This is a genomic window from Propionibacterium ruminifibrarum (assembly GCF_900289195.1).
Taxonomy (GTDB): domain Bacteria; phylum Actinomycetota; class Actinomycetes; order Propionibacteriales; family Propionibacteriaceae; genus Propionibacterium; species Propionibacterium ruminifibrarum.
This window is the reverse complement of sequence record NZ_OMOH01000001.1, coordinates 402,967-447,974: the sequence shown is the minus strand read 5'-3', so window position 1 is coordinate 447,974 and position 45,008 is coordinate 402,967. Positions and strand designations below refer to the sequence as shown.

Here is a 45,008-nt window from a genome sequence, read left to right as displayed (position 1 = left end):
CAGGTTCGGGTTGGGTCTTCCCGATGTGGCCGGGCCGGTGTGACGATGGGGACATCACGGGCCCTGGGGGTGATTGTCATGATCCGGTGGCGGATCGGTCTCGCGGTGGCCGGCCTGTGCGCGGCCCTGGTGCTGGCCGGGTGTGGGTCTGGCGGGTCGTCCGGTGGCTCATCGGCGGAGTCGGCCTCGTCGTCTGGGCCGGCCTCGTCTTCGCCGGTGCCTTCGGCGTCGTTGTCTGAGGACGAGTTGTATGCGGAGGCCGAGCGGGTCTACCGGGCCTATTTCGAGCTGGAACAGCAGGCGTTTCTTGAGGGCGGTGTCAATGGTGTACCGAACGAGATGAACGAGTACATCATGGGTGGCTACACACAAGTTTTTGAACAATTCTTAGCACAGATGACTGAAAATGGCTGGAGGATGCAACCGGGCACCCAAGAGCGTATCGTGATGTTGCGACGGGCCCCAGAGGTCAAGCGTGAGGATTCAATAGCCACGCTACGTGTTTGCACTGACTCCACCAGCAGTCCCTTGGTCGATCAAGCTGGATCTTTTGTCAGTTCCGGGTTTTCCCTCAATTCATTGTTCTTCAAATATGATATTGATGGGAAACTCAAAATATATGGAAACAATGGGGAGTCCGTGGAGTCATGCGAAGTTTCTTGAAGGTGAGTCTCGGTTTGACTCTTTTGAGTACCTGCTTCGTGATGACCCCAGTCGAAGCTTATGGGTGCGATGCAGGCGACTCATCATGCTCTGGAAATGATTTCAACCGCTTCGATATCTCGGTCTCGAATGACGCCAACTCTGATTATTCGGTGTCGGTGTCTGAGTCGTATGAGGTTGCCGGGACAGGGCCCGTGGATGGTGGCGGGTACGGGCCGATGAGCCAGGCGCCAGCACAGGCCCCTACCGGGCCCGGCCCCACGCCCGGGGAGGATGATGCCGATCCTGGCCCCATCACCCGTCCCGACGGCGATTTCGTGGTCTTCAACCCGGCCACCACCGGCCAACAACCGGACACCGGTCCCGGGACCGGCCCCGGGGTCGACCCGGTCGTGGTGGCCCGCCGGGCGATCGCCGCCCTCACCCTCGACGAGCCGGGCATCCTGCTCGACCCCGACCCCGCCACCAACGAGTGGGCCGCCACGGCAGTCGGGTTCAACACCTGGTTCCACGCCCCCGACCCCGGGGTTCGTCAGGTCACGGNGACCTGCCGGCACACCGTGCCCTACCAGAACCCGACAGGGGTGGACGCCCCGTCCCCGTACTGCGGACACGCCTGGGACACCCCCGGCGAGTACACCGTGACCGCGACCCGCACCTGGAACATCACCTGGACCGCCGCCGCACACACCGGCACCGACACCACCACCAGGCCCGCAGGCACCCGCCACGTCACCGTCATCGAACTATCCTCACTCCTCACCAACCCCAACCGGTAAAACCTGGACCGCTGGCATCCGGGACGCAACGGACCGGGAAGAAGCCGAGTCCGTGAGCCAGGTCCGGACCACCCGCCCACGTCAGGGGGACGCAGGTCGTAGGCGTCGGTGCCTGCTGGGGTGATATGGACCGCCCGCGTCAGGGGACGCCCGGGTCACGACGCGCGGATGGAGGTGTCCCGTCGGGTGGACCCGGCGCGACACTGCCACGGCCATCCAGCGCGCCCGTTCGGGCGGGTCCGGCCGCACTGGCATACTTGAGGAGTTGCACCTAGGTGCTCCGATGCCCGTGCACGCGTCGGCCTCGCCCGCCCCGTCCGGGAGCTGGCAGGGGATGCTGTGCGGCTCGTGCACCGGTGTGAGGTCCGGTTCACCGGCCAAGGCATCCGATCGCACCCGGTCCACGGCAGGCGGTCACCAACAGACGCGAAGGAAAACCACGCCCTCATGGCTGAATTCATCTACCAGATGCACGACGTGCGCAAGACGGTCGGCGAGAAGCTCATCCTCGACAATGTCACGCTGTCCTTCTTCCCCGACGCCAAGATCGGCGTCGTCGGCCCGAACGGCGCCGGCAAGTCCACCCTGCTCAAGGTGATGGCCGGTCTTGAGCCCATCAACAACGGCGAGGCCTTCCTCGCCAAGGACGCCACGGTGGGCCTGCTCCAGCAGGAGCCGCCGCTGACCGAGGGCAAGACCGTGCTCGAAAACGTCCAGGAGGCCGTCGCCGAGGTCAAGGGCATGCTCGACCGCTACAACGCCATCAGCGCCGAACTCGCCGACCCCGACGCCGACTACGACACCCTGCTCGCCGAGATGGGCGAGCTGCAGGAGACCCTCGACCAGCGCAACGCCTGGGACATCGACTCCCAGCTCGAACAGGCCATGGACGCCCTGCAGTGCCCGCCGCCGGACACCCCCGTCGACGTGCTGTCCGGCGGTGAGCGCCGCCGCGTCGCCCTGTGCAAACTGCTCCTGGAACAGCCCGACCTGCTGCTGCTCGACGAACCCACCAACCACCTCGACGCCGAGTCCGTCAACTGGCTCGAGGGCCACCTGAAGAACTACCCGGGCGCCGTGCTGTGCATCACCCACGACCGCTACTTCCTCGACAACGTCGTGGGCTGGATCTGCGAGGTCGACCGCGGCCGCCTCTACCCCTACGAGGGCAACTACTCGACCTACCTCGACACCAAGCGCAAGCGTCTGCAGATCGAGGGCCAGAAGGACGCCAAGCGCGCCAAGATCCTCGAACGGGAGCTGGAATGGGTCCGCTCCAGCCCCAAGGCCCGCCAGGCCAAGAACCGGGCCCGCCTGGCCCGCTACGAGGAACTCGCCGCCGAGGCCGAACGCTTCCGCAAGATCGACACCAGCGAGATCAACATCCCGCCGGGCAAGCGCCTGGGCGCCGACGTGCTGCAGGCCACCGACCTGCACAAGGGCTTCGGCGACCGCAGGCTCTTCAACGGTCTCGACTTCACCCTGCCGCGTGCCGGCATCGTCGGCATCATCGGCCCGAACGGCGTCGGCAAGTCCACCCTGTTCAAGATGATCGTCGGCGAGGAGGCCCCCGACTCCGGTGAGCTCAAGGTGGGTCAGACCGTCGAGATCAGCTACGTGGACCAGGGCCGCGCCGGCATCGACCCCGACAAGACCGTGTGGGAGGTCGTCTCCGACGGCCTCGACTACATCAAGGTCGGCAACTTCGAGATGCCCAGCCGCGCCTACGTCGCGTCCTTCGGCTTCAAGGGCCCCGACCAGCAGAAACCCGCCGGCGTGCTGTCCGGAGGTGAGCGCAACCGCCTGAACCTGGCGCTGACCCTGAGGCAGGGCGGCAACCTGCTTCTGCTCGACGAGCCCACCAACGACCTCGACGTCGAGACCCTGCAGAGCCTCGAGGACGCCCTGCTGGAGTTCCCCGGCTGCGCCGTCGTCATCAGCCACGACCGCTGGTTCCTCGACCGCATCGCCACGCACATCCTCGCCTTCGAGGGGGACGAGGACAACGACCCGAAGTGGTTCTGGTTCGAGGGGAACTTCGCCGACTACGAGAAGAACAAGATCGAGCGACTCGGCGAGGAGGCCGCGAGGCCCCACGCCAGCCGCCACCGTCGCCTCACCCGCGACTGAACCGAGCGATCCACCGACGAGGGTCCGGAGCCGCGATGGCTCCAGACCCTCGTCCGCTTCGTGGCCCGTCCCAGCGCCCCTTGACCGTGCCACTGCCGGGCATTGCGGACTGATAGTGTCCGCTTTGAGCAATACGGAATGGGTGGGCATCCTCGCGGTGTTATCTTGATGTCAAGATAAATCGCTGGATCGTCGCCGCTGCGCTCACCCGCCGCAGGAGACCAGACGCCTGGGAAGAGTCAATGAGCCTGAACAGTTTCGATGCCCGCCACGACCTCGTGGTGGGGGACAACCACTACGAGGTATTCCGGCTGGACGCGGTTCCCGGCCACGAGCGCCTGCCGTACAGCCTGAAGGTGCTGCTGGAGAACCTGCTGCGCACCGAGGACGGCTCGTCGGTCACCGCCGACGACATCAGGGCCCTCGCGGCCTGGCGACCCGACGACCAGCCCCACCACGAGATCCAGTACTCGCCGGCCCGCGTCATCATGCAGGACTTCACCGGCGTGCCCTGCATCGTCGACCTGGCCACCATGCGCGAGGCCATGGCCGACCTGGGGGGCGACCCGGCCCGCATCAACCCGCTGAGCACCTCGCAGATGGTCATCGACCACTCGGTCATCGCCGAGCACTTCGGCACGCCGCAGGCCCTGCAGCTGAACACCGACATCGAGTACGGCCGCAACAAGGAGCGCTACCAGTTCCTGCGCTGGGGCCAGGGCGCCTTCGACAATTTCACGGTCGTGCCCCCGGGCACCGGCATCGTCCACCAGGTCAACATCGAGCACCTGGCCCAGGTCACCTTCACCCGCGAGGTGAATGGCGTCGTGCAGGCCTACCCCGACACCTGCGTCGGCACCGACTCGCACACCACGATGGTCAACGGCCTCGGCGTCGTCGGCTGGGGCGTGGGCGGCATCGAGGCGGAGTGCGCCATGCTCGGCCAGCCAGTGAGCATGCTCATCCCGCGTGTCGTCGGATTCAGGCTCAGCGGTGAACTGCCCAGCGGGGCCACCGCCACCGACCTGGTGCTGACCATCACCCAGATGCTGCGCGAGTACAAGGTCGTCGGCAAGTTCGTCGAGTTCTTCGGTGAGGGCGTCGTCCAGGTGCCGCTGGCCAACCGCGCCACGATCGGCAACATGAGCCCCGAGTACGGCTCGACGATCGCCGTATTCCCCGTCGACGACGTCACCCTCGACTACCTGCGCCTGACCGGCCGCGACGAGCAGCAGATCGCCCTCGTCGAGGCCTACTCGAAGCTGCAGGGTCTGTGGCACGACCCCGCCCGCGAGGCCGCCTACTCGGAGTACCTCGAACTCGACCTGTCCACCGTGCGGCCCTCGATCGCCGGGCCGAAACGCCCACAGGACCGCATCAGGCTCGACGAGGCCCAGGAGACCTTCCGCCGCGACGTCGCCAACTACGTCAGCGACACCACGAGGGCACTCGACACCGAGATCGACGGTGAGCGGGTGCGTCTCGACAACGGCGCCATCGGCGTGGCCGCCATCACCAGCTGCACCAACACCTCGAACCCGTCGGTCATGGTGGCCGCCGGCCTGCTGGCCAAGAAGGCCGTCGAGAAGGGCCTGCGGCGCAAGCCCTGGGTCAAGACGACCCTGGCCCCGGGCTCCCAGGTGGTCACCGACTACCTCACCAAGGCCGGGCTCATCGAGCCGCTGGCCGCCCTCGACTTCGACGTGGTCGGCTACGGCTGCACCACCTGCATCGGCAACTCCGGCCCCGTGGTCCCGCAGGTCTCCCAGGCCGCGGGCGAGAACGACCTGGCCATCACCTCGGTGCTGTCGGGCAACCGCAACTTCGAGGGGCGCATCAACCCCGACGTGAAGATGAACTACCTGGCCAGCCCGCCCCTGGTCGTGGCCTACGCGCTGGTCGGCACGATGGACGCCGACCTCACCACAGAGCCGCTGGGCATCGGCTCCGACGGGCGGCCCGTCCACCTGGCGGACATCTGGCCCAGCGAGGACGAGGTCGCGCAGGTCATCACCGACTGCATCGACCCGCAGATGTACAAGGCCGACTACGCCGACGTCTTCACCGGCGACGAGCGCTGGCAGAACCTCCCCACCCCCACCGGCGATCTCTTCGCCTGGGACGAGGACTCCACCTACGTGCGCAAGCCCCCCTACTTCGAGGGTATGCCCGCCGAGCCCGACCCGGTCGCCGACATCCGTGGCGCCCGCGTACTGCTCAAACTCGGCGACTCGGTCACGACGGACCACATCAGCCCCGCCGGGGCCATCAAGTCGGACACCCCGGCCGGACGGTACCTGCTGGAGCACGGCGTGCAGCCGCTCGACTTCAACTCCTACGGTTCACGCCGCGGCAACCACGAGGTCATGATGCGCGGCACCTTCGCCAACATCCGGCTGCGCAACCAGCTCGCCCCGGGCACCGAGGGCGGTTTCACGAGGGACTTCACCCAGCCCGGCGCGCCAGTCAGCACCGTCTACGAGGCCTCGCTCAACTACCGGGCCGCCGGCGTCCCCCTCGTCGTGCTGGCCGGCAAGGAGTACGGCTCGGGCAGCTCGCGCGACTGGGCGGCCAAGGGCACCCTGCTGCTGGGCGTGAGAGCCGTCATCGCCGAGAGCTTCGAGCGCATCCACCGGTCGAACCTCATCGGCATGGGCGTCCTGCCCCTGCAGTTCCCCGACGGCGAGAGCACCGCAAGCCTCGGCCTGACCGGCGAGGAGACCTTCGCCATCAGGGGCGTCGAGGAACTCAACGACGGCACCATCCCGAGGACCATGACCGTCGTCGCCACCGCCCCCGACGGCTCCGAGACCACCTTCGATGCCGTCGTGCGGATCGACACCCCCGGCGAGCGCAACTACTACGTCAACGGCGGCATCATGCAGTTCGTGCTGCGCAACCTGGCGCGAGCCTGAGGCGACAGCTGCTACTGTGCTCCGTGCGGAATCCGCGTGCCCGCCGGAACCACCACATGGTGTCCCCCGAAGGGCCAGACACATCCGGTGGTCTCACCGGGCGATCGGTGCGGATGAGGGCGGTCCGGCCAATGGGGCCGGGCCACCCTGCCCGCCACAACAGACGGACAACCACCCACCGGAGTTCACCCGCCCGGTCACGGAAAGGACCACGATGACCCCCTTCGGTTCCAAGAGACTCGTTCAGGCTGCCGCCGTGCTCGGCAGCATCACCCTGCTGGCCGGCTGCTCGGGAGGCGGTTCTGACGCAGATACCGCCGCCTCGGCCGCCAGCGCCGTCTCCTCCGCTGCCAGTGCCGCATCGTCGGCCGTCAACTCCGCCGCCGACGAGGCCGCCAGCGCCGCCGACGAGGCCGCCAGCGCTGCCGCCGGGGCAGCGAGTGCCGCCCAGGAGGCCGGGAACGAGGCCGCCGAGATCACCGACGAGGCCTGGCGCGAGGCACTCGACCAGGCCGACAGGACGATCCAGGCCTCCGCCTCAACCGCGATCTGGGAATCCGAGACGAACGTCAGCATCGCCGGCGACTGCGACAGCCTGAACGTTGGCGGCTCCGACAACACGATCGTCGCCGAGGGCGTCGGCACCCTCACTGTCGGAGGCAGCGGCAACACGATCTACGTGAAGAACCCGGTCACCATCAACCTGCTCGGCTCGGAGAACACGATCGTGTGGAGCGGCGAGGAGCAGCCCTCGATCAGCGAGGCGGGCGCGGACAACACGGTGCGCCAGGCATCGTGACCGGCTGACCCGCATCCGGACGAGCAGGCCCCGGCAAGGCTCCAGCTGAAAGAGCCTTGCCGGGGCCTGCTGCTTCGGCAGGGCCCGCTGGCCTCACCACCAGCCCGTGAGGGTCCCACCCGACGCCTGGCGCCGCGGCCGCCACCTCCCCGGGACAGCTGAGATCGGCTGTCGCCGGATTGCGACATCGGAGCGACAAGCCTGCTGCATCGGTTCCCTAGGCTTTAAGCAGACGAGATGAAACGGGGTGCCGACCACTCGACGCCCCAGGGCCCACTTCATCCGGCTTCGATCCACAACCCGGGCCCGCCAACAACCGGCGGGCCCACGAAAGGAACAATGACCATGAACCCGATGAACCACGGCAGGAAGCTCATCCTCGTCGCAGCCGGCGCAACCAGCGCCATCCTGCTGGCCTCCGGCTGCTCGTTCAGCGTCAACGACTCCTCCGCGCCGACCACGGCCACGCAGCCGGCATCGGTGTCCTCGACCTCTGCCGATCCCAGCGCCTCCAGCGTCGCACCCGCCAGCACCGCAGCGGCCCCGACCACGCAGGCCAGCACGAGGACCACGGATGTGGACGACCCGGACGATGACATCACCGATCCCGAATGGCTCGAGGCCATCGCCAACTCGGAGAAGACCATCGCCGCCACCCCGACGACGACCATCAGCGGCTCCGATCAGGTGATCACCGTGCGAGGCGACTGCGATGTGCTGGCGATCCACGGCTCGGACAACACGGTCATCGTCGACGATGCGACGAGCATCGAGATCTCGGGCAGCGGCAACACGGTGTTCGTCGATGACACCAGGACAGTGTCGTTCGGAGGCTCGGACAACACGGTCGTGTGGGACGACGGCCCCGAGCCGACCGTGCAGGAGAGCGGCTCGGACAACATCGTGCGCCAGGCCCGCTGAGCACCGGTCCCGTGCCGCACGGGGACGGGGTAGAGTGCAGGAACTCCGCGGGGGCGCCAGGGGCGCCCCCGCGGTCGCATCGGATTGAGAAGGAACCCATCATGCCCGACGACCACGGCAGACGGACGGTCCTGCTCGTCGACGACGAGGAGGCCATCACCGGCGCCCTCGCCCCCTACCTCGAACGGTGCGGCTTCCGGGTGCACGTCGCCACCGACGGCGCGCAGGCCCTGACACTGCACGACCGGGTGGCGCCCGACATCGTCGTGACCGACGTCCTCATGCCCCGCATGGACGGCCGTGAACTCGTGCGCCGCATCCGCGCCAAGGGCGGGTGGACGCCGATCATCCTGCTCACCCAGATCGACGCCCCCTACGAACGCTCCGCCGCCCTCGACGAGGGCGCCGACGACTACCTGTCCAAGCCCTTCGACCCGCAGGAGCTCGTCTCACGCATCCGGGCGGTCCTGCGCCGCGCCTCCGGCGCCCCCAAACCCCTGTCGGCCTCCGACACGGTGACCTGCGGCGACCTCGTCGTCGACCGGGTCGCCCGTCGGTTCTTCCTCACCGACCGCGAGCTGTCCCTGACCCCGAAAGCCGCCATGCTGCTCGACTACCTCGTCACCCACCCCGGCGAACTCCACACCCGAGAACGACTGCTCGCGGCGCTGTGGGGCATCGACTTCGCCACCTCGACCCGCGCGGTCGACCACCGGGTCCGCGAGATCCGCCGCGTCCTAGGCGACGACCCCTCGGACCCGCAATACATCGAGACGGTGCCCTCGATCGGCTACCGCTTCATCGGGCAGGTCCACGCGTCATGACCACCGTCCCGCGTACCGGTGCCGACCTGCAGCGTGCCGGCGCCGACAAGGAGCCCGCCTCCACACCGTGGCGGCGCCGGCTGCTCCTGCTGCCCTTGTTGCCCGCCGCCGTCGCGGCCCTGGCCTCGCTCGCCTGGTGGCTGGCGGGGGAGCGGCGTTCACTGGTGCTGTCCGCCGAACTGCCGGGTGTGCTGTTCGGTGTCGGGGTGGCGACCAGCGCCGTCCTGCTCGGCGTCCAGCTCTTGCGCACCGGCACGGCGTCGCGCATCGAACGGGCCCGTCAGAACGCCGAGGAGTCCAATCGCCAGGCGTACCGCCAGTTCCTGGGGCGCCTCGACCACGAGCTGAAGAATCCCCTGACGGCCGTGCGCGCCGCGGCCAACAGCATCGAGGACGACGAGAGCCGGGCCATCATCGACGCCCAGTCCCAGCGGATGGGCCGGCTGCTCAAGGACCTGCGCAAGCTCGCCGAGATCGAGGTCGCCCCCCTCGAGATGGAGCAGGTCGACCTCGTCGAGGCCACCCACGACGCGGTGGACGCCGTCGAGCAGGAACTGGCCGTGGCGGGGCAGCGGCGCGCCTTCTCCGTCAGCTTCCCCGGGGCGCCATGGCCGCTACCCACCGTCCTCGGCGACGCCGACCTGCTCTACTCGGCGATCTACAACATGGTCTCCAACGCCGCGAAGTACACCGGCCCGGAAGCCCTCATCGAGGTGCGCGGATCCCAGAACGGGGGAGCCGTCACCCTTGAGGTCGCGGACACCGGGATCGGTATTCCCGCCGAGGAGATCGACCAGGTGTGGAGCGAGCTGGGCCGGGCCAGCAATGCGCGCGGGCTGCCCGGTCACGGCCTGGGCCTGGCCCTCGTCGCGACGATCGCCTCCCGCCACGGCGGCAGCTGCTCGCTCAGCTCACGGCTGGGCGTGGGCACGAGCATCACCATGACACTGCCCGCCGCGGGCTGAGGCCCGGCGGGGCCGATGCGCGCCGGTCCCGTCGTGCCGAGGGATGGCCCAGGGCTCGTGGAACGGGAAAGCTCGGCACGGTGAATCTGTCAGTGGCGGCGTCCACACTGGTGAGTGAACAACAGTTCGATTCATGCAGTGGATGAGGACGGTGCGAGATGAGTGGTGTTCCCGATCATGCGGCCGGCGTCCCGGCCCCGGCCGACTGGCCCGCCCGCGTGGCCGCACCGGGTTCGGCGCGGATGCGCCGCGACGCCGTGGCCTTCCTGCTCGACCACTGCCCGCCCGAGTTCATGGCCCACCCGCAGCTGCGGCGCAGACCGCTCCTCCTGGCCCGTCTCGCTGCCGACCACGTCGACAATCAGCTGAGGGCGACGCGCAGGGCACTGGCGCAGACGCAAGCGGACCCTGAGCAGAACGCCGGCCCGGGAATCCTGGATGACGCCGTGACGGTGCTTCGCCGTGAGGAGACGCGGCTGATCGAGGCGTCCCACTCCGTCGCGCTCGTCGGTCAGGCGCTGCGGGCCGGGGCGCGCTGAACGACGGCCATGCCCCGGGCCCTCGCTCGGGCGCCTCCGGGCAGATGTCCGGCCGGTGGGGTGCGAACCGGTGGGCCCGCGCGGCCCGGGAGGAATCGACGTCACAGCACACGGGACGACGGCCCGTTTGCGGCGTGCATTCCCGGGTCCGAGGAGCAGAGCCGGGATCGGGCGTTTACTTTCTGCTGAAGCGGTGAGGTTCCCCGGCAGTCAGCCCTGCCCGGTCAGGCGGTTCACCTCGGAGATCATCTGGCCGGCGCTCAGTGCCCCCGGGTGGGCGACCTGCACCACGCCGTCGGCATCGATGAACACGTGACTGGGAATGCCCATCACCCCGAACGAGCCGGCGATCCGCGAACCGGCGTCGGGAACCTGGGAGTACGTCAGGCCGAGCGTGTTGACGTACCGCTGTACCGCGTCGGAATCCTCCGACAGGTACACCCCGACGGTCTCGAGCCCCGCCCGCCTGCCGTGCTGGTAGGCCTCCTCGATGTCAGGCGCCTCCGAGCGGCAGGCAGCGCACCACGTGGCCTCGAAGACGAGCCAGACCGGGTGGCCGCGCAACTCGCTGAGCGTCACCGTCTGCCCGTCGATCGTCGCCGCCGCGAAATCGGGGGCCTGCTGGCCCACCTCGACCAGTTTCCCGGCGCCGCCGCTGACCTGGACACTGGTGATACCGGCCTCGTCGGATTCGTCGTGGTGGTTCACCAGCCACACGCCGGCGATCACGACGACGGCCGTGACGACGAGTACGAGCAGGGTGAACAGGGGACTGCGCCGGAACCGGGCCCAGCCCGACTCCCCGGCCGTGGCCCGCTGCGTGACCGGCGGTGTCGAACCCGCGTTGTGACGATCAGGCATAGGAGTGCAGACCTCCGAAGAAGAGATTCCCCATGAAGGTGAAGATCACCGCTGCGAACCCGAGGATGAGCAGCCACGCGGCCCTGGCCCCGCGCCAGTTGCCGACGACCCGCGCGTGCAGGTAGGCGCTGTAGAACAGCCAGGTGACCAGGGCCGAGGTCTCCTTCGGATCCCAGCTCCAGTAGCGGCCCCAGGCCACGTTGGCCCAGATCGCACCCAGGATGATCATCAGCGTGATGAGCGGGTACGCGATGATGATCGAACGGTACCCGATCTCGTCCAGCCGCTCCCTGCTCGGCAGCCGCACGCGCCCGAGGTGGCCGTGGAGCAGGTACAGCACCGCGGCGCCGAACGAGACGGCCGCTGCGCCGTAGCCGAGCGAGGCGGTGACCACGTGGAGGGGGAGCAGGAAGCCGTTCTGCAGGGCCGGCATGAGCTCGGTGGCCGTGTCGTCGAGGGTCAGCGAGTACAGGCTCAGTGCCAGGGCCACCGGCAGCACCGCCAGGGCCAGGGCGCGCAGCCTCGTGCGCCATTCGACGATCACCATCGCCAGCATGATGCCCCAGACGAACGAGACCGCGAACTCGTACTGGTTCGACAGCGGCGCCCTGTGCACGACGATCGTGCGCAGCACCAGGCACGCCGTGAGGCACAGGAACGCGAACTGGTCGAGCACGGCCGCGTAGTGGGCCAGGCCCCGGCCCCTGGGCTGCGCGGTGCGCCCATCCCCCGTCTGCTTCGTCCCAGGGGTCGCACGGGCCGTCGACACGACGATCTGCGCGATGAGGGACAGGGCCACCGCGATCGTGGCCGCGACCAGGCAGTATCGAGAGATCTCAAGCATTCTCGGTGTCCTCCTCGGCATTGTCCGCAAGGCTCGCGGCCATGCGGTTCAGCTGGTTCTCGAACGACGTGTCGTGGCGGTCCGGGCAGGCGAACTGCACGAGCGAGCCGCCCTCCGGCGCCTCGCTGATGCGTACCCAGACCCGCCGGTGGCGGGCGAGCATCGTCATGCAGATGCCGGCCAGCAGCAGGCCCGAGCCGACCCACACCCAGACGGCTCCCGGGTCGTGGGCCACGAGCAGCCCGGTGTAGGTCTTCTCCCGGTTGAAGGTGAACTTCAACCCGCCGACGGTGCCCGGGGAGCCCTGCTGGATGGTTCCCGAACCGCGCAGCGTCTGCTCCCCCTCGCCGTAGACCTCGATGCGCGCCTCACCGGGAGCCAGCTGGGAGGAGGTGGCTCCCGAGGCGGCGGTCATCACGTAGACGTCGAGGTGCTGCTCGGGCAGGTTGATCATCCCGTACGCGTTCTGGCCGTCATCGGTGCTCCACTGCAGCGGCACCACCTGCGTGGTGATCTCGATGCCCTCGGCGTCGGCGACGGTCACGTCGGCGGCGACACCGAAGTAGCTCTGGTTGAAGGCCACCCCGTCGACCTTGAGGGGGTGGTTGACGCGCACCATCTGCCGGGCCACCTGCTGGCCATCCCGGTAGACGGCGAGATCGCTCACGTAGTCCTTGGGACTGCCGTCGTCGTAGTAGCTGTCCTCGAACGAGATGAGCTCGACCTCGAGACCGGTGTCGTGCCCCACCTCGACGCGGCTCTCCAGCGGGACCGTCACCTCGTCGTCCTGGAAACCGGCCGCTCCCGTCAGGGTGAAGCCGATGAGGATGATGATGAAGGCCGAGTGGGCGAACACCGTGCCGAAGGGGGCGAAGCGGAACCGGTCGGCGTAGAGCTGGTCGGGGCGCTCAGGATCGGACAGCACCCTGAAGTGCGCCTTCGACAGCATCGTGCGCACCTGGTCGTGGGCCTCGCCGGTGCTCAGCGGGCTCACCGCCTGCGACCGGGTCCGGGCCCGCGAGTAGAAGCCCGGTGTCACGCGCGTCTTCGGGTGCGCCGCATTCCTCCACAGCACCGGGATCCGGTGCACGGTGCAGGCGATGATCGACAGGGCGAGCAGGGTGAGCATCCCGATGTACAGCGGGGAGCCGAACATGTGGAAGAAACCGATCGCGTCGAGCACGCTCGTCCAGCCGCCGTACGTCGAGCGCACCTGCTCCAGCCAGGCGGCGTACATGTCGGGATCGGCGCGCACCGTCGGATTCACCTGCTCGATCAGGATGCCGAGCAGGCTCAGGACGCCCATCGCCAGGATCAGTGCCAGGCCGACCTTCTTGTTGTAGAAGAAACGGTATATCGCCCCGAAGAAGTCGCCGACCCCGATCTGCGGGGCCTCGTCGTACTCGTCGGCTGGTGTCGTCATGGTGTTCCACCTCGTCCTCAGGGGGCCGGCACCGGAAGAAAGCCGGCCAGACGCTCGAAGAGATTCGTGATGATCAGGAAACCCGTCACCACCAGCAGCGCGCCGCAGACGCGCGAGACCGCCACGTGGTGGCGCTGGAACCAGCCGAGCCTGTCGCACAGCTGCGAGGCCCCGGCCGCCACCAGGACGAACGGGATCCCCAGCCCGAGGCAGTAGACCGCCATGAGGAGGGCGCCGCGCCCGGCGGAGGAACTCATCTGGGCCAGCGCGATGATGCCGCCCAGGACGGGCCCGATGCAGGGGGTCCAGCCCGCCCCGAAACCCACGCCCATGAGCAAGGAGGCGAGTCCGGGGCGCGACGACCGGCGTGCGCGCAGCAGCGGCTGGCTGTTCTGGTCGAGCGGTGCCAGCCGGATGAGGCCGGCCACGTACAGCCCCATCACGATGATGATCGCCCCGCCGATGATGCGCAGGAGTGCTCGGTGCCCGGCCAGGAGCTCGCTGAGGGTGCCGAACGACGCCCACAGCGCCATGAACACGGCCGAGAAGCCCAGGACGAAGAACAGCGCCCCTGTCACCGCGTGACGGCGCGAGCCCGCCGCGCCGTCACGCCCCTGTGCCACGTATCCGACGTAGACCGGCACGATGGGCAGGAAGCAGGGCGACGCGAACGAGACGACGCCAGCCAGCAGGGCCAGGGGAAAGGTGATCGGTTCCATGGGCGGTCACGGTGTCGGGCTGGCGCTGGGGGATGCGGTCATGGTGTCGAAGCTGCCCATGTGCGATTCGACGATCTGGGCGTACTCGCCGTCGGGTTCGAGTTCGAGGACCCGGTTCCACTCCTTCTTCACCATCTCGATGTCGGGCGGGTCGATCGACAGGTAGTAGTAGCCGAGGTTGAAGTGCAGGTCCGCGCGGTCCGGGTCGAGTTCGTTGACGATGTCCCAGTGCTCCTTGGCACAGTCCAGGTCGCCGTTGTTGAAGCAGGAGACGCCGAGGGTGAGCTGGGCGTCGACGTCGTCGGGCATCAACTCGACGCGCCGGGCCTGCCACTTGGAGGCGTTGGCGTAGTCGCCGACCGCGGCGTACAGCGAGGCCAGCTGGCCCATGGCGTCGGTGTCCTCGGGGTTGTCCCTGACCCGCTGCTCGAGCTCGGCCACCTGGGCCTCGTCGAGCGTCGGCGTAGCAGTGGCCCCCATGCCCATCAGGTCCGAGGCCGAGGCGTCCGAACTCGAGTCCGCGGGGGCCCCGAGCTTGTAGACGGCCAGGACGACAGCCACGACGATGGCGACGATGAGGATCCGCGCCACCCAGCTGGCGGTGTCGCCGCCGCGACGGCCGGCGGACGTGTTCCGGGTCTTCTTCACCGTTGACGAACCCGCGGCCTTCGGCGAGGTGTCCGCGTCGGCGCCGTGGACGGTGTTCTTCCGGGCGGCCTTGCGGGCGGCGCGGCGGGCCTCGGCCACCTCATCGATCTCGTCGAGGGCGACCGGGTCATCGGGATCGGCCTCCTCGGCTGCCGGGGAGGCCGTGGCGGCGTCCGGCTCGTCACCCGCCCGCCCGGTCGGCTCACCGGCGCCACCGTCAGCCCCGGCGGCATCGAGGGCGATGACGGCGTCGACTTTGGCGATCTGCTGGGTGAGCCACTCCGAGCGGCCCTCGGATGCGGTCGTGAGCGATGAACTCAACTCGGCCTTCTTCGCGGCCAACTCCTCGGCGCTCGCGTCGGGCGGGAGCCCCAGCGAGCTCAGCAGCGTGTGTCTGGCCTGGGCCAGGCTCGAGTGCCGCGTCATCATCATCTCCGGTTCGTCTTCGATCCGAATCGTTCGCTGTCTGCCAGTGTGACGAGCAGGAACTCCATTCGGTATCCACCTTTGGGTATGTGCGGGGTACAGAAAGCGCGGCACCGGTGCACATCACCGGTGCCGCACTCCCTCTCGGGACCGTCAACGTCTCATGGCGACGGTGACGGGGTCGGGACGGACGTGTTGATCGGGGTCGAGCCCGCGGGCAGCGGGGCGGCCTGGTCGTTGGCACGACCCGGCTCGGGCGTGCTCGGGACATCGGCGCCGGTCAGTGCGAGCTGGCCCTGGCGTGCCGTGTCGGTCACGTCGTTGAGGATGCGGAGCGAGTACTCGGGGGCGTGGAAGCCGTGGGAGTTCTCGGACTCGACGTAGTCCATGTAGAACTGCGCCTTGCGCTGGTAGTTGCGCGCAGCCTCGACGCGATCGGCGGGCGTGCCGTTGCTCTGGGCCTTCTCGATGTCATCGATCAGGGCGACCAGTGCGTCGAAGGAGACGTCCCGCGCCTGGTAGAAGCGGGTCTGGATCGTCGCCACGCGCGCCTTGAGTTCATCGTCGGAGACCTTGTGGCAGGTGCCGCACGTTCCGTTGACGTCGTCCATCGGCGAGGTCACGTGGTGATTGCTGACCTTCTTCGCGCCGGCGCTCTGGTACGCCATGTGGCAGTCGGCGCAGGTGACGCCGGCCTGACCGTGGGTGCCGTTCTGCCAGGTCTCGAAGTCGGGGTGCTGTGCCTTGATGATCGAGGCCCCGGTGAGCTCGTGCGTGAAGTCCGTGAAGTCGATCTCCTGGTAGTAGTTGTACGCGTCGTCGATCGTCAGGCCCTTGCTCCACGGGAACGTCAGGTTGTCGTCCTCCGGGGACCGGTAGTACTCGACGTGGCACTGGGCGCAGACGTAGGTGCGCATCTCCTGGGTGGAGGCGTCGCGGTTCACGTCGTAGTCGGAGACGCCCTGCGAGGCCTTGTAGGCGGCGATGCCCCTCATGAAGGCCGGACGCGTGACACGCAGCTCCATCGTCGCGGGATCGTGGCAGTCGATGCAGGCTATCGGGCCGTTGTCCTTGGCGATCTCGTAGGCGTCGTCATAGGTCATGGCGTTCATCTTCTCCCAGCCGGCCACGGTGTCGCCGTTACCCAGGTCGGTGAACAGCTTCGGCACGCTGACGTGGCAGTTGAGGCAGTAGCCGGGCTGCTTGAACTGCGTCGTCCGCTTGGTGTAGCGCTGGTCGATGAGCATCCAGTTGTGCCCGCGGGGCTCGGTGTAGTCCACCGAGAACGGGTAGCCGGCCCACATGGTCACCAGGCGTTCGTCGTTGGCCAGGTTGTCGTAGGTGGTCCACTCGCGGGGATCATCGGCGGTCGGTGTCCTGGGGAAGTAGTTCCCGGGGCGGGGGTCGCTCGTCATCATGTACGACTCGTACTGCTCGGGGAAGTTCTGGCCCCACACGGCCGGGTCGACCACGGTCTCGTCGAGCTCGACCACCTGGGTGAACTGCTCCCTGCCCTCCTGCTTGTGATTGAAGATGCTCGTGAGCAGCGCGACGATACCGGCAGCGACCAGGGCGCCGGCGATGAGGAACACGATGAACATCGCGGTCTTGCTCATGCGCGAGACCCGCGGTCTGTACTGGGACTGGTTCGATCCGCTCATCCTCTTCTCACCTCCTGTGCCTGTGATCGGTGTGCTGACTGTTCTGGTTGCCCGGGCCGCAGGGCCGGGGCGCTGGGGTCACTTGCCCCGCACGTCATGGCCCACCCCCTGGTGGCATCGGATGCACATGATCTGGTCGCCGTCTCGCTGGCTGGCCAGCACGTCGTGGGTGAACCCGCCATGGCAGTAGATGCAGTTGTTGTTGATGATCTGCAAGGAGACGTCTCGCGCCTGGATGTTCTGCGGGTAGTTTCCGGAGGTGAACGCGATCGAGTGGTGCAGGCCGTTCTCGGCCTTGACGGCGTACTTGCCGACGAGGTCGTGGGGCGTGTGGCAGTCGTTGCACCCGGCGACGTGGTGGTGCGCCCCGGCGGTGTAGGCGTCGTAGTAGTCCTGCATCACATGGCAGCTGGCACAGGCCTTGGGGTCATGACCCAGGTAGGACAAACCGTTGGCGTAGATGAACGTGAACGCCGCCAGCCCCACCAGGGCGCCGATGAGTAGTCCAGCGATTCCCGGCAACCATCGACGCGCAGCAGCCAGTACGCCGGATGCTCGGCGCCCGCTCGTCATGGTCACCCACCCCCACGAGTGTTGAAATTTCTTGACTCAATCATGATGGGGACGGGTTGTCGCGTCCATGGGGAAAAGGGCACAAACTGGGCACAGAAAAGACACAAAGGGGCTGGTGAGAGGGCTCGGGGAGGTGCTGACGGGCGCTCAGACCCGGATGTTCAGCCCGTTGCGGATGATGTACGCGGCGGCCTGGCTGCGGTTGCTCATGCCGAGCTTGCGCAGCGCGTTGTGCACGTGGTTCTTGACCGTGCCCTCCGTGATGGTCAGGTGCGTGGCGATCTCACGGTTCGACATGCCCTTGGACACGAGCGTCATGATCTCGAGCTCGCGTCGGCTCAGCCCGTGCGCGGTGTCCGGTTCCGGCACGATGACCTTCTGCACGTCCAGGCCGACGCGCAGCTGGTTGAGCAGGCCGCTGACCAGTTTCGGTGACAGGGGGGACTGGTCGGCCATGACGCCGCGGATCATCTGCAGCAGCTCGGCCGGCTCGAGGTCCTTGAGCAGGTAGCCGTCGGCCCCGGCGCGCACGGCCTCGGTCAGCAGCTCGTTCTCGTCATGGACGGTGAGCATGACGATCTTCAGGTCCGGGTGCCGTTCGCGCAGGAGTTTGGCGGCCCGGGCCCCGTTCATCACCGGCATCTCGAGGTCGAGGATCACCACGTCAGGTTCGGTCGAGCCGACGGTCTCGAGCACTTCCAGTCCGTTGGAGGCCTCGCCGATGACGGTCATGTCGTCCTCCCGGCCGATGAGCGCACTGACGGCTCGGCGGAAGAGTGTCTGGTCGTCGGCGATGACGACGCGGATCGGTTCGTGCTTCGGTTCCGTCGGCGTCGTGTTCATACACGGGTCCTTTCCTCGCGAGGGCTCTCGTCGGACAGAGCGAGCGGCACGACCGCGCTGACGCAGGTGCCCGCCCCGGGGATGCTCATGATGCTCAGGCGCCCGCCAATGCCCTCGATGCGCTCGCGCATCGACAGCAGGCCGAAGTGGCCGGGGGCCGGTTCGGGGTCCTCGAACCCGATCCCGTCGTCGCTGATGTTGATGGTGATGCTGTTCGGGTTGGTGCGCATCGTCACGTCGACGGTGCTCGCGTGCGCGTGCTTGCGCACATTGGTCAGTGCCTCCTGCACGACGCGCAGCAGCTGCAGGCGCGTGCCGGCGGGCAGGCTGATGCCCGGATCGGCCAGTTCGACGCGGCAGGTGATGCCGGTGCGCCGCTCGAAGGCGCCGGTCGTGGACCGGATGCCGGAGGCCAGCGAACCGGTCATCTCCTCGGGCATGTGCAGGTCCCAGATGGCCTCACGGACGTCGGCGTAGGCCATTGCGCAGTCCTGGCTGATCTGGGTGAGTTCGCTGACCGTCTCGTCCCCGAGCTCCTCCTGCCCCGCCAGGGCCGACAGGCGCAGATGAGCCGAGCCGAGCACTTGGGCGACGCCGTCGTGCAGCTCCCTCGAGATCCGTTCGCGTTCGCCGGCGATCATGCGCGCCTCGGAGTCGTCGGCCTGGATCGCCCTGGAGATCAACCGTTCGGCCATGCCGGCCATCGCCACCAGGACGAGTTCCTCGGCCTGCCGGCGGGCGGGATCGGTGCCGCCCAGGTGCGCGTGCCACAACCACCCGAACTCGTCGTCCTTGCCGAAGCCCACCCGGACGACGTCCTTCTCGTCCATCGCCCGCGGGCACTTCAGGCGCGGTCCGGCCAGGATGCACGTGCTGCCCGGGTCGAGCAGGCAGGTCATCGGCTTCAGCTCTCCCACGGGACGCGGCCGGGTCTGCATCTGGACGGTCTGGCAGCGTGCCGCAGTCAGGTTGCGGTGCACGCACAGGCCGCTCTGGTCGGGGCCGAGGGTGGCGTGAACCTGGGCGACGACGTCCGTCAGGGACGCCAAGAGCTCGGTGACGGGCAGGGCGACGCCACCGACTGGCTGACCGCCGCCGGGCGCTGGCACATGATGTCCGGTCATTTGAGCGACTGCCTTGTTTCCTCGTGGAGGCGACTCGGCGGGCCCTCCCGCGTGACGCCATACCCAACCATAACGGCGACCGCGGCAAAAGTGTGGATCGACCCGTGGAAAATGCTGGTGGCGTGGTTCAGCGCGCCGCCAGCAGGGCATCTCGGCCTGCTCCGCGGTCCCGTCCTAGACTGACGCACATGGCGCTGCTGGACCGTATTCACAAGCCCTCGGACCTGCGCACTCTCAGCGACGGGGAACTCCGGACGCTCGCCGGGGAGATCCGTCAGTTTCTCATCTCGAACGTCGCCCGAACCGGCGGGCACCTCGGCCCGAACCTCGGCGTCGTCGAGCTGACCATGGCGATCCACCTGGTCTTCGACTCGCCGCAGGACCCGGTCCTCTTCGACGTCGGCCACCAGAGCTACGTCCACAAGATCCTCACCGATCGTGCCGGCGAGTTCGGCACGCTGCGTCAGAGGGGCGGGCTGTCCGGCTACCCGAGCAGGGACGAGTCCGAGCACGACTGGGTCGAGAACTCGCACGCCTCGGCCGCCCTGAGCTGGGCGGAGGGCATGGCGCGGGCCTTCTCGCTGACCGGCCGGGATGACCGGACGGTCGTCACCGTCGTCGGTGACGGCGCCCTCACGGGGGGGATGGCCTGGGAGGCCCTCAACAACATCGCCGCCGAACCCGGGCTGCCCATGGTCATCGTCGTCAACGACAACGGCCGGTCCTACTCGCCGACGGTTGGCGGTCTGTCCAAGCACTTGTCGGGCCTGCGCACCGACCCGCGCTACGAGAAGGCCATGGAGAATCTCAAGGCGAACGTCTCACGCGCCCCGCTCGTCGGCAGACCCGCCTACGACCTCCTGCACGGCCTCAAGATCGGCTTGAAGGACGTGCTCGCCCCGCAGGGCCTGTTCAGCGATCTCGGCCTGAAGTACATCGGCCCCATCGACGGCCATGATCTGCAGGCGCTGGTCATCGCCATGCGTCAGGCCAAGGGCTTCGGGGGCCCGGTCATCGTTCACGCCATCACCCAGAAGGGGAAGGGATTCGCGCCGGCCGAGAACCACGAGCAGGATCTCTTCCACGCGGTCGGCAGGATCGACGCGTCCACCGGTGAACCCCTCACGCCACCGGTCCAGGCCACCTGGACCGATGCCTTCGGGGCGGAGCTCGCCGAGTTGGGCGCCGAACGCGACGACCTCGTGGCGATCACCGCCGCCATGCTCCACCCGGTGGGGCTGGGACGGTTCGCCGCCGCCCATCCCGACCGCGTCTTCGACGTCGGGATCGCCGAACAGCACGCGATGGGCCTTGCCGCCGGCCTGGCCCGCGGCGGGCTGCACCCGGTCGTCGCGGTCTACTCGTCCTTCCTCAACAGGGCCTTCGACCAGCTGCTGCTCGATGTGGGCATGCACCATCTGGGTGTCACCGTCGTTCTCGACCGTGCCGGCGTGACCGGCCCCGACGGCCCCAGCCACGATGGCGTCTGGGACTGCTCCATCGCCGGTCTCGTGCCGGGCATCCACCTCGCCTCCCCCCGTGACGCGGTTCGTCTGCGCGAGGCCCTGCGCCGTGCCCTCGACATCGATGACGCCCCCAGCCTCATCCGCTACTCCAAGGACAAGCTGCCCGACCCGATCGAGGCCGTGACGCGCAGCCACGGCATCGACCTGCTGGCGGTGGGGGAACGACCCGACGTGCTCGTCATCGGGTACGGGCAGCCGGCCGGCACGGCGCTCACCATCGCCGGGATGCTGGGCGAGCGGGGTCTGTCCGCGACCGTCGCCGACCCCCTGTGGGCACTGCCGGTGACCGATCCGCTGCTGCGGCTGGCCGCGGCGTACTCGCTGGTCGTGACGATCGAGGACAACCAGGTCGTCGGCGGTATCGGTTCCCAGCTCCAACTCGCCATGAACACCGCGGGAATCGACGTCCCGGTGCGCCAGTTCGGAATCCCCCAGCAGTACCTGCCGGTCGGTACGCGGGCCGAGGTGCTGGCCGACGTCGGGCTCACCGCCGACCGGATCACCGATTCCATCGTCGCCGCCTGGACCGGTCTGGGGCACGAACTGCCCGAGCCCGAACGAACCCTCCAGGTCCGCTGAGCGGCTGCCCCGCCTCAGCCGGGTGCGGACTCCAGCGCCGCGACGATCACCGGAGCCGCCAGGCGACACTGCCACTCGCGTGCGCCATGGGCCGACAGGCGCCGGGCGACGTGACCGCGGTCGACGGCCTCCAGCGGTTCCCAGGCGAGCCGGCGCAGCGCCTCGGGCGCGATGAGGTTCTCGGGCGGCATGTCGAGGGCCTTGGCCAGGCGGTTCATCGCGGGCCGTACGCGCTGCCAGCGGCGCCAGGCGTCCGGGTTGCTGCGCTGCCAGTTGCGCGGCTGATGGGAGGGCCCCTCCAACGGCACGCGCAGACGCGGCAGCTGCGACTCGGGCATCGCCGCGACACGCCCCGCGGCGGCGAGCCACCGCCCGCGATAGCGGCGGGCGTTGCGCCGCTTGAACCCCGCGATCGCCTCCATCTCGGCCATCCCCGGCACGCCGGGGGAGTCCTTGGTGACCTGGCCGGCCAGCTCGCTGATCGCCTTGTCCGGCAGGATCTTGCTCGGCGCCCGGTCCAAGTCGCGGGCCAGCCGGTCACGTTCACCCCAGATCTCGCGCACCAGCGCCAACCCGCGGCGGGTGCGCACGGAGTGCACCCCGTTGACGTGCCGCCAGGGCTCGGCGACGGGGGGGTGGGGTTCGCGGTGGGTGTCGATCAGGTGCTGGAACTCCTGCTGGGCCCAGGACCACTTGCCTTCGGCGTGCAGCCGCCGCCACAGCAGGTCCCGCAGTTCGACGAGCAGTTCGACGTCGAGCGCCGCGTAGGCGACCCAGTCGGTGGGCAGTGGCCGCCTGGACCAGTCGGCGACCGAGTGCTCCTTGAGGAGATGGACGCCGAAGAAGGTCTCGGCCATCGTGCCCAGCCCGACGCGGGGCAGGCCGAGCAGGCGTCCGGCCACCTCGGTGTCGAACAGTTTCTCGGGCAGCAGCCCGAGCTCGGTCAGGCAGGGCAGGTCGGACGTGGCCGCGTGGATGACCCACTCGCAGTCGACGATCGCCTCACGCAACGCGCTGAGGTCGGCCACCGAACCATCCCCGGGCTCGAAGGCCTGCGGGTCGATGAGCCAGGTGCCGCTTCCTGGCCTGCGCAGCTGCAGCAGGTAGGCGCGCCCGCTGTACCGGAAGCTCTGGGCGCGCTCCGTGTCGATGGCGACGGGGCCGGTGCCCGACCCGAGCGCGTGGACGCATTCGGCCAGTTTCTCCGCCGTGTCGACCAGAGGCGGCATGCCCTCGCGGGGGATCGCCAGAATGGGCAGGCCGGAGTCCGGGTCGATCTGACCGTTGCGGCCTGTCTCGGAGTCATGTGTGAGGTCCGTGGCCTTCATCGTGTTCCTGTCACAGAGAGGTTGGCGCGGATGGGAGTGACCTTGTCGGGCAGGGGCGGCATGCCGGCCGCCTGACACATGAGCTGCTGCCATGCGCCGAGGTGCCCGATGATGTCGGACGGGTCGGCGATGAGGGGGGTCCAGCTCGCCCGGATCTCGATCTCGTCGCGATCGGCCTCGGTGCTCATCGAACCGAATGACCGGCTGGTCACGGTGGTCACCGTGCCGGCGGGGGCGGTGAAGGCCGCGTCGCACTCGCCGAGCGCCTCGATGAGCCAGCTCCAGGCCACCTCGCTGATCAGGGGGTCCGTGACGATGTCGGTGTCTGTTCCTGCTCGGACCAGGGTGACGAGCCGCCACTGTCCGTCCCAGGTGTCGTTGCCGGCGGGGTCGTGCAGCAGGATGAGCCGCCCCGACCCGCGTTCCTCGTCCGAGGCGCCCAGTTCCGCCTCCAGTGCAAAACCGTATGGTGCGATGCGCTGGGGGGCGCCGATCTCCTCAACACTGATGTCGGGTCTCCAGCCGAATGCCTTGAGCTCGGCCACGACACGGTTGAAGGCATCGGCGCCGAAGCGGTCACGTAGGTCCGTGGGCGTGGGCATGCCCTGACACTACGATCTGCTCACCCCCAGTCCCGGACGCCACGCCGCGGCGAGGGGGCAGATGGCCCGGTGCCTGGGCGCGTCACGATCAGGCCTCGGCGGCCGGGGCGAAGCTCAGACTGATCGAGTTGATGCAGTAACGCTGATCGGTGGGGGTGTCGTAGCCCTCGCCCTCGAAGACGTGGCCGAGGTGCGAGCCGCAGGCGGCGCACCGCACCTCGGTGCGCGGCCTGCCCGGGATCGAGGTGTCGCTCAGATACCGTACGCGGTCGGCTGCCAGCGGGGAGTAGAAGCTGGGCCAGCCGCAGTGTGAGGCGAACTTCGTCTCGGAACGGAAGAGTTCGGCGCCGCAGGCGCGGCAGCTGTACACGCCCTCAGTGAAGGTGTTGTCGTACTCGCCCGTGAACGGGGCCTCGGTCCCGGCACGGCGCAGTACCTGGAATTCCTGCGGGCTCAGTTCCGCGCGCCACTGCTCATCGGTCTTCTCAATGGGATACTCACCCATGACTGCCTCCTGAAAACGTTGCCGAGAGACTAGCTCGCCGAATCCAGGCCCCGATCGACCGACGGGGCCGAGATGGTCAGAGAGCGATCAACTCGAGGGAACTGGTGATGACGTCATCGCCCAGGTGCTCATCGGCCGGCACGGCGTCGAGCATGTCCATGGCGGCGAACGAATACCTGCTCATGACGAGTTCGACGATGCGTTCGTCGGCGCCGAGCGGAGAACTGATGGTGAGGGCGCCCGCCGACAGGGCCTGTTCGACGGCCGCCATGAAACTCTCCGATGCGGTGAGGAACAGGGACCCCACCGCGATGGCCCTGCGACCCTGCTCACGCAGCAGGTTGATTGCCGAGACGATGGACGAACCAGAACCGTCGACACTGGCCATGGCGACCGGCAGCCGGTGATGTGAGCTCCACTGCCGGGCGCGCCGGGCGATGAGGCTCTGCCCGCGGACGTCGCCGCTGTCCGGGGTTGCCAGGACGAGACCATCGAGTTCGAGGGCGTGGCAGCTCGACAGGGCGTTGCGCAGCCGCAGGTCGAGGATGCTGAGGAGTTCGGCGGCCGGGCCGATCGGACGGGCCATGGCGAGATTCATGTCGGGGTGCGCCGCACGGACGCGCTGGAACATGTCACTGGCCGACTGTCCCACGTCCACGGCGTGGGTCAGGGACATGGGGATGAACACCGCCTCGCGAATCCCGCGGGAGGCGAGGGCGCCGACGACCTGCGGGGCGCTCGGTGGGCACTGATCGAGGAACGCGAGGTGAACGGGCAACTCGGGGCGCTGCATCTGCATCCGCTTGCGCAGCAGCCGGATCTCCTCAGCACCATCGGCCAACAGGATCAGTGCCGGTGCAGTCATAGCATGCCCTATCTCTTGTTACTGTCAGGGCGGCACCGTTGCCGTGGTGTCTCAACTTTCGGACATTTTGTTGGAAATGACAAGTCTGCTGTCCACGATGTGAAACAAAATAATCAAACTGGGTGAGTTGGACGTCCCTGTTCTCCGGCTCTCACGAGGCGGTCGAGGCCGAAGAATCTTCTGTGGGGCCCGATTGCGGGCCCGAGGAACAGCATTTTTCCGCCGGGCGCGGGGGAGTGGCTGTGGCGCGGCCTGAGTCGGTGAGTGTCGGTCGACCTGGTTCAGTCTGGCCGGTCGTTGCGCCGGATGCGCGATCGTCCAGCTGCTTTCGACGGCGGGGGCACGGGTCGGCGCTCTCGGTGGGGCCACACATTCTGCTGCCTGGCCAGCCAGTCAGCAGATGAAACGGTATCTCGGTGGGCGATACTGGGTTCGAACCAGTGACCTCTTCGGTGTGAACGAAGCGCGCTACCGCTGCGCCAATCGCCCGGGCTTGGCCAAAGCTAGCGCACCGCGCCGTGCCGGGACAAATCCTTGCCGTCTGTTCTCGTGGGGGGCGGGTGGTGCGGATCCGGCGGCGGGGCGCGCCGGGGCGCCGAGACCGGCCGTGACCCCGTCCCAGTGTTCCAGTGGTGCTTCTGCCGCTGTCGGGAGGCGGTCGGCGTGAGGGGCCAGGGTGATCGCGTGGTACGGGATCCGTCGGTCGTGAACCGGCAACCGGTCGGGGCCGCCGCCATGGCCGTTGCGGTGGCGCGGAACATCGGATTTGTGCTGCCCGTGCGAGTTCGCTATTGTGGTCTCCGCGCTTCGCCGAGGGGAACCTCGAACAAGCGATGCGGACGTGGCTCAGTTGGTAGAGCATCACCTTGCCAAGGTGAGGGTCGCGGGTTCGAGTCCCGTCGTCCGCTCGGAGAGGCCTTGGCCCCATCCACTGACCATGAAGCTTCGTGGTGGAGGCAAGCTCTCCACGTGGTGGAGTGGCCGAGAGGCGAGGCAGCGGACTGCAAATCCGTATACACGGGTTCAAATCCCGTCTCCACCTCGGGCGGCTGGCGCAGTGGTAGCGCGCTTCCCTGACACGGAAGAGGTCACTGGTTCAAACCCAGTGTCGCCCACCATGTGACGATCCCCCTGGCAACCCTGCCAGGGGGATCGTCATGCTTGTGGTGCTGTTGCGGTGCGGAACCGCCGGTCGGTGAGCCCGGCGGGCGGGCTCACTCGGTGGTGGAGACGCAGTAGGTGCGGGCCGGCTCGTCGTAGGTCAGTCCTCCCATGGAGGTGTCGGGGCAGGTCGCGTCGTACTCCTCGATGATCTCGTCGACGTGGATGTACGCCTCGGAACTGCTGCAGTCGACGCTCTGGTAGCTCAGGCCGCTCGTCTCTGCCGGGTAGCAGGAGTCCTTCGCCAGCTGGGGGACCAGGCACATGCTGGCCGTCGAGCCGTTGCTCGTGATGGTGACCTGGTCGTAGGCGCCGCCGATGTTCGTCGCGGTGTCGGCGACATCGGTGCAGGTCTCACCGGAACCGGCCTTGGCCACGTAGTAGGAGCCGTCGGTGCTGCAGTCGACGCGTTCGGTTTTGACGTCATCCTCGGTGCCGGACAGGACCACGCACTTGCCGACGTCCTTGGTGGCGTCGTGCGAGGTCGTGAGCCAGCCGTAGAGGAGCCTGCCGCCGATGATCAGGACCACAGCCACCACGATGGCCAGGACACGTTTGAGTACGGCATTGCTCGTCTTGGCAGGGACGCTGCTGCCCATGGCCGCGGCGTTGCCCGCAGGAACCTGGCCCTGCGGGGGCAGCTGGCCATTCGGCTGGAACGGCGGCTGGCCCTGAGCGGGTGCCTGGGGGTTCGGCTGGAAGGGGCCCGGTGACTGCTGCTGGAACGGCGGCTGGCCCTGTCCTGGGGCGGAGCCGTAGTTCTGATTGATGGCGTCCTGGCCGGTGGTCGGCTGGCCGGTGGCGCTGGGGTCGGCAGGCTGCCACGAACCTTCGGCGTCAGGGGCGGCGGGGTTGTTCTCATTCGGATTCTGTGGATCGCTCATAGCTGGTGAGTATCGCATAATGGTCTCCTGTCCGCCCCGGGTCTCACGGAGGCTTCCGGTTCAGCTCCGGAAGCCACCCGCAGGCGGTCGCCGCCGAGAGGCCCTCGTCGTGGGCCGTGACCTCGAGACGAGGCGCCTGACACGACCGGCGGGCAATGAGATACGTCGCCGACCGGTTCTGATGGGGCAGAATGTACGGGGTCCCCGTATGGGGGTTGCTTCCCGCCACAGGCGGGTGATCGACCACGCGCGGCCCGGTTCGCCGCCGAAAGGAAAAGAAGTGTCGATATCAGTCGTCATCGCCAGCGATCATCGAGACGAGTCGAAGATGGTCGAGGCGGGTACCACGGGTCTGGACGTCTTCGGTGGCGACAAGTCGGTCGTCGCCATGCGGGTCAACGGTGCCACCTGCGACCTGGCCGCCGAGCTGTCCGACGGCGACCGTCTCGAACCCGTTCTGGACACCAGTGATGAGGGACTGGCCATCATCCGCCACTCGGCTGCGCACGTGACCGCCCAGGCGTTGCAGGAGATCTTCCCGCAGGCCCGCCTCGGTATCGGCCCGCCCATCGCCGACGGCTTCTACTACGACTTCAAGACCGACCCGCTCACTCCCGAGGACCTCAAGGCCATCGAGAAGAAGATGCAGGCCATCATCAAGCAGCGCCAGCGTTTCGTCCGCCGTGTCGTCACCACGGAGCAGGCCCTCGCGGAGGAGGCCGATGAGCCCTTCAAGGTCGAGTTGATCACCGACAAGGACCGCCCCGGCGCGCAGGACGGCTCGCAGGTCGAGGTGGGCGGCGCCGAACTGACCATGTACGACAACATCCGCCGCGACGGCACCGTGGCCTGGAAAGATCTGTGTCGCGGCCCGCACGTGCCGCACACCGGCTACATCCGGGCCGTTGCACTGACCCGCACCAGCGCCGCATACTGGCGCGGAGACCAGGCCAGGGACACGCTTCAGCGCGTCTACGGCACCGCCTGGGCCAGCCGCGAGGACCTCAAGGCCTACCAGGAGCGAATGGCCGAGGCCGCCAGGCGTGACCACCGCAGGCTCGGTGCCGAACTCGACCTGTTCAGCTTCCCCGAGGAGATCGGTCCCGGCCTGGTGGTCTTCCACCCCAAGGGGGGCATCCTGCGTCACGAGATCGAGTCCTACGTGATCGGCCGTCACCTCGAGGCCGGGTTCGACGTCGTGCACACTCCCGAGATCAGCAAGGGAGGTCTGTTCCACACCTCGGGTCACCTGCCGTACTACGCCGACACGATGTTCCCGCCCATGGCCGTGGACGAGGAACGCGATGCGGACGGCAACGTCACCAGGGCCGGCCAGGACTACTACCTCAAGGCCATGAACTGCCCGATGCACAACCTCATCTACCGCTCGCGTGGACGCTCCTACCGGGAGCTCCCGCTGCGCTTCTTCGAGATGGGCCGGGACTACCGGTACGAGAAGTCGGGCGTCGTCCACGGGCTGACCCGCATGCGCGGCTTCACCCAGGACGACTCCCACACCTACTGCACGCCCGAGCAGGCGGAGGAGGAGATCACCAACCAGATCGCCTTCTTCCTGTCCATCCTTGAGGCGTTCGGTCTCGACGACTTCTACCTCGAGCTGTCCACGCGGGACGATGACGGTTCCCACAAGGACAAGTTCATCGGTTCGGACGAGGACTGGCAGGAGGCCACCCGCGTCCTCGAACGGGCCTGCCGCGCCACCGGACTGCAGCTCGTGCCGGACCCGGGGGGAGCGGCCTTCTACGGGCCGAAGGTCTCCGTCCAGGTCAAGGACGCCATCGGTCGTACCTGGCAGATGTCGACCATCCAGTACGACTTCAACCAGCCCGAGCGCTTCGACCTGGAGTACACCGCCCCCGACGGCTCGCGTCGGCGGCCCGTGATGATCCATTCGGCCAAGCTCGGCTCCGTCGAGCGCTTCATCGGCGTGCTCACCGAGCACTACGCGGGCTCCTTCCCGGCCTGGCTGAGCCCGGTGCAGGTCGTCGCCATCCCCGTCGCCGGTGAGTTCACCGACTACCTGACCGATGTGGCCGCCCGGCTCAAGGCCAGGGGAGTGCGGGTCGAGGTCGACGACTCCGATGACCGGATGCAGAAGAAGATCCGGAACGCCACCCGGCAGAAGGTGCCGTTCATGCTCATCGCTGGTGAGACGGACCGCGCCGCGGGCGCAGTCAGCTTCCGCTTCCGGGACGGCAGTCAGCTCAATGGCGTCGCCGTGGACGAAGCCATTGACCGGATCGTCGGGCACATCGTCTCACGGGCCAACGAGGACCCGACGGCACCGAGGCAGGCGAGCGCGGGTGAGTGACTCCGAATCCCTGAACGCCGCGGCCGGAGGCGTCGAATGGGTCGAGAACCTGCCCGGCGTGCCCGATGCCCTCCAGCGGCTGTGGACCCCGCACAGGGCCAGCTACGTCGGTGGCGAGGGCAAGCCGGCGGATTCCGATGCCGGACCCCAGTGCCCCTTCTGCCGGGCGCCAGAGGCCGGGGACGACGAGGCCTCGCTCATCGTCCGGCGCGGACGGGCCGCGTACGTCGTGCTCAACCTGTACCCGTACAACCCCGGCCACCTGCTCGTCTGCCCCTACCGCCATGTGGCCGAATACGCGGACACCACCGAGGACGAGGCCGAGGAGGTCGCCCGGCTCACCAAGCAGGCCATCCACGTGGTGCGTCATGTCTCCGCGCCGGCCGGGTTCAACATCGGCATGAACCAGGGCGATGCGGCGGGTGCGGGCATCGCCGCCCACCTTCACCAGCATGTCGTGCCCCGTTGGCTCGGCGACACCAATTTCCTGCCGATCATCGGACGGACCAAGGCCGTTCCCCAGCTGCTGTCCGACACGCGCAGTCTCTTCGCCGACGCGTGGGTTGAGCTGTTCGGCCCATACCAGGAGGTTCCGAATGCTTGAGCATCTTCGCTCCCGCTGGACGAAGGTCATGTCGCCCATCGCGCACGCCCTGCTCAAGGCCCACGTCACGCCCGACATGGTCACCTGGGCCGGCACCATCGGGGTCGTCGCGATCTCGCTGATCTGCTTCCCGAACGGTTGGCTGTGGCAGGGCGTCCTGCTGCTGCTCGTGTTCATCTTCTCGGACTCGCTGGACGGCATCATGGCCCGCACCAGCGGCCGCAGCTCCGACTGGGGCGCCTTCCTCGACAGCACGCTCGACCGGATCGCCGACGGCGCGGTCATGGGGGGCCTGGCGCTCTACTTCGTCGGCGCCGGCAACAACGTCTGGTGGGCGGGTCTGGCCCTCGTCACCCTCGTGCTCGGCCAGGTGACGAGTTACACCAAGGCCCGCGGGGAATCCCTCGGCTACGAGGTCAACGGCGGCCTGGCCGGTCGTGCGGACCGTCTGCTCCTCAGCCTGCTCGGGGCCATGCTCACCGGCGTCGGCATCGACTGGGGCCTGCCCGCCTGCCTGGTCATCCTGGCCATCGCCGGGATCGTCACCGTCGCCCAGCGCATGATGCTCGTGCGCCGGGCCACCGCACAGGCACAGGCCGAGGAGTTCAGGGAGTGAGCCCCCGCCGGTCCCGCCAGCCGGGCATGCTCATGGTCCTCAGGGCAGGGGCCCACCTGCCCTGGTGGTTCTGGCGCCCCGTCAGCGCCCTCACCACCGTCGTCCTTGCCAGGGGGCGCAACAGGACCGTGCGCCAGTGGCAGCTCAACTTCGAGCGCGTTCAGGGGCATGCACCGGGCTGGCGGGCCACCTACCGGGCGATGACCGACTGGATGGAGAACACGATGACCTCGCTCCAGCTCGCCGGGTGGAGCGAGCGGCGCATCCGGCGGCGCATCATCCTGGAGAACCCCGAGGCCTGGGATCGGCTCAAGGTCGCCCACGAGCAGGGCGGTATCGTCGCGGCCCTTCCTCACATGGGCAGCTGGGACCTGGTGGGAGCCTTCGCCTGCCTCGAGGGGCTGCCGGTCAGCTCCGTGGCGGAGGGCCTGCCCGACGGCCAGTTCGAGTACTTCCAGCAGTTGCGGGCCAGACTCGGGTTCCGGATCTACAACGTCAAGGACCGGGCCGTCTTCTCGCGTCTGCGCGCCGACCTGGACGAGGGCCGCGTCGTCTGCCTCGTGGCGGACCGTGACTTCAGCCGCAAGGGCGTGCCGGTCACCTGGCACCTGCCCGGCGGTGACGCCGAGATCACGATGCCCGCGGGCCCCGGTCTGCTGGCCCAGCAGAGCGACCGCCCCTTGTTCGGCGTGGTGACCTGGTTCGACCGGGTCGGCCGACTCCACGTGCTCGTCACCGAGCAGCTGGATGTCACGCACGGGGCCGATGGACTCGTGCGCACCATGCAGGAATTGGCCGATTTCTTCAGCGAACAGGTCAGCCGGCACACCGTGAGCTGGCACATGATGCAGAAGTTCTTCAGGGGGGTTGCCGCATGAGGGTGGGTATCGTCTGCCCCTATTCCTTCACGTACCCCGGTGGCGTGCAGAACCACGTCCTGGGGCTGGCCGGCTGGCTCAAGAAGGACGGCCACGAGGTCTCGATCCTGGCCCCCGGCCAGGCCAGCCCGGCCCTGCTCGCCGAGACCGGTCTGCGGCCCGAGGAGTTCACCAGTGCCGGTCACGCCGTGCCCATCAACTTCAACGGCTCGGTGGCGCGGATCAACTTCGGTCCCGGGCCCGCCGCCAAGGTCAAGCGCTGGCTCGACTCCGGGCGCTTCGACGTCGTGCACCTGCACGAGCCCATCGGCCCCAACATCGGACTGATGGCGCTGTACCTGACCGACCGCCCCGTCATCACCACCTTCCACACCGCGATGCCGACGCTGCGGGCCATCAAGATGGTCAACTCGATCCTGCCGAGCGTGGTGAGCCGCATCGACGCCTCGATCGCCGTCTCGGAGGCCGCGGCAAAGGTCGCCCACGAGCACTCCGGTGTCAACCCGGTGATCATCGGCAACGGCATCCATGTCGACGACTACCCGCTGGAGCCCGTCCAGGGGCGCTGGCGGGGAGGGGACGCACCGCGCCTGACCTTCCTGGGGCGCTACGACGAACCCCGCAAGGGCTTCGAGGTGCTCACCCCGGCGCTCCCGCTGGTGCGCGCCCAGTTCCCCGACCTGGACGTCGTCGTCATCGGGTCCGGGTCGGCGCGCTCCGAGCAGGGCGTGCGCTTCCTCGGCGGGCTGGACGACGAGGCCCGCAACTACTGGCTGAGCCACACCGACGTCTACATCGCCCCGCAGACCGGCCGGGAGAGCTTCGGCATCGTGCTGCTCGAGGCGATGGCCTGCGGGGCGCCCGTTGTCGCGTCCGACCTGCCGGCCTTCGTCGACGTCCTCTCCGACGACGAGGGCATCATCGGTCACGTCTTCCGCAACGGCAACTCGGCGAGCGCCTCCCGGGCGATCGTGCGCAGCCTGTCCGAGCCCCGCGACCTGCGTCTGGAACGGGGCAGGGCCCAGGCCGCCCGTTTCGACTGGTCCCAGATCGGCCCGCAGATCGTGCAGATGTACCGCACCGCCCGGCTCAACTCCGCCAGGATGCGTCTGAGCAGCCGCTGGCGGATTCCCCGCTTCCGCGGGCGTGCCGCCGGGACGCTCAGCCTCTCGCGGCCCTGACCCCAGATTCCTGTGTACTTCTTGTGGACCATGTCCGATGGTGCGTGCCCGGGTGGACCGACGCTTCGCGGCGGTGGTTGACTGTGCGGCAGGTGGGCGCAGCCCCACCTGCTTCGCGCGCTCCCCGGGCTTCCGTGACCGGGGTGCCAGAGGCTTCAGGCTCTGCCCGAAAGGTGAGGACATGGCGCAGTTCCCGGCCGGACTCCGTTACAGCCGCGCGCACGAATGGGTCCGTTCCGAGGAGGGCAGCGAGATCGTCCGGGTCGGCGTCACCGAGCGAGCGGCCGATGCCCTCGGCGATGTCGTGCACGTTGATCTGCCCACTGTCGGCAACGAGGTCGTCGCAGGGGATGCCTGCGGTGGACTGGAGTCGACCACGTCGGCCCGCGATGTCCACTCGCCTGTCACGGGCGTGGTCAGCGCGGTCAACGAGACGGTCATCACCTCGCCCGAGACCATCAACTCTTCGCCGTACGGTGAGGGCTGGCTGTTCGAGGTGGAACGTGCCGAGCAGTCCGGCATCGATGACCTGCTCGACACAGCCGGGTATGCCGGTCTCATGGAGCAGTAGCCAGCCACGGGTTCCCGCTACCATGGTGGCAGGGCCCAGCCACAGCGTCCGACGGGGGAGTCACATCATGATGATCTGCGCCAAGTGCGGCCACGAGAACGCCGACGGCAGCAATTTCTGCGCTCAGTGCGGCGAGCGGCTGGTCACCGCGTCCGACACCACGTCGGTCATCCCCGCCATCGACGAGGACGCGCACGCACCCCACGCCGAGATCAGCGCCGAGGACTCCGCCGCGGTTCACGCCCTGCCCCCGGGCCATGCGCTGCTCGTCGTCACCCGCGGCCCCGACGTCGGCGCACGCTACATGCTCGACCAACCCGAGACACTGGCCGGCCGCAGCCCCGACTGCGACATCTTCCTCGACGACATCACGGTGTCGCGGCACCACGCGAAGTTCATCATGGACGCAGACGGCGTGACGATCACCGACCTGGGCAGTCTCAACGGCACCTACGTCAACCGAACCCTCGTCGACGGCTCGGCCGTCCTGCGCCACGGCGAAGAGGTACAGATCGGGAAGTTCCGCATGGTGTTCTTCGTGAGTGAGCTCGGACTTCGCTGATGCCCCCGGCTCAGCTCGTCGGTATCGGCCGCGTGGTCGAGACCCTCAAGGCCGAGTTCCCCGACATCACGATCTCGAAGATCCGTTTCCTTGAGACCGAAGGGCTCGTCTCACCCGAGCGGGCGCCCTCCGGCTACCGCAAGTACTCACCGGCCGACATCGACCGGCTGCGCTACATCCTGCGTGTCCAGCGGGACCAGTACCTGCCGCTCAAGGTCATCCGCGAGCACCTGGAGATGATGGACGCCGGCCAGCAGCCCCCCGCCGCCGAGAACCCCCCGCCGCCTCCCGCCCAGCCCGGGCCCGTGGATGACCCGACCCCTCAGGCGGCCACCACCCAGCGGGGGCCCAAGACGGTGCGCCTGACCCGGCGCGAACTCATCCGCGAGTCCGGGCTGCCCGAGGCGACCCTCATCGAGCTGGAGCGCCAGCAGATGGTGCTGCCGAGGCGCAACTCCATGTACTACGGGCGTGACGCCCTCATGATCTGCGTCGTCGCGCGCCGCCTGCAGGACTACGGCATGGACACCCGCCACATGCGGGCCATCAAGCAGGCCGCCGAGCACGAGGCCGGGCTCATCGAGCAGGGCGCGCTGCCCCTGTCGCGCCGCGGCGGGAACAACGCCCGCGTGGTCGCCGAGCTCGCCAATCTCGTCGTGCATGCCCATGCCGCGCTCGTTCAGACGATCCTGGAGCACTGATCATGATCACACTGTCAATCGTCGGGGTGCAGATGATGGAGTCCGCCGAACAACCGGTGCTCATGCTCGGCCAGGCCTGGACCAGCCGCTTCCTGCTGGTCTGGGTCGATGCCCAGGTGGCTGCCGCGCTGTTCGCCGCCGCAGACCCCGACAGCCAGGACGACCCGAGCCTGCGCACCTACGAGCTCTTCGCCCGTGCGCTGGCCGCAACCGGCACGCACGAGCTGACGGGTCGCATCACCGGATGGTCCGACGGGGTGTTCAGCGCCGAACTGGTCGTCGACGGTGAACCGGTACCCGGGAGACTCTCGGACATCGCCGTCCTGTCGCACACCATGGGTTTCCCCCTCGAGTGCCCGGACGACCTCATGACTCAACTGGGTGTTGAGGCTTTCGAGGGCGACAGCGACGTCATCGAGGAGTTCAAGAGTTTCCTCGACGAGGTCGAAGCGGATGATTTCGGCGAGGAAAACCCCTAGCCATGGCCGCGTGGAGGGGTTCCCTGGTGACTCACCGGGACGGCGGCGGGCACGGGAGGCGCCCGACACGCCGGCACCGGAAGATTGCACGGGCGAGGGGTCGGCGCTTACCGTCAGGGGTGCAGCCGCTCGAGCGAGGCTGCCCGTCCGACGAAAGAGGCCATTGTGACCAACCCCGTTCCTGAGGCCCCATCGCCCGCCCCGGTCGCCCAGGACGCGCTCTTCGACGGCGATTTCTCGGCGGTCCCCGAGGACGTGGGTTTCCGTGGCCCCGTCGCCTGCTCGGCGGCAGGCATCACCTACCGCCAGCTCGACTACTGGGCACGGACCGGTCTGGTCACCCCTGGCATCCGGTCGGCCGACGGCTCGGGCACGCAGCGGCTCTACTCGTTCCGCGACATCCTCATGCTGCGCGTGGTCAAGAACCTGCTCGACGCCGGCATCTCCCTGCAGCAGATCCGCAAGGCCATCGACCACCTGCGGGCCCGCGGTGACGAGAACCTCACCGGCATCACGCTGATGAGCGACGGCGTCTCGGTCTACGAGTGCACCAGCGAACACGAGGTGCTCGACCTGCTGCGCGGCGGCCAGGGCATGTTCGCGATCACCCTGGACGGGGTCGTGCGTGACCTGGAGGGCTCCCTCACCGAGCTGCCCACCGAACGCACCGACCTGACCGGCGGCGATGACGAACTGGCCCGCAGGCGGCGGGCAGCCACCTGAGGGCCCGGCGCCCCGCCCGTTCGCGCTCCCCCTGGCGTTCCGGCCGCCCCGTTAGACTCGTCACCATGGATCCTGCTCCTGCCGTGGTGGTGCCGCGTGCCGACGCCGCCGTCCCCGCCGCAGGGCGGTCCTGCGCCAGCGGCGGTGGTCGATGAGCCGGATCTACCACGCGCTGCCCTCCCCGGCCCCCGCGGTCGAGGCGGCCCGTGGACCGGCCGACCGCGTCAACCGGCTCCTGACCCGGGCCGCGCGCAACCCCGTCGTCGCCCATCTGTGGCGCACCAATGAACGGTTCAACAACCGTCTCGGCAATCAGTTCGCCGGCGGCATCACCTACTTCAGTGTGCTGGCGGTCGTGCCGGTCCTCATGTTCGCGTTCAGCGGCCTGGGTTTCGTCCTGACGCGCATCCGCCCCTCCTGGCTGGCGCAGGTGAAGGAACTCATCGGCCGCAACGTCACAGCGGGCCCGGTGCGTGACACGATCCTGACCTACGTCGACCAGTACCTCTACAACTGGCAGGCGGTCGGACTGGTCGCCATCGCCGTGGCCCTGTGGGCCGGCGCCGGCTGGGTGGGAAACGTCAAGGGCGCCATCCGGGCCATGTGGCGTCCAGAGTTCGACACCACCGAGAAGAGGCACTTCTTCTTCATCGAGGTCCTCATCAACATGGGGCAGCTGATCGGCTTCATCGTGCTCATCCTGCTGGGCCTCGGCGCCAACACGGTGTTCATCACCTGGGGCGAGGACCTGGTCCACCTGCTGCCGTTCGACGCCCTCGGCCTGTCGAACTGGCTGGTCAGGCTGGTGTCCGCGTCCGTCTCGCTGGCCTCCGGCTGGATGCTCTTCTACGCCTTCTTCACGATCCTGCCGGCCGACAACAAGGCGCCGCGGCGGTCGGTGCGGCGCGGCTCACTCATGGCTGCCGTCATGTTCTGGGTGTTGCAGGCGGGGGCCGGCACGCTGGCGGCGATGTTCGCCCGGAACCGCAGCGCAGCACTGTGGGGCGCATCCTTCGTGGTGGCCCTGCTGTTCCTCAACATCTTCGCCCGCCTCATCCTGTACGTCGCCTGCTGGATAGCGACCGCCAATCAGCCGGCCGTCGCCAGGCGCTGGAGCGACTTCGACCAGCCGCTGCGCCACCGCGACGACGTGGTCACCGTGCCCGGGCACTGGGACGCCGCCGACGAGGACCAGGCCCGTCGCCTGGACGAGGAGTCGGACCTGGACGCCGCGGCCCGCCGCAACACCGCCTACGCGCTCGACACCGTCATGGGCAGCCTCATGTCGGGCCTGGGCGGCCCGCCCGCCGACGCGATGGCTCACCGCGGCCCGGTCATCAACCGGGGGCCGGACCGAGGTGCGCGGCAGCGCCTCCCGCAACGGCTGGCGCAGCGAACCTCGTGGAGCCCGACCAACCCGTCGCCGGCCACGAGCGCACGCAGAGAACAACGGCGGCCCGGCGCCGGCTGGCTGGGCGGCCTGGCCGCCGGCCTGGGCGCCGGGGCCCTCCTGCCGCGTCTCATCGGCCGGCTGCTGGCCCGTCGGGCACGCAGCCGCAGACCTCGGCCGAGGCCCTGACCGGCCGGCGACCGGGTTTCGGTGCCCCGGCCAGTGCACGTCCGACCGCCCGGCGCGGGGCCGGAGAGCATTCCTGCCGTGGCGGGGGGTTCAGGCGAGGAGTGCCAGGGCGAGCAGATAGCCGAGCCCGGTCAGTTCGATGAGGCTGCCATAGGTGTCACCGGTCATACCGCCCAGCCGGGACAGCAGGTGACGCTGCCACAGTGCCTCGACGACCCAGGCGATCGCGCAGGCCGCGGCCGCTGCGGCGCCGACGCGGACGCCGAACAGCAGCCAGCCGCTGACCGCCGAGACGACGAGCACGCCGGCCAGGTCGAGGACGAGAGTGACCGGTGTCGTCAGGTCCGCGAAGAGCCGCCCCAGGCTGCTCGTCGGCGCGCAGGGCACGCCGCGGCGGCTGGCCAGGACCGCGCCGGTGCGGGCGACCATCGGCATCGTCACGAGCGCCCAGACCCCGCGCCAGCCGGCCAGGTGCGGGGAGGCGGCTGCGGTGAGCTCCAGGGCGAGCACGCCGACGACCGCGACGACTCCCATCGGCCCGATGTCGGACTGCTTCATGATGTGCAGCGCCTCTTCGGGTGGCTTGCGAGAGCCCAGGCCGTCGGCCGTGTCGGCCAGGCCGTCCAGGTGGAAGCAGCCGTTGGCCAGCGCCAGGACCGCCAGGCCGGCCGCCATGGCGAGCAGCCGGCCGCCGTCGAGGAACTCGATGAGGGCAGCGGCGGCACCGGCCAGCACGCCCAGGCACAGGCCGATGACCGGGATCATCCGCATGGCCCGGGCGCATGCCGGCCTGCTGAAGTCCTCGACCGTCGGCGCCGGGATGACGGTGAACATCGCCCATGCGGTGACGAAACCGCCGGCCATCAGGCCTGCTCCGGGGCGCGGGCCGGGGAGGCCAGCGTCATTGTGGCCGGCAGGTCGAGGGCCCGGCCCGCCACGCACAGGACGGCCCGGTCGCACAGATCGGCGATGGTGGCGTTGAGGACGCCCAGCCAGTCGCGGAAGCCCCGGCTTCCCGCACCGGCCGGGACGATCCCGGACCCGACCTCGTTGGTGACGAGCACCACGGTGCGCCGGCTGGCGCCCAGGGCGGCGGCCAGCTCGTCGACGCGCGCCCGCACCGCCGGTTCGGCCGCCTCCCGGTCGGCCCAGAACCCGGTCTCGTCGAGGACGCGGGTCAGCCACACGCTCAGACAGTCCACGAGGACGGGCGGCCCGTCGGATGCCAGGACGGCGGCCACGTCGAGCGTCTCGATCGTGTTCCAGCCGGCGGGCCGGCGGGCCACGTGGGCCGCGATGCGCGCCATCCACTCCGGGTCGTCCTCGTCGCGTGCGCTCGTGGCCACGTAGTCGACCACCCGCTCGCCGGCGAGCAGCGACTCGGCATAGCTCGACTTGCCCGAGCGCGCCCCGCCGGTGACGAGGGTCCGCCGCGCCACGGCCGGGGTGGGGCGGGCGCCGAACGCCTGCAGCGCCTCGAGGAGTGCCCCGGTGCGCGGGTCTTCGTCGGGCAGGTCGATGGTGACGCGGCTCATACCTCGCGCTCCCCGCTCACCTGGCCGTCGGAGAAGTGGGACATCTCGCGCATGATCTTGGCGGCGGCGGCGAGAACGGGCAGGGCCAGCGCGGCGCCCGAGCCCTCGCCCAGGTGCATGCCGAGCTGGATGAGCGGTGTCAGGCCGAGTGTCTCGAGGCCGACACGCAGACCCGGTTCGGGCCCCAGGTGGCCGGCGAACAGGTAGTCCCTGGCCTGTGGGGCCAGGGCGACGGCGGCGAGGGCCGCCGAGACCGCGATGACCCCGTCCAGGACGACGGGGACGCGGGCGGCGGCTCCGCCCAGGATGAAGCCCGCCATCGCGGCGTGCTCGAGCCCGCCGACGCCGGCCAGGATGCCCAGGGCGTCCTGATCGGCGACGTGGTTGGCCGCCAGGCCCTGTTCGACGGTGCGCGTCTTGCGGGCGAGCATCTCGTCGTCGGCGCCGGCGCCGCGCCCGGTGACGGCATCGGCGGGGCGCCCGGTGTAGGCGGCGATGAGGGCGGCGGCCGGGGTGGTGTTGCCGATACCGAGTTCGCCGGGAACGAGCGCCCTCGCGCCGGACGAGACGGCGTCCCGGGCGGCTTCGACACCGATGTCGAGGGCCTCGGTGGCCTGCTCTCGGGTCATCGCCGGCCCCTGGGTCAGGTCGGCGGTGCCGGCCGCGACACGGCAGTTGACGATGTGGTCGCCCTCGGGGAGCTCCTTGAGGCCGCCCACGTTGTAGAGCCTGTAATCGGCCCCGGCATGGCGAGCCAGGACACTGACCGAGGCCCCGCCCGACGCCAGGTTCACCCCCATGGTGTAGGTGATCTCCTGGGGCCAGGGGGAGACCTTGTTGGTCTGCACGCCGTGGTCCCCCTCGAAGACACCGACGAAGCCGGGGGCGGGCACCGGGGGCGGGCACTGCCCGGAGATGGCGCACAACTGCACACCGAAGGCCTCCAGGTCGCCGAGCGAGCCCGGAACCTTCGTCAGGTCGTCCTGCCAGGCCAGGGCTCTCGCCCGGGCGTCCTCGTCGAGGGGGCCGATCTTCTCGATGGCCTGCCTCAGCGCTTCACCGTGCATGTGTGTCATCAGCTCCTTGCCTTGTCGTGTCCTCGCCGCGCTCCGCGGCGAGGTGGTCGTCGAGGGCCCTGACGAAGGCCCTGGTCGTGTCCGGGTCGCGCACGGCCAGACGCAGCCAGCCGGCCCCCAGCCCGGGGAAGGACTCGCCGCCGCGCACCGTGAACCCGGCGGCGCGCAGGTGCGCCCGCAGCCGCTGCGGGTCGTGCCCGCGCAGGTCGGCGAGGACGAATGGGCCGGCCGGGGCGGGCACCGTGGCCACGCCGATCCTGGTGAGCTCGGCGACGAGGACCTGCCGGTCCGCGGCCGTCTCGCGTGCCTGCCGCCTCGCCAGGGCGACGGCCTCCGGCCGGGCCGTGGCCAGTGCGGCGTCAATGGCGGGCGCCGAGACGGGCCAGGCCGGCTGGTGCGCCGCCAGACCCGCGACGAGGTCCGGGTCGCCGACGACGTAGCCGATCCGCAGCCCCGGGATCGACCAGGTCTTCGTCAGCGAACGCACCACGAGTAGGCCGTCCATGGCGGGGCCGATGAGCGAGTCCGGCTCGCCGGGCACGTTGTCCATGAAGGCCTCGTCGACGACCACGACGCGTCCCGGCGCGCGCAGCTCGCGCAGTGCTCCCGCCGGGTGCAGCACGCCGGTGGGGTTCGTCGGGTTGCCGATGACGACCAGGTCGCTGCGCGGGTGGACGCGTCCGGGGTCGAGCGTGAAACCCTCCTCGGGACGCAGGACGAGACGTCCGACGGGGCGGCCCTTGGCGCGCAGCGCCAGCTCCGGCTCGGTGAACTGCGGGTGCACGATGGTGGCCCATGCCGGTGTGAGGGCCGAGGCGATGAGGCTGAACGCCTCCGAACCGCCGGCGGTGACGAGCACCTGTTCCGGTCGCACGTCGTGCAGGGCGGCGATGGCGCGGCGGGCCGGTTCGGCGTCGGGGTAGCGGCCCCAGCCGTCGGCGCGGGCGGTGAGTTCCTGCACGAGCCAGGGCGGGGGAGTGGGCGCGTGCACGTTGACGGCCAGGTCCGTCGCCCCGGGCGCCACGTCCTGGTCGCCGTGATGGCTCAGGTCGATCGCCCCGGGCTGGGATGCGGCCGCCGGGGGAGCAGCTGGGGCAGGGCGAGCGGAGAAGCCGGCGGCGGCGGCGGCGAATCGTTCGGCCAGCCGCGGGCACCCGGCCCAGTGCAGGTGCTGGTAGCTGGCGTGCACGCTGGCGAGGCCGCCGGCGGGGGAGGCGACTGCGCCCTCGCCGCGGCCGTCGACGTCCCAGGCAACGGTCGGGGGTGCGCCGCCGATGGCCGGTTCGGTGGTCGTGCGGTGGAACTCGTGGGCGCGGACCTGTTCGCCGGCACGCACCAGGAAGCTGTCGGCTGCGGCCGTGGCCACGTGGTAACCCATCGTGAGGCGCGGTGTCATCGCCGAGTCGAGGTCGAGGACCCCGGCCATCTGCAGGCCGTCGAGGCTGCGGCACAGGTAGAGCAGGCCGGCGCACTCGGCGACCACGGGCATGCCCTGGTCTGCCAGGGCGCGGATCTGGGCGCGCAGCGGCCCGTTGGCGGCCAGCGCGGCGGCGTGGATCTGGGGGAAGCCCCCGCCCAGGTAGACGCCGGCGGTGCCGCGGGGCAGCTGCTCGTCGAGTAGCGGGTCGAACGGCACCACCGTGCACCCCGCTGCCTCGAGAAGCTCGGCGGTCTCGGTGTAGCGGAAGGTGAAGGCCTGGCCGGCGGCCATGGCGATGACGGCGCTCCCGCCCACCCGGGCCAGTTCGGCGGCGGGGTCCCAGGGGGTGCCGGGGAGCCGGCCGGCGGTGCCCGCCAGGGACACCACGGCGTCCAGGTCGACGTGCTCGCCGATCAGGTCCCCCGCCCGCCCCACGACCTCCTCGGCCCGGGCGCCCTGCTCGTCGGCCGTGACGAGCCCCAGGTGCCGGGAACCGACCCGTACCTGGCCGGCCGTGGGGATTCGCCCGAGGACCGGCAGGCCGAAGCGGGCGCAGCCCGCCTCGATCTCGTCGGCCACCCGCGGGCTCATCACCCGGTTGAGGATGACACCGCCGACGCGGATGCGCTCGTCGAACGCGGCCATCCCGGCGCAGACGGCTGCGGTGCTGCGGGAGGCGTGCGAGGTGTCGGCGACGAGGATCACCGGGGCGTCCAGCAGCCGCGCCACGTGGGCGGTCGAGCCGAAGCCCACCGGGTCGTCGGTGCCGTCCGGCCAGGGGCCGAGCTTGCCGTCGAACATGCCCATGACGCCCTCGACGACCGCCACGTCGGCCGGCGTCGGGGCCAGTGCGCCGTGCTCGAACAGCGGCACGATGCGTTCGGCGCCGCACAGGAAGGGGTCGAGGTTGCGCCCGGGACGTCCGCACGCCAGCGCGTGGTAGCCGGGATCGATGTAGTCCGGCCCCACCTTGAAACCGGCCACGGCGTGACCGCGCGCGCTGAGCGCGGCCATGAGGCCGATCGCCACGGTCGTCTTGCCGGTGCTCGAGCTCGGCGCGCCGATGACGACGCGGGGCATTGTCACTGCTGCCGAGGTGTTCACCACTCGATCCCCACCTGACCACGTTCCCCCTTGTCGAAGGGGTGTTTGATCTTGTCCATGGATGTGACGAGGTCGGCCACGTCGATGATCGGCTGCGGGCAGCCGCGCCCGGTGATGACCACGTGCTGCACGCCGGGCCGGCCGGCGAGGAGGCGTGCCGCCTCCTGGGGGTCGACCCACCCCCTGGCCAGGACGTGGGTGAACTCGTCGAGGATGTACAGGTCGTGCGTCTGGGCCTCGATGAGGGCGCTCACGTGCGCCCAGCCGGCTTGTGCCATGGCCTCGTCGTCGGCCGGGTCGGTGCCCCGCAGCCAGCTCCAGCCCTGGCCGAAGCACTGCCACTCGACGGCCCCACCGACACCCTCCGCCTCGTGCAGGGCGCCCAGCCGTTCGTAGGCGAGCCGTTCACCGGCGGGCCACTTGCCGGACTTCACGAACTGGAAGACGCCGATCGACCAGCCGTGCGCCCAGCCGCGCAGGCCCATGCCGAAGGCGGCGGTGGACTTGCCCTTCCCGTCGCCGGTGTTGACGATGAGCCGGGCCTTGCGGCGCAGCCGGGCGGTGCTCGGTGCCGCGGCGTGCCCGGCGGCGGCGTCCGCCGTGGTGATCCCTGGATCGGCGACGGTGCGGTTCAGTTCGGGGCGGTCACTCGTCATGCGTGCTCCTCGGCCAGCGCCAGCAGGGCGTCGATGTCGAGGTGCTCCTCCATCGCGTCGGCCAGCGTCTCGATCATCTGCTCTCGGCGGCGCGCGTATCCCGGGGCGTTCTCGTCCGGCGTCCACCCCGAGCCGGTGGCGGCGGCGACCTCGGACAGGAGGGCGCGCCGGAAGGCGTCGTTCTCGAGGCTGCCGTGCAGCATGGTCCCCCAGGTGTTGGCGCTGCGCACGCCGTCGAGGAAGGGCTCGCCGCCGGTGACCTCGCAGAGGCCGTGGTGGATCTCGTAGCCGGTGACGTCCATTCCCCGGTAGGTGTAGGTGGCGACGCGGACGGTCTTGTCGCCGTCGAACCGCACGCGCACCGGCAGCAGTCCCAGGCCGGGCACGACGCCGGCCCCCGACTCGATCTCGTCGTCCATCCGCTGGGCGAGCATCTCGTAGCCGCCGCAGATGCCCAGCACCGGGCGGCCCTGCGCGTGGCGGTGGGCGATGATCTGCCCGAGGCCGCGCTCGTTCAGCCAGGCGAGGTCGCTGACGGTGGAGCGGGAGCCGGGCAGGACGAGCAGGTCGGCCCGCTCTGCCACGGACGGGTCATCGGTCACCTGCACGTCCACGCCGGGTTCGGCGGCCAGCGCCTCGACGTCGGTGGCATTCGAGATGCGCGGCAGCCGGATGGCCGCGACCCGCAGACCAGCACGGTCCCGGTCCTCCTCGCGGGCCCAGCGGTCGACGTTCAGGGCGTCCTCGCCGTCGATCCACACGCCCGCGAGCCAGGGCAGCACGCCGTAGCCGGTCATGCCGGTGCGCGCGCTGATCTCGGCCAGGCCGGGGGCGAGGACCGAGGCGTCACCGCGGAACTTGTTGATGACGTAGCCGCGCAGCAGCGCCCGGTCGGGCTCGTCCAGCAGTGCCCAGGTGCCGTACAGGCTGGCGAGCACGCCGCCGCGGTCGATGTCGCCGATGATGACGGTGGGCAGGTTGAAGCGCCTGGCCAGGCCCATGTTGACGTAGTCACCGGAGCGCAGGTTGATCTCGGCCGGGCTGCCGGCGCCCTCGCAGATCACCAGGTCGTGCTCGGCAGCCAGGGCCGCGTAGGCGTCGAAGGCCGCCTCGGCGAGCCGGCGGCGTCCGGTGGCGTACTCCCCGGCGTCGAGTTCACCGGCCGGCGAGCCCATGAGGACGATGAAGCTGCGGCGGTCGGTGCCCGGCTTGAGCAGGACGGGGTTCATGCCGGCGGCGGGGACGACCCCGGCGGCGGTGGCCTGGAGGTACTGGGCGCGTCCGATCTCGGCGCCGTCGGGACAGACCATCGAGTTGTTCGACATGTTCTGCGCCTTGAAGGGGACGACGTCGATGCCGCGCCGGGCCGCTATCCGGCACAGGCCCGTGACGAGGGCGGACTTGCCCGCATCCGAACTCGTCCCGGTCATGAGGAGGCCACTCATGGTTGTCCTTTCCGGTGGCGTGCACCACGACGGCGTGTCCGTGGGGGCCGGGCCCGGCAGGCGGCGAGCGCCCCGAGCCCGGCCAGCGCGCCGGCGGCCCCGCTGACCAGGAGGACGAGCCTGCTGGCCGCGCGCACCGCGGCGCCATCGGGCCGTGGGCCCTCGCCGAGCAGCCCCCGGTGCTCGACGCGCCCGCCCGGGTAGACGTTGCGCCCGCCCAGCTGGACGCCGAGCGCGCCGGCCCAGGCCGCCTCGCACCACCCGCCGTTCGGGCTGGGGTGGTTGGTGGCGTCACGGACCATGATGCGTGCGGCGCGCGGGGCGCTGCCGCCGACGGCGGGTGCGAGCGCGCAGGCCAGGGCGCCGGTGACGCGCGCCGGCACCAGGTCGAGGGCGTCGTCGAGTCGGGCCGAGAAGGCGCCGAAGTGCTCGTAGCGTT

Annotated in this window: 41 protein-coding genes and 4 tRNA genes (1 of these 45 running past the window's edge); 23 read left to right on the top strand and 22 right to left on the bottom strand. The window is 69.4% G+C overall.

Annotated features, from left to right (window positions below; all coding sequences use genetic code 11):
- The 8 genes from PROPJV5_RS12350 to PROPJV5_RS01955 all read left to right on the top strand — a co-directional run.
- Positions 1–663 (top strand): hypothetical protein (locus tag PROPJV5_RS12350; protein WP_220474291.1); only part of this gene is annotated, 663 nt, incomplete at its 5' end.
- A 1,226-nt stretch (positions 664–1,889) separates the two neighbouring features.
- A complete protein-coding gene (gene ettA, locus PROPJV5_RS01985) occupies positions 1,890–3,572 on the top strand; it encodes an energy-dependent translational throttle protein EttA (RefSeq protein ID WP_119714634.1) in 1,683 nt (560 codons plus the stop codon).
- 242 nt (positions 3,573–3,814) lie between these two features.
- A complete protein-coding gene (gene acnA / locus PROPJV5_RS01980) occupies positions 3,815–6,487 on the top strand; it encodes an aconitate hydratase AcnA (protein ID WP_119714633.1) in 2,673 nt (890 codons plus the stop codon).
- A 214-nt stretch (positions 6,488–6,701) separates the two neighbouring features.
- Entirely contained in the window at positions 6,702–7,286 is a 585-nt protein-coding gene (locus tag PROPJV5_RS01975) for a DUF3060 domain-containing protein (protein ID WP_182858527.1), read from the top strand.
- A 345-nt stretch (positions 7,287–7,631) separates the two neighbouring features.
- Positions 7,632–8,207 carry a DUF3060 domain-containing protein gene (locus PROPJV5_RS01970; protein ID WP_182858526.1) on the top strand — a complete coding sequence of 192 codons (576 nt, stop codon included), beginning with the start codon at positions 7,632–7,634 and terminating at the stop codon, positions 8,205–8,207.
- Positions 8,208–8,308: 101 nt separating this feature from the next.
- A complete protein-coding gene (locus PROPJV5_RS01965; RefSeq protein WP_119714630.1) occupies positions 8,309–9,031 on the top strand; it encodes a response regulator transcription factor in 723 nt (240 codons plus the stop codon).
- The gene (locus PROPJV5_RS01960) at positions 9,028–9,996 is read left to right on the top strand and encodes a sensor histidine kinase (RefSeq protein WP_119714629.1); all 969 of its coding nucleotides are present in this window, start codon (positions 9,028–9,030) and stop codon (positions 9,994–9,996) included. The genes PROPJV5_RS01965 and PROPJV5_RS01960 overlap by 4 nt, the downstream gene beginning before the upstream one ends.
- Before the next feature lie 158 nt (positions 9,997–10,154).
- Positions 10,155–10,535: a hypothetical protein gene (locus PROPJV5_RS01955; RefSeq protein ID WP_119714628.1), complete on the top strand. Its 381-nt coding sequence runs from the start codon at positions 10,155–10,157 to the stop codon at positions 10,533–10,535.
- A 210-nt stretch (positions 10,536–10,745) separates the two neighbouring features.
- On the opposite strand, the gene PROPJV5_RS01950 is transcribed toward PROPJV5_RS01955, so the two are convergent.
- The 9 genes from PROPJV5_RS01950 to PROPJV5_RS01910 form a co-directional block, all read right to left on the bottom strand.
- The gene (locus PROPJV5_RS01950) at positions 10,746–11,396 is read right to left on the bottom strand and encodes a TlpA family protein disulfide reductase (RefSeq protein ID WP_119714627.1); all 651 of its coding nucleotides are present in this window, start codon (positions 11,394–11,396) and stop codon (positions 10,746–10,748) included.
- On the bottom strand, positions 11,389–12,240 hold the full coding sequence (gene ccsB / locus PROPJV5_RS01945) for a c-type cytochrome biogenesis protein CcsB (protein WP_119714626.1): 852 nt from the start codon (positions 12,238–12,240) through the stop codon (positions 11,389–11,391). The genes PROPJV5_RS01950 and ccsB overlap by 8 nt, the downstream gene beginning before the upstream one ends.
- A complete protein-coding gene (locus PROPJV5_RS01940) occupies positions 12,233–13,663 on the bottom strand; it encodes a cytochrome c biogenesis ResB family protein (protein WP_119714625.1) in 1,431 nt (476 codons plus the stop codon). The genes ccsB and PROPJV5_RS01940 overlap by 8 nt, the downstream gene beginning before the upstream one ends.
- 17 nt (positions 13,664–13,680) lie before the next feature.
- Positions 13,681–14,382 (bottom strand): cytochrome c biogenesis CcdA family protein, encoded by a 702-nt coding sequence (locus tag PROPJV5_RS01935; RefSeq protein WP_119714624.1) that lies wholly within the window; start codon positions 14,380–14,382, stop codon positions 13,681–13,683.
- A 6-nt stretch (positions 14,383–14,388) separates the two neighbouring features.
- A complete protein-coding gene (locus PROPJV5_RS01930) occupies positions 14,389–15,462 on the bottom strand; it encodes a tetratricopeptide repeat protein (protein WP_119714623.1) in 1,074 nt (357 codons plus the stop codon).
- Between the two features lie 155 nt (positions 15,463–15,617).
- Positions 15,618–17,117: an ammonia-forming cytochrome c nitrite reductase subunit c552 gene (locus tag PROPJV5_RS01925; protein WP_220474290.1), complete on the bottom strand. Its 1,500-nt coding sequence runs from the start codon at positions 17,115–17,117 to the stop codon at positions 15,618–15,620.
- A gap of 78 nt (positions 17,118–17,195) precedes the next feature.
- A complete protein-coding gene (nrfH, locus tag PROPJV5_RS01920; protein WP_119714682.1) occupies positions 17,196–17,690 on the bottom strand; it encodes a cytochrome c nitrite reductase small subunit in 495 nt (164 codons plus the stop codon).
- Between the two features lie 147 nt (positions 17,691–17,837).
- Positions 17,838–18,533: a response regulator gene (locus PROPJV5_RS01915; RefSeq protein ID WP_119714622.1), complete on the bottom strand. Its 696-nt coding sequence runs from the start codon at positions 18,531–18,533 to the stop codon at positions 17,838–17,840.
- The gene (locus tag PROPJV5_RS01910; RefSeq protein WP_182858525.1) at positions 18,530–19,657 is read right to left on the bottom strand and encodes a sensor histidine kinase; all 1,128 of its coding nucleotides are present in this window, start codon (positions 19,655–19,657) and stop codon (positions 18,530–18,532) included. The genes PROPJV5_RS01915 and PROPJV5_RS01910 overlap by 4 nt, the downstream gene beginning before the upstream one ends.
- A gap of 188 nt (positions 19,658–19,845) precedes the next feature.
- On the opposite strand from PROPJV5_RS01910, the gene dxs reads away from it, so the two are divergent.
- A complete protein-coding gene (gene dxs, locus PROPJV5_RS01905) occupies positions 19,846–21,762 on the top strand; it encodes a 1-deoxy-D-xylulose-5-phosphate synthase (protein WP_119714620.1) in 1,917 nt (638 codons plus the stop codon).
- Positions 21,763–21,776: 14 nt separating this feature from the next.
- Here dxs and PROPJV5_RS01900 read toward each other — a convergent pair whose 3' ends face one another.
- The 5 genes from PROPJV5_RS01900 to PROPJV5_RS01880 all read right to left on the bottom strand — a co-directional run bounded on the left by PROPJV5_RS01900 (position 21,777) and on the right by PROPJV5_RS01880 (position 25,551).
- Positions 21,777–23,090 carry an HRDC domain-containing protein gene (locus tag PROPJV5_RS01900; protein ID WP_119714619.1) on the bottom strand — a complete coding sequence of 438 codons (1,314 nt, stop codon included), beginning with the start codon at positions 23,088–23,090 and terminating at the stop codon, positions 21,777–21,779.
- Positions 23,087–23,692: a DUF3000 domain-containing protein gene (locus PROPJV5_RS01895; RefSeq protein WP_119714618.1), complete on the bottom strand. Its 606-nt coding sequence runs from the start codon at positions 23,690–23,692 to the stop codon at positions 23,087–23,089. The genes PROPJV5_RS01900 and PROPJV5_RS01895 overlap by 4 nt, the downstream gene beginning before the upstream one ends.
- A gap of 88 nt (positions 23,693–23,780) precedes the next feature.
- Complete coding sequence (gene msrB, locus PROPJV5_RS01890; protein WP_119714617.1) at positions 23,781–24,197, bottom strand: peptide-methionine (R)-S-oxide reductase MsrB; 417 nt, start codon at positions 24,195–24,197, stop codon at positions 23,781–23,783.
- A 76-nt stretch (positions 24,198–24,273) separates the two neighbouring features.
- A complete protein-coding gene (locus PROPJV5_RS01885; protein WP_119714616.1) occupies positions 24,274–25,062 on the bottom strand; it encodes a sirohydrochlorin chelatase in 789 nt (262 codons plus the stop codon).
- A 417-nt stretch (positions 25,063–25,479) separates the two neighbouring features.
- Positions 25,480–25,551, bottom strand: a tRNA-Val gene (locus PROPJV5_RS01880).
- 346 nt (positions 25,552–25,897) lie between these two features.
- Between PROPJV5_RS01880 and PROPJV5_RS01875 the strand changes: the two genes are divergently transcribed.
- From PROPJV5_RS01875 to PROPJV5_RS01865, 3 genes are all read left to right on the top strand, one after another.
- Positions 25,898–25,970, top strand: a tRNA-Gly gene (locus tag PROPJV5_RS01875).
- Positions 25,971–26,033: 63 nt separating this feature from the next.
- Positions 26,034–26,104, top strand: a tRNA-Cys gene (locus PROPJV5_RS01870).
- Between the two features lies 1 nt (position 26,105).
- A tRNA-Val gene (locus PROPJV5_RS01865) sits at positions 26,106–26,180 on the top strand.
- Between the two features lie 96 nt (positions 26,181–26,276).
- On the opposite strand, the gene PROPJV5_RS01860 is transcribed toward PROPJV5_RS01865, so the two are convergent.
- Positions 26,277–27,107 (bottom strand): hypothetical protein, encoded by an 831-nt coding sequence (locus PROPJV5_RS01860; RefSeq protein ID WP_119714615.1) that lies wholly within the window; start codon positions 27,105–27,107, stop codon positions 26,277–26,279.
- A 328-nt stretch (positions 27,108–27,435) separates the two neighbouring features.
- On the opposite strand from PROPJV5_RS01860, the gene thrS reads away from it, so the two are divergent.
- The 11 genes from thrS (at position 27,436) to PROPJV5_RS01805 (ending at position 37,333) form a co-directional block, all read left to right on the top strand.
- The gene (gene thrS / locus PROPJV5_RS01855; protein ID WP_239018360.1) at positions 27,436–29,439 is read left to right on the top strand and encodes a threonine--tRNA ligase; all 2,004 of its coding nucleotides are present in this window, start codon (positions 27,436–27,438) and stop codon (positions 29,437–29,439) included.
- Complete coding sequence (locus PROPJV5_RS01850) at positions 29,432–30,043, top strand: HIT family protein (RefSeq protein WP_239018351.1); 612 nt, start codon at positions 29,432–29,434, stop codon at positions 30,041–30,043. The genes thrS and PROPJV5_RS01850 overlap by 8 nt, the downstream gene beginning before the upstream one ends.
- Positions 30,036–30,659 carry a phosphatidylinositol phosphate synthase gene (gene pgsA, locus PROPJV5_RS01845; RefSeq protein ID WP_119714612.1) on the top strand — a complete coding sequence of 208 codons (624 nt, stop codon included), beginning with the start codon at positions 30,036–30,038 and terminating at the stop codon, positions 30,657–30,659. The genes PROPJV5_RS01850 and pgsA overlap by 8 nt, the downstream gene beginning before the upstream one ends.
- Positions 30,656–31,537 (top strand): LpxL/LpxP family acyltransferase, encoded by an 882-nt coding sequence (locus tag PROPJV5_RS01840; RefSeq protein ID WP_119714611.1) that lies wholly within the window; start codon positions 30,656–30,658, stop codon positions 31,535–31,537. Before pgsA ends, PROPJV5_RS01840 begins: the two co-directional genes overlap by 4 nt.
- Positions 31,534–32,718: a glycosyltransferase family 4 protein gene (locus tag PROPJV5_RS01835; protein WP_119714610.1), complete on the top strand. Its 1,185-nt coding sequence runs from the start codon at positions 31,534–31,536 to the stop codon at positions 32,716–32,718. Before PROPJV5_RS01840 ends, PROPJV5_RS01835 begins: the two co-directional genes overlap by 4 nt.
- A 181-nt stretch (positions 32,719–32,899) precedes the next feature.
- Positions 32,900–33,289 (top strand): glycine cleavage system protein GcvH, encoded by a 390-nt coding sequence (gcvH, locus tag PROPJV5_RS01830; protein WP_119714609.1) that lies wholly within the window; start codon positions 32,900–32,902, stop codon positions 33,287–33,289.
- Positions 33,290–33,356: 67 nt separating this feature from the next.
- Positions 33,357–33,851 (top strand): FHA domain-containing protein, encoded by a 495-nt coding sequence (locus tag PROPJV5_RS01825; protein WP_119714608.1) that lies wholly within the window; start codon positions 33,357–33,359, stop codon positions 33,849–33,851.
- Positions 33,851–34,552, top strand: coding sequence for a transcriptional regulator FtsR (gene ftsR / locus PROPJV5_RS01820; protein ID WP_119714607.1), 702 nt, complete (start codon positions 33,851–33,853; stop codon positions 34,550–34,552). Before PROPJV5_RS01825 ends, ftsR begins: the two co-directional genes overlap by 1 nt.
- Before the next feature lie 2 nt (positions 34,553–34,554).
- Positions 34,555–35,031: a bifunctional nuclease domain-containing protein gene (locus PROPJV5_RS01815; protein ID WP_119714606.1), complete on the top strand. Its 477-nt coding sequence runs from the start codon at positions 34,555–34,557 to the stop codon at positions 35,029–35,031.
- Positions 35,032–35,196: 165 nt separating this feature from the next.
- Positions 35,197–35,754 carry a MerR family transcriptional regulator gene (locus tag PROPJV5_RS01810; RefSeq protein WP_119714605.1) on the top strand — a complete coding sequence of 186 codons (558 nt, stop codon included), beginning with the start codon at positions 35,197–35,199 and terminating at the stop codon, positions 35,752–35,754.
- Between the two features lie 151 nt (positions 35,755–35,905).
- Positions 35,906–37,333 (top strand): YihY/virulence factor BrkB family protein, encoded by a 1,428-nt coding sequence (locus PROPJV5_RS01805; RefSeq protein ID WP_119714604.1) that lies wholly within the window; start codon positions 35,906–35,908, stop codon positions 37,331–37,333.
- A 90-nt stretch (positions 37,334–37,423) separates the two neighbouring features.
- Here PROPJV5_RS01805 and PROPJV5_RS01800 read toward each other — a convergent pair whose 3' ends face one another.
- The 7 genes in view from PROPJV5_RS01800 to cbiB are tightly spaced (at most 20 nt apart) and all read right to left on the bottom strand, a layout consistent with a single transcriptional unit that may run on beyond the window.
- Positions 37,424–38,197 carry an adenosylcobinamide-GDP ribazoletransferase gene (locus tag PROPJV5_RS01800; protein WP_119714603.1) on the bottom strand — a complete coding sequence of 258 codons (774 nt, stop codon included), beginning with the start codon at positions 38,195–38,197 and terminating at the stop codon, positions 37,424–37,426.
- The gene (locus PROPJV5_RS01795; RefSeq protein ID WP_119714602.1) at positions 38,197–38,868 is read right to left on the bottom strand and encodes a bifunctional adenosylcobinamide kinase/adenosylcobinamide-phosphate guanylyltransferase; all 672 of its coding nucleotides are present in this window, start codon (positions 38,866–38,868) and stop codon (positions 38,197–38,199) included. The genes PROPJV5_RS01800 and PROPJV5_RS01795 overlap by 1 nt, the downstream gene beginning before the upstream one ends.
- Positions 38,865–39,944 (bottom strand): nicotinate-nucleotide--dimethylbenzimidazole phosphoribosyltransferase, encoded by a 1,080-nt coding sequence (cobT, locus tag PROPJV5_RS01790; protein WP_239018350.1) that lies wholly within the window; start codon positions 39,942–39,944, stop codon positions 38,865–38,867. Before cobT ends, PROPJV5_RS01795 begins: the two co-directional genes overlap by 4 nt.
- Positions 39,925–42,444 (bottom strand): bifunctional hydrogenobyrinic acid a,c-diamide synthase/histidinol phosphate aminotransferase CobBC, encoded by a 2,520-nt coding sequence (locus tag PROPJV5_RS01785; RefSeq protein ID WP_182858536.1) that lies wholly within the window; start codon positions 42,442–42,444, stop codon positions 39,925–39,927. Before PROPJV5_RS01785 ends, cobT begins: the two co-directional genes overlap by 20 nt.
- A gap of 20 nt (positions 42,445–42,464) precedes the next feature.
- Entirely contained in the window at positions 42,465–43,124 is a 660-nt protein-coding gene (gene cobO / locus PROPJV5_RS01780; RefSeq protein ID WP_119714600.1) for a cob(I)yrinic acid a,c-diamide adenosyltransferase, read from the bottom strand.
- A complete protein-coding gene (locus PROPJV5_RS01775; protein WP_119714599.1) occupies positions 43,121–44,569 on the bottom strand; it encodes a cobyric acid synthase in 1,449 nt (482 codons plus the stop codon). Before PROPJV5_RS01775 ends, cobO begins: the two co-directional genes overlap by 4 nt.
- On the bottom strand, positions 44,566–45,008 hold the 3' end of the coding sequence (gene cbiB, locus PROPJV5_RS01770) for an adenosylcobinamide-phosphate synthase CbiB (protein WP_119714598.1). 610 nt of this gene lie beyond the right edge of the window; only the last 443 of its 1,053 coding nucleotides appear in the window; the start codon falls outside the window, past its right edge; the stop codon is at positions 44,566–44,568. Before cbiB ends, PROPJV5_RS01775 begins: the two co-directional genes overlap by 4 nt.

Bases quoted from the DNA above. Each gene is read 5' to 3' on its own strand.
- acnA (WP_119714633.1), top strand. From the start codon at position 3,815: ATGAGCCTGAACAGTTTCGATGCCCGCCACGACCTCGTGGTGGGGGAC.
- PROPJV5_RS01815 (WP_119714606.1), top strand. From the start codon at position 34,555: ATGATCACACTGTCAATCGTCGGGGTGCAGATGATGGAGTCCGCCGAA.
- ettA (WP_119714634.1), top strand. From the start codon at position 1,890: ATGGCTGAATTCATCTACCAGATGCACGACGTGCGCAAGACGGTCGGC.
- cobT (WP_239018350.1), bottom strand. From the start codon at position 39,944: ATGACACACATGCACGGTGAAGCGCTGAGGCAGGCCATCGAGAAGATC.
- PROPJV5_RS01940 (WP_119714625.1), bottom strand. From the start codon at position 13,663: ATGACGACACCAGCCGACGAGTACGACGAGGCCCCGCAGATCGGGGTC.
- PROPJV5_RS01800 (WP_119714603.1), bottom strand. From the start codon at position 38,197: ATGGCCGGCGGTTTCGTCACCGCATGGGCGATGTTCACCGTCATCCCG.
- PROPJV5_RS01955 (WP_119714628.1), top strand. From the start codon at position 10,155: ATGAGTGGTGTTCCCGATCATGCGGCCGGCGTCCCGGCCCCGGCCGAC.
- PROPJV5_RS01960 (WP_119714629.1), top strand. From the start codon at position 9,028: ATGACCACCGTCCCGCGTACCGGTGCCGACCTGCAGCGTGCCGGCGCC.
- PROPJV5_RS01970 (WP_182858526.1), top strand. From the start codon at position 7,632: ATGAACCCGATGAACCACGGCAGGAAGCTCATCCTCGTCGCAGCCGGC.
- PROPJV5_RS01935 (WP_119714624.1), bottom strand. From the start codon at position 14,382: ATGGAACCGATCACCTTTCCCCTGGCCCTGCTGGCTGGCGTCGTCTCG.
- PROPJV5_RS01860 (WP_119714615.1), bottom strand. From the start codon at position 27,107: ATGAGCGATCCACAGAATCCGAATGAGAACAACCCCGCCGCCCCTGAC.
- PROPJV5_RS01895 (WP_119714618.1), bottom strand. From the start codon at position 23,692: ATGCCCACGCCCACGGACCTACGTGACCGCTTCGGCGCCGATGCCTTC.
- PROPJV5_RS01835 (WP_119714610.1), top strand. From the start codon at position 31,534: ATGAGGGTGGGTATCGTCTGCCCCTATTCCTTCACGTACCCCGGTGGC.
- ccsB (WP_119714626.1), bottom strand. From the start codon at position 12,240: ATGCTTGAGATCTCTCGATACTGCCTGGTCGCGGCCACGATCGCGGTG.
- PROPJV5_RS01925 (WP_220474290.1), bottom strand. From the start codon at position 17,117: ATGAGCGGATCGAACCAGTCCCAGTACAGACCGCGGGTCTCGCGCATG.
- PROPJV5_RS01885 (WP_119714616.1), bottom strand. From the start codon at position 25,062: ATGACTGCACCGGCACTGATCCTGTTGGCCGATGGTGCTGAGGAGATC.
- PROPJV5_RS01930 (WP_119714623.1), bottom strand. From the start codon at position 15,462: ATGATGATGACGCGGCACTCGAGCCTGGCCCAGGCCAGACACACGCTG.
- PROPJV5_RS01915 (WP_119714622.1), bottom strand. From the start codon at position 18,533: ATGAACACGACGCCGACGGAACCGAAGCACGAACCGATCCGCGTCGTC.
- thrS (WP_239018360.1), top strand. From the start codon at position 27,436: ATGGTCGAGGCGGGTACCACGGGTCTGGACGTCTTCGGTGGCGACAAG.
- PROPJV5_RS01775 (WP_119714599.1), bottom strand. From the start codon at position 44,569: ATGAGTGGCCTCCTCATGACCGGGACGAGTTCGGATGCGGGCAAGTCC.
- pgsA (WP_119714612.1), top strand. From the start codon at position 30,036: ATGCTTGAGCATCTTCGCTCCCGCTGGACGAAGGTCATGTCGCCCATC.
- nrfH (WP_119714682.1), bottom strand. From the start codon at position 17,690: ATGACGAGCGGGCGCCGAGCATCCGGCGTACTGGCTGCTGCGCGTCGA.
- PROPJV5_RS01910 (WP_182858525.1), bottom strand. From the start codon at position 19,657: ATGACCGGACATCATGTGCCAGCGCCCGGCGGCGGTCAGCCAGTCGGT.
- dxs (WP_119714620.1), top strand. From the start codon at position 19,846: ATGGCGCTGCTGGACCGTATTCACAAGCCCTCGGACCTGCGCACTCTC.
- msrB (WP_119714617.1), bottom strand. From the start codon at position 24,197: ATGGGTGAGTATCCCATTGAGAAGACCGATGAGCAGTGGCGCGCGGAA.
- PROPJV5_RS01975 (WP_182858527.1), top strand. From the start codon at position 6,702: ATGACCCCCTTCGGTTCCAAGAGACTCGTTCAGGCTGCCGCCGTGCTC.
- gcvH (WP_119714609.1), top strand. From the start codon at position 32,900: ATGGCGCAGTTCCCGGCCGGACTCCGTTACAGCCGCGCGCACGAATGG.
- PROPJV5_RS01950 (WP_119714627.1), bottom strand. From the start codon at position 11,396: ATGCCTGATCGTCACAACGCGGGTTCGACACCGCCGGTCACGCAGCGG.
- PROPJV5_RS01785 (WP_182858536.1), bottom strand. From the start codon at position 42,444: ATGCCCCGCGTCGTCATCGGCGCGCCGAGCTCGAGCACCGGCAAGACG.
- PROPJV5_RS01805 (WP_119714604.1), top strand. From the start codon at position 35,906: ATGAGCCGGATCTACCACGCGCTGCCCTCCCCGGCCCCCGCGGTCGAG.
- PROPJV5_RS01965 (WP_119714630.1), top strand. From the start codon at position 8,309: ATGCCCGACGACCACGGCAGACGGACGGTCCTGCTCGTCGACGACGAG.
- PROPJV5_RS01900 (WP_119714619.1), bottom strand. From the start codon at position 23,090: ATGAAGGCCACGGACCTCACACATGACTCCGAGACAGGCCGCAACGGT.
- PROPJV5_RS01795 (WP_119714602.1), bottom strand. From the start codon at position 38,868: ATGAGCCGCGTCACCATCGACCTGCCCGACGAAGACCCGCGCACCGGG.
- ftsR (WP_119714607.1), top strand. From the start codon at position 33,851: ATGCCCCCGGCTCAGCTCGTCGGTATCGGCCGCGTGGTCGAGACCCTC.
- PROPJV5_RS01825 (WP_119714608.1), top strand. From the start codon at position 33,357: ATGATGATCTGCGCCAAGTGCGGCCACGAGAACGCCGACGGCAGCAAT.
- cobO (WP_119714600.1), bottom strand. From the start codon at position 43,124: ATGACGAGTGACCGCCCCGAACTGAACCGCACCGTCGCCGATCCAGGG.